This window comes from Vibrio sp. MED222 (genome assembly GCF_000153005.1).
Taxonomy (GTDB): domain Bacteria; phylum Pseudomonadota; class Gammaproteobacteria; order Enterobacterales; family Vibrionaceae; genus Vibrio; species Vibrio tasmaniensis_A.
On sequence record NZ_CH902606.1, the window covers coordinates 1,421,333 to 1,479,003 of the forward strand.

The window sequence follows — 57,671 nt, forward strand, 5'->3', positions numbered from 1 at the left end:
CCTTCTTCCATCACTTCACCTTTCTGCATCACCAATACACGATCCGATAAGGCTTTGACTACCGAAAGGTCGTGGCTGATGAATAGGAAGCCGATATTGTGCTTGGCTTGAATGTCTTTTAACAGGTCAATCACCGTCAGTTGTACAGAGCGATCGAGTGCTGAAGTCGGTTCATCCAATAGAATGAAAGATGGCTCAAGAATCAACGCGCGAGCAATCGCAATACGTTGTCTTTGTCCGCCCGAGAACTCATGTGGATAGCGGTTAATTGAATTGGGTTCTAAGCGAACCTCAATCAATGCTTTGCGAGCTCGTTCTAAACGTTCTTGCTTGGATAGATGAGGTTGATGCACCGTTAAGCCTTCGGTGATGATTTCCCCAACTGTCATGCGTGGTGATAAAGAACCATAAGGGTCTTGGAATACCATCTGTACATCTTTCTTAAGCTTGTGACGTTCTTTATCGGTTAACAAGCTAACGTCTTGGCCTTTGTAAACAATACGTCCGGTACTTGGCAGTAAGCCGATCAGTGCGCGTCCTAGTGTTGATTTACCTGATCCAGATTCACCAACAATGCCTAATGTTTCACCTTGTTTTAGGGTCAATGAGATGCCTTTTACAGCTTCGAAATATTGACTCTTACTCTTAATGAAGTGGGATTTCACTAAGAATTGAACACGGATATCATCGGCACACAGTAGCTCTGGCGCCGATGCTTCTACAGGAACCTTAGCGCCTTTCGGAATTGAGTTGATCAACATGCGTGTGTAATCGTGCTTAGGATTTTCGAATAGCTCTTGAGTGAGTCCTTCTTCGACCAACTCCCCTTTACACATCACCAGAACACGGTCGGCAAAGTGTTTCACTACACCGAGATCATGGGTAATGAACAAAATCGCCATGCCCATCTTGCTTTGAATTTCTTTGATAAGAGAAAGCACTTCAGCCTGAACCGTTACATCTAAAGCCGTAGTCGGTTCGTCTGCAATCAGAATATCTGGTTCATTGATCAGAGCCATTGCGATCATGATGCGTTGTAACTGGCCGCCTGAAAACTCATGCGGGTATTTGTTATATGCCTGCTCTGGCATTGGCAGATGCACAAGGTTGAAAAGCTCAAGTACACGCTGCTTCGCTTGAGATTTCGATACATTACGATGACACATAATGGCTTCAGCCACTTGTGTGCCCACGCGTAGATATGGGTTTAGAGATGTCATTGGTTCTTGAAAGATCATTCCAATCCTGTCACCACGAATTGACTGCATCTCTCGTTCAGTCTTTTTGAGTATCGACTGACCTTCAAATTCGATTTCCGATTGAGCATCAATGATGGCGTTATCAGGAAGCAAACGCATTAAAGCGTTGGAAGAGACAGATTTACCTGAACCCGATTCGCCAACAATGGCCAAGGTTTCACTAGAATTAAGAGTAAAGTTAATCTTTTTTACCGCATCAATGATTCCATCATTGGTTATGAATTTAACGGAGAGATTATTAACTTTAAGAATAGCCCGGTCCGACATGATATATCCTTATCAATTTAAGACATTAGGTGAAGATTGAACTTCTGAAGTGGTTTTAAGCTGCCCAAAATGGTGATGAGCGCGTTGAATTTGTTCTAGCTCGAGCATCCAATGTGAGCTGCGCTGAGCACTGCAAAATGCGATCAGGTGATTGAGTAAATCTTCGCTCTGCTTTTCCAATAACCTAAAGGTACGTTGAATCAACTCTGTACCCTCAAGAGAGATAAATTGCATCAATGCATAAGATTGGTTCAAGGTGTCGAAGGCTTGTTGCTGTTGGCCTAAACGATTGAGAATCTCTGATTGAGCGACACTGGCGTCTCTAAGGCCTGAAATTAAGCAAGCAAACTGGCAGGGTTTGATGTCACTTTGGTATGCCGCGTTTTGGATGTGATGAGGAAGAGAGGTGAGAACATCATTATAGAGGCGCTGTGCTTCGGGCCAATGACCTTGTTCCATTAACTGTTCAGCTTTTAGGTAGTGCATCCAGCAGCGTTCAATTTCCATGTCCACATCCTTAATTTTAAATATCCTAAAATGTTAATGATATTTATTATCAATTGCAAATTAAAATCATTCACATGCTAAGTTGGTGAATTAAATCTCTCGTTATTGCTAAAAACGGGGTAAATTGTGTGTTATTTGTTCAGTTGAACAGCTGTGCAGCGTAAGTCACTAAATTTATAGGTAATTACATCTACACTGATTTTATCTACACCCAAGTAATGAAGGACTAAGGAGGCGGCGATGGCGATGCAAAGACTCAATACAGAACAGCTGTATAAGGTAGCGGAACTCGATAAGCTACCATGTAAGTCGACCAAAGAACTGGCTCCAATTGACGAAATCGTCGGGCAAGAACGTGCACAAAAGGCCGTTGAGTTCGCGATGTCAATTAAGGAAAAGGGTTACAACATTTATGCGATAGGTCGAAATGGTCTGGGTAAACGTACCATGATCTTGCGCTACCTAAACCGACATCCTCAAGAAGTACAGGAGCTTTTTGATTGGTGCTATATCGCGAATTTTGAAGACATTCGTACACCTAAGGTGCTGAAATTGCCTCGTGGTGTTGGCAGCAGTTTGAAGCAAGATATTGAAAAGCTGATGCGTAAGCTTCTTAAAGCAATGCCACTCGCATTCGATAACGAGATGTACTTTAACCGCGCTGACCGATTAAAAAATCAGTTGGCCGCTAAGCAACAAGCGGCGTTAGAAGCGATCAGTCAAGAAGCAAAAGATAAGGGCATCAACCTGACGATCACGACTCAGGGTGACTACCAATTTGTCGCGATGAATGGCGATGATCTTCATACCGAAGAGAGCTTCGACTTACTCACGCCAGAAGAGCAAGATCAATTCGATAAAACCATTGATGGATTGGAAGTCGGGCTGCGGACCATTTCTCGTGAACTGACTGAGCTTGAAGAGACGTACACAGAGAAAGTTCAAAAGTTGAATGATGATACGGCGCGAGATGTTATTACCCACTTCATCAAGCAACTGAAGCAAGATTACAGCCAATATCCAGACATTAAAAAGTACCTGACAGCACTGCGTAAAGACATTGTCGACAACGCAGATATTTTCTTAGAAGAGAGTACAGAGCAAGCAGAAGTTGCGACCGCCTCTTTGGATAAGAAAATGCCACGTCGCTACAAGGTGAACGTGATTGTGAGCCAGAAGGAGGAGACTCTGCCGATCGTGGTGGAAGAGAATCCAAATTATCACTCTCTGTTTGGTTATGTCGAGACGGCAACGTTCAAAGGCACCGTATTTACGGACTTCTCTTTGATTCGTGCAGGTAGCTTACATAGAGCCAATGGCGGCGTCTTGTTGATGGATGCGGTTAAAGTCCTCGAACAGCCTTATGTTTGGGAAGGCCTGAAGCGCGCGCTACGTTCGCGTCAATTGAGCTTCACGTCATTAGAAAAAGAGGTCACGTTAACGGGGGCGGTATCACTTGATCCTGAGCCTATTCCATTGGACGTTAAGATCATCCTGTTTGGTGATTATCGAACTTATCAACTACTGCAACATTACGATGCGGAGTTTGGTGAATTGTTCCGTGTGACGGCCGATTTTGAAGATGAGATGAAGCGTACTGCGGATTCTGAAATGCATTACGCACGCTTCATCTCAAGCATCGTGCACGACAACAACATGCTGCATTGTGATCGCAAAGCGATTGCTCGCATCATTGAGCACAGTTCTCGTCAGGCGGGTGACCAAAGTAAGTTGTCGTTGCACTCGGCACACATTGCCAACCTGCTTCGTGAGTCAAACTACGTGGCGAAAGGGGCGAAGTCGAACCTGATTCGTGCTACGCATGTCGACCAAGCGCTATCTAACCAACAGATGCGTGTCGGGCGACTGCAAGACAGCGTCATGGAAACTTTCACCAACGGTACAACACTGATTCATGTGGATGGTCAGGCGGTTGGGCAGGTCAATGCGCTGTCTGTACTCAGTACGACTGATCATATGTTTGGCGCACCGAACCGGATCACGGCAACCACGGCTTATGGTGACGGTGAAGTGATTGATATAGAGAGAAACGTAGACCTAGGTGGCAGTATTCACTCGAAAGGGGTGATGATCTTATCGGCTTACCTTTCTTCGGTATTTGGTAAGACAGCGAAAGTACCGCTTACTACCAATATCACTTTCGAACAATCGTATGGTGGCGTCGATGGTGATAGCGCGAGTATGGCCGAGTTCTGTGCGGTAGTGTCTGCATTTTCTAAGCAGCCGAACCGTCAAGACATCGCGATTACCGGGTCGATGAACCAGTTCGGTGAGTCCCAGCCTATTGGTGGTGTGAATGAGAAAATTGAAGGCTTCTTTGATGTGTGCGAAATCAAAGGACGTTCAAATGAGCAAGGGGTGATCATCCCACGTTCAAATGTTCACAATTTGATGCTGCGTAATGACATCGTAAAAGCGGTTGAAAAGGGCGAGTTTAATATTTGGGCTATCGACCATGTGACCGAAGCGATTGAGCTGTTTACAGGCAAAGCCGCCGGTGAGGCGAGTGACGAGGGGAGCTATCCAATCGATACTATCTTTGGTATCGCTCAAGCTAAACTGAACGCACTGCGTAAATAGTCTAATATCTATAGACCCAGCTAGCTTTTTAATTAGATAAGTGTTTGAAAATCAGACAAATAGACAAATAGACAAATAGACAAATAGACAAAACTAAAAAGCCATCGACATAAAAATCGATGGCTTTTTTTGATTGCGACTTTGCTCGCTATTGAGTCGTCTGTATCTGGTCTGCTTACGGTATTCGGTGAATGTAATGTGCTAAATGACTTTACCTATTTCGCAAACAGAGCTTGGTGCCATCGAACTTCAGCTTCGCCAATAAGTGCTTGGCATTAGAGCGGCCAATATCATCAAATTCTACCCCGTATCGAGCGTAGTGCGTTGATTTTTGGAGATTACAGATGATGCCTTTCAATGGCGGTATAAGTGGGCCATTGTAGTTCTCAGGTGTAACTTCAATAGAGACTCGATCGGCAATTTGAATCGCACGAGAAGTCGGTGAGGTAACAAAACGACAACCACTTTTCGATAAGTCTCTAATCTCACAGTTTGCTCGTTGATCGTTGAAGATGATTCTGGAAGCTAAATTCACCTCGTAGCGTGTCTCTTTACGCAGTTGAGTTACTTGCATCGAGCTTGGTGTAGATAGCACAAGAATAGGGAAGGGATCCCCAATCCTATGGTGAATTTGGCTTTTAAAGTGGATAAGAGCGCCTTCTCCTCGCAGAGAGTACGCACGAGCTGTCATCCAAAAACCTTCTTGGAAGAAAAAGCTCAGATCGTCGTTGGATACGTCGGGAACCTCAACCACAATGCAGTTATCACTGTGCGTACCGATAAATTTGGTGGTGGCGAGAAACTTAGTACCAACTGGAGTCGATACATTTAATGTCAGTTCACTGCCGTGCTCTATCATAGCCAGTGCATCGGTGCTATTTAACGTAGAAACGGTGCGGTTACGAGGATCTTGAAGTGCCTGATTATGCTCCAAAGGCTTCTTCAGTGGTGCGTTCATTATATGTTCTCCATGCGCCAACATGCGTCTGTTTGTTATATTGGTAACTTACTAATAAGGGGCAAATACGTGCTAGATTTAGTAGGTGCAATTACATAAATTAAGTGCAGTTACATATGCTGGCTAAATGTACCTGCATGGCTTTATAGGGTGCCTTTATCTTTACAAATTCGTTATTAAGCCGGTGGCACAGAGTTATTTACTTTGTTTGCAAGTACTTAGTTCTATTTGTATGAGCTTGAGATAGTCTATTACAAGGAATGAATACTTCAAATTTTTATTGTTTGTCGTATCAATTATTTTCAGGAGTTGAGAATGCACGCAACAAAATGGGATCAAGAAGCGAACCAGATCACAGTTGAGCTAAAACCCAACCAGTTCGCGGTTGTTAAGTATCAAAAGGACGGAGATGTACTACATATCACATCGACACGTATTCCTGATGAGCTTCAAGGTAAGGGCTTCGGTAAGGTGATGATGGAGTCGGTACTGCCTGAAATTGAACAAGCAGGTTTTAAAATTGTACCGATTTGTAGTTATGTGATTCACTATATGAATAGGCAGCCACAGTGGGCTCATCTTCTATCCGATAAAGCATAGCAACGAGTATATGTCTCAATCAATATCGTCAAAAAATCTCGCTCAACCGATAGCGAATTCAAGTCAAAATCAGCCAGAGCTTTATCAACAAGAGTTTTATCAAAATGAGCTTTATCAAAAAATAGCGGCCTCACTGGGTTGTCATCAAGGGTTTGATGTCCAGGTAATTCAAAGCCTATGGGGCGGGTATGGTGAATTAGTTCGTTTGGTTTTTTCTAAAGAAAGGCGTTCTTCATTCAACAGCGTAATTGTTAAACATGTCGCATTGCCAGATAAAGCAGAACACCCGAAGGGGTGGAATACCAAGCTATCTCATCAGCGTAAAGTACACTCTTACCAAGTTGAGACCGCGTGGTATCAGTCGTTTACCCAACTGTGGGATGAGCGTTGTCCTGTACCTGTGGGGTTGCAATGTGAGCTACAAGAGAACGAGTGGCTTATCGTTATGCAAGACTTGGCCGAAATCGGTTTTCCGTTAACTTCTCAGTTTGATGTGCTTGCTGCTTTTGATGATTTAGTAATCAAAGATACTCAGTCTGATCTGGCGTCTGGTTACACACTAGAAGAGCAAAACCAACGCGATGCTTGCCTTAAATGGCTCGGTAACTTTCACGCAAAGCACATCAATGTCGATCAAGAACATTCAGCTTCATTGTGGCAAGTCGGCACATATTGGCATTTAGACACGCGGCCTGACGAGTTAAACGCATTGGCTGATTTACCGCTTAAGAGCCAAGCGCAGCACATTGATAATCTATTAAGGGCGTGCCCATATCAAACCTTGGTACATGGTGACGCTAAGCTTGCCAACTTCTGCTTTGATTTAAAAAGCGAGCGCGCTGCTGCCGTTGATTTCCAATACGTTGGGCGTGGTTGTGCGATGAAAGATGTGGCCTTGTTCATGAGCAGCGCGGTTAGGCCGCAAGATTGCGCGCAGCTTGAAGCAGAGATCTTGGAGGCTTACTTTCGATACTTGAAAGCGGCACTCATGCACTATCAGCCACACCTTTCATTCGATGATGTTGAAGCCGCATGGCGACCAATGTTTTACGTGGCATGGGCTGATTTTCAACGTTTTGTTAAAGGTTGGAGCCCTGAGCATTGGAAGATCAACCCGTATACCGAGCAACTAACCTTACGAGTGCTTAACCAATTAGACGAACAGGAGTCCGTCAATGTTCGATAAAACCGCGAGCTGGAAAACGCCGCAAAACTTCTTATTACTGATTTCAATTGTTGTCCCTATCGCGTTTTCGAGCTGGATGGCGCTGCTGAATAACTTTGTTATTGAGAAAGCGAACTTTGATGGTGCGGATATTGGTTTATTGCAAAGTGTTCGTGAGATCCCTGGCTTCTTGGCCTTTACCGTGGTGTTTGTGTTGGCGTTCATTCGCGAGCAACGCTTCATGTTGATATCGCTGGCGATGCTCACTGTCGGTACGGCGATTACCGGTTTGTTTCCTTCACTTACTGGCCTATTGCTGACCACCATTTTGATGTCGACGGGTTTTCACTATTTTGAAACGCTCAAGCAGTCTTTGTCACTCCAATGGCTGAGTAAAGAAGAAGCACCTGAGATGCTTGGTAAGATGATCTCCGTTGGCGCGTTGGCTTCGTTAATTACTTATGGCTCAATCTGGGTGATGTTAGAACAGCTGAAGCTCGATTTTGCTTGGGTGTACGGCATTACTGGCGGTATTGGTTTTATTCTGGTTTTGGTGATGACCTTTGGTTTTCCTGAGTTTCAAACCAAGACTCAACAAAATAAGAAATTGGTGCTGAGAAAGCGTTACTGGCTCTACTACGCGCTCACCTTTATGAGTGGCGCGAGAAGACAGATCTTCACGGTATTTGCTGGCTTTTTAATGGTAGAGAAGTTTGGTTACTCAGCTGCTGACGTAACGCTACTGTTCTTAATTAATTACCTGTTTAACTTCTTATTCGCAAAACGTATTGGTCGATTTATCGGTGTGGTTGGAGAGCGCAAGGCCCTGATCTTCGAGTATGTTGGTTTGATTGGTGTGTTTGTCGGTTATGGTTTGGTACAAAGCGCGGAATGGGCAGCGGCGCTGTATGTTGTCGACCATCTGTTCTTTGCACTCGCATTAGCGATCAAAACCTATTTCCAGAAAATCGCCGATCCTGCCGACATGGCATCAACAGCAGGTGTCTCTTTCACCATCAACCATATTGCAGCGGTTGTTATTCCGGTCGTATTTGGGGTGATTTGGTTATCGTCCCCTGCAACGGTTTTCTACATAGGTGCTGCGATGGCGGCGGTATCTTTGGCGTTGTCTTTAAACATCCCTAAGAAGCCCGAAGAGGGCAATGAAGTGCGAATGTTTAGCTGGCGTTAACGGTAGGTAGAGGCAACAAAAAAGCTCCAATATCGCTATTGGAGCTTTTTTGTATGTGCCGTTTGATGATCAAGGAGTGTTACGCTTTAAACGGATTACTTCCTAGGCCACCTGCTTTTCTAAAGAGCCTGTAAAGCGTTTCCTGTAGCTGCGTAACATGCTGAGGCTGACTATCGCGGTTAGGGTCTCGGCGAACAGAATACTTGCCCAAATCCCTTGCTCTGGGAATAGCTTAGGTAAGATGACGATGCCTAATGCGACGAAGACAAAACCACGACCAAGAGAGATTAGTGTCGCTTGCTTAGGCTTCGCCGTTGCCTGAAACAAGTTGGCGATCACCAAGTTGACTCCCATTAGTGGTACAGCAAAGAAAAAGAACGTTAAGGCGGTTGCAGATAGCCCTATCAAATCACTCGAATCACCTAAATAGAGGGCTGCGATTTGAGGCGCACACAGGTACACAATAATCATAAACACCAAGCCGCTACCCATTGCACTTTTTAAACCTAAGCGAAAAATTGCTTCGATGCGGTTTGGCTGATTAGCACCATGATTAAAGCTGATGATTGGCTGGCAGGCTTGAGCGATTCCGACCATTACAAACAACGCAAATACTCCGATGTTTGCGGTTAAGCCATAGGCGATAATGTGATTCTCACCAAACTGATGCAACAACACGTAGTTGAACAATAAAATTGTCATCGCTGCGGTCACTTCTATGAAGAAAGTCGGCGTGCCTATTTTTAGAATGCTTGGCAGTTTGTTAAAACCAATCCCTTTTAAGCTCAGTTCCAAGGTGCCTTGTTTACGTACAAAGTGGCTTAATAAAATGCAAGCGATGACACCTTGTGCAATGGCTGTACCGTAGGCTGCCCCTTTCATCCCCCAGCCCCATTTCAAGACAAAGAAGTAGTCCAACACTAGGTTGACCACGGCACCTATCGACATTGCGTAAGTCGCCAGTTTCGGGTTGGTATCGTTACGAACAAAGCACGACATGACCCAAGCTAACGAGTACAAAACAAAGAATGGCAGCATCACAGACAGGTAATCGTGAGTCAGTTCAGCCATGTATTCAGAAGCGCCCATTAACGCAATAATGTCGTCCAGAAAATACAGAGCGATGCTGACTGAAATGGTACTAAGTAGGGCAGTACTGAGCATTGATTGGCTAAAGAGTGTTTGACCCGACGCCGAATTGCCTTTGCCGACTTCAATAGACATAAGAGCCGCGCCGCCAATACCTACCATCATCGCGATAGCGGTAAATATTGAGAAAGCAGGGATGGTTAGCGCGATAGCACCAAGCCCATCTGGGCCAACACCGCGTCCGACGAACCAAGCATCTCCCATGATGAAAAGAGACTTGATCACCATGCCGGTTAGCGCTGGCCAAAGGTATTGATAAAAGGATTTAGATATTGGATCGGTTTTTAGGTTGATGGCCACTGGAGTTAGCTCCCAACAAATTGGATTTAACCAAATTGGATGAAATAAAGAGGGAGCATTATCCGAACTTAACTGGGTTCAAAAAAGGGATTATCTGCTTATTATGTTGCACTATCTGCACATCGAGTTCGAAACTCTGCAGGGGGCTCTTTCATCTGCCCTCGGTAAAAACGGCTGAAATAGGCTGGGTCTTCGAAGCCAAGTTCAAAGGCGATGGTTTTAATTGTCTTGGTCGAAAAAATCAATTCTCGGTTCGCTTCCAAGATGATTCGATCGTGGATCAGTTGGGTGACCGTTTTACCTCGTTCAGCCTTCACGATCTCATTGATGCGCTTGTTAGTTATCGACAGTGCTTGCGCATAAAACTCACAACTCTTGTGGGTGGTGTAGTGTTGCTCAATCAAATCGACTACTTGGTTTACTCGGCTGTCACGCACTTCGCCTTTCAATGATGATTGGGTTGCGAAACGTAATATGTAGCGCAAAAAGCTATTCATGAGGGATTCTACCAAATCCCAGTCGCTCTCTTCTCGTGCACATTCCTCTTTAATCATAGTGAAAATAGGCAGTAGGTAGCGGTTGCCTTCTTCACTGCAATCTAAGTAGGGAGGGCGACTTTGATGCATGGCAAAAACGGTGTCGACCAGTTGTGTGTTGCGATAGTTGGTCTTGACAAAGCCTGGGGTAAACACCAGCAAGCGAGCGCTTTCTCCCACGAGTTCAGATCGGTGAACCTGACCCGGAGCAATGGTAAAAATACGGCCGACCTTGTTGTCATAGTCTACAAAATCAATGCTCTGACTGCCTAAGCTATCCACGCACCAAACCAACTCCCAGTATTCATGTCTGTGCGGTTCTAAGAACGCGTCGTCGCTGTTAGTCAGCTCCTCAACCCTACAAGGCTGACCTTTGACGAGGCGCATGTGTTTGATGGGAGTTCTCATGACATTCCTTGGTTGAAGACAGACGGTGCAATTAAGATTAGAGCCGTTGTTCTCGGCGTTTCTAATGTAGTCGATAGTGACTTTTAAGTCATTCGATTGATGCGTTATTGGCTATTTGATATGAGCAGTGAACCTGCGGCGCGTTGGAACTGGTTGAAGTATATGAGGAGGACGTGAGAGAGAATTTTAAGTCGGAGTGGTAACTAAATAAAACCCTAGAGACTCATTGCGAGCCCTAGGGTTATATATACAGATTATTAGCCTAGTTGCTACTTGCTGTTTTAAGCGTTGAACGCAGCTTGAAGATTCCCCTAGGTGCCTTGGTCAGCAAGATGCCACAAAGTAGAGGGATCATCATAAGCAGAGACTGTTCAGATAGAACCTCACCATTGATGTAGCAAGAGATCAGCAGCGCAACCACTGGGAAGATTAGGAAGCAGATAGACGCTTGGAAAGGTGTCGAAACTTGTCCTAATTTAAAGTAAGCCACAATCCCGCCAACACTCGCCACAAAACCTAGGTACACGACAGCTGAGATTGAATCCCAAGTGAAGGACTCAACATTAACGCTTTCACCCATCGCTGAAACTGCGAACAAGAATAGAGAAGCAATTAAGCTCGGAACGGCGTTGTAGGTAAGTACTTCGATGCCTTTACAGTGCTTTTGAACTAAAACATACATCACTGCGTGAATGGCAACTGCAAGGCCTAAGCAAACCGTGCCAATAAGGTAATCATCACCACCCATTTGCATTTCATTGCCAAGGATTAAACATAGGCTCACAACAGCTGTGACCAAACCAAAGATTTGATGTTTCGCCAATCGTAGACCTAAGAATAAACCCGACATCAGCATGACAGCGACTGGCATGTTGGCGAAGATGATCGACGCTAGACCAGAAGAGATGTATTGCTCACCATAGATCATCAAAGTGAACGGAATAGCAAAATACATCAGTGCCACAATAAGCAGCCATTGACGTTTACCTTTAGGGAAAAGCAAAGGTTGGTTGAAGACTTTTGCTAATACCGCAAGCAAAGGTGCTGCAAGTAAAAAGCGTAACGCAGTGGCAAAAATAGGTGGGATAGAATGCAATGCCACTTCCATAGCGAACCAAGTGGTTCCCCAAATTAAGCAAACAGAGACAAAAAGCAAGATAGTTAGCGACTTCGAATTCATGGTGACTACTCATTAATAATTATTTTAAATCATAGGCTTGTGGCGCCTTAATGACGTGGCACAGTATAGAAAGGTAGTCGGAGAAAAGTTTTGCCTTTTTATCTCTAATTTGAGTTTTTTGTGGAAATTAAATCTATAATGTAATTGTTTTGAAGAAAATTATTTTATTTTAGATAACTTGAACAAAGCCATTATTCTTTGTGAGGTTTAATGTTGGTCGATAAATCGTCAGTTTAGCGACGTATGGAAATTTGGTTGAAAGATATTAAGAATAAGATTCAGCGTGTTGTTTTAGGTGTTCAATAAAGGCGCGAATTCTGGCTGGCACCTGTAACCCATAATTATGTACGACATAGAAAGAGGCTTTAAGAACTTGATCTTTGGGCAAGATGTTTACCAATGTTCCTTTTTTCAGGTCTTCTTCAATTGCTTGTTTAGGTAAACAGGCAATCCCCAACCCATTTAAGGCCATCATGCGGATCGTCGGAACGCTATCTCCGATTCTACTTGCCCTGAATTGATACGTGCTTACTTTGCCCTTATTAATTTCAAAGCTTCTTTGGCTGTTGATTCCTTCCCACTGATTGGCAATGTAGTCATATTGGGAGAGGTCACTTGGCGTGATTGGCTGCGGTATTTGCACCTTAGTAAGATAATCTGGGTGACAGCACAGTACTTGATGAAGCTCTCCGAGCTTAATTGCACGAGACGTTGAATCAGGAAGAGCCCCAACAGTGACCGACAGGTCTATGTATTTCTCGATAAGATCTACGCGCATATCGTTGGCCAATAGTTGAGGCTCGATACGAGGGTGGCTTTTCATAAACTCACACATTGCAGGTCCAATAAGATGTGTCATCAATGTGTGTGGGGATGTGATGGTGATAGTGCCTGCAAAATCAGAACAGGACTCGCGTACTTCTTCTTCCGCAAGCGACATTAATTTTCGCATTTCTAAGCATCGTTGATAAAAACGTTGTCCAGCGTCGGTTAAGGATTGGCGACGTGTTGTTCGAGTGAGTAATTTCACACCAAGGTGTTGCTCAAGCCCTTGTAAGTGATGGCTAACGACAGATTTTGAGAGATCTAGCTTATCAGCCGCTTTCGTTATGGAGCCCGATTCTACAATTTGGGCGAACACTTGCATGCGATGTAATTCGTTTTTCATGGTGGTTCATTGTCTTATTAAATCGAACTATGTTTCAAATATTACTGTATTTATCTATTTTAACAAACAAGTAAGATTCTCCTCGTACCTTAACAAAATAAGAAAACGGAGAGAATGATGACTATTTTAGTGCAATTTACCTTGAGCCATACTGAAGATAAAACGGCAGAGATCGTTGAGTTTTTTAATGAAATATTGCCAGATACTCGTACTTTTAACGGCAACCTTTCTGCGGAGCTTTATCAAAAAGATTTGGCAGAAAATTCCTTGGTTTTATGTGAAGAATGGGAAAGTACCGCTCACTTTAATGAATACATTGCTTGGCGCAAAGATATTGGTGATTTTGACCGTTTAGGCGCGATGCTTACGGATATGCCAATTATCACCGTCATGTCAAAAATCGTCACAGCCTCTGAGGCGTAATGATGAATAAGATATGGAGCCCTTCTTCAGTACCCGCTCCAGCCGCTAATTATCATCAATGTGCGTTGATCCCCGCAGGTTCAACGCGATTGCACATCGCTGGGCAACTAGGGATTGATAGCGAAGGAATGGTGGCTGAAGGTGCGGAACAACAGATTGTACTGGCTTGGAAAAATCTGAGAGGTGTGCTTCAGGCAAACCAAATGGATATCGAAGATTTAATCAGTGTAAGGCTGTACTTAGTGGACCGGAATGATATGTCTGACTATCAAGCCGCAAAGCAGCAATTGCCTTTCGATGTTGGTGGTCTCCCAACGACATTACTGTTTGTGCAAGGGCTCTTTGACGAGCGATGGAAAGTTGAAATTGAGGCCGAAGCAGCGAAACTGATTTAAGTCGATCTCTGTATACTCAATTGATACGAAAGACATGATATGAAGCAAAAAGCCCCTTTATTTAATCAGACTATAAAGGGGTGATTTCTTATCTAGAAATATTGCTATTCAGCGACGCATAGTGATTTGGTTGAAATCGATCCAACCATTCGCCAGCTGCTCAACAGGATTAACTGTTTTAGCATAATTGAGTTGCTGTTTTACGTGGAAAATCGGTCTATAAACACCGAACTCTATTAATTGTGCCTCAAGCTCTAGAAAGGCCGATTGTCGCTGGTGGTAGTCATTGAGAACCCATAGCTGTTCAAGGCTTTTGTTACGCCACTGTTTTTGCTCGTCAGTTAAACAAACCTCTAAGGCAATAGAACTTTGTAGCCATCCCATCCAGCTGCTGTCGAGATTGTCTGAAAACACTTCACCACTGATCAATATATCCGCATTTTGTAGGTTGCTTTGTTGGCAAAAATCTGGAAATTCGAGCACCTGATATTCGCAGCTAAAACCAAGTTCATTAAGTTGTTCACAATAGTGGCGAGCCATTTTTATGTGATCAAACAGCTGATAGGTTAGGATTTTTATCGGTTGTTTAGGCTTGTTTAGTTTATCTGCGAATTGTCGAGCCACTTTTAATGCGTCTTTGTCATTCGCCGTCACTAGCTTAGATTTCGATGGCTGACTAGACGTCGACAGCATTCCATATGCGTAGCCGACAGTATTCAGAGGAATGTCTTTCGCGACACCAAGTAAACGCAGTAAATCATTCAGTGACCTAAGGTGTTGTGGTTCTGCGAGCCAAGGGTGGCGATGTGAGTTGAGCAAGGCGTACTCGCAGCCTTTCTCCCACTGCTCTATCTCTGCTAGCTCGTTCTGTAATAACGATTGTTGATAGTGCGGATGTGAGTGAACAATGTCGCAGTGCATTTCATAGTCTTTGGCTTTATCGCCAACATTCCAAATCTCAATGCCGTCTACCCAAGGTCGGTGCCCATAGTAGGCCTTGAAAGCTTCGAGTCTGGTTAGCCACTCTGACTGTTCCACTAGTTTAAAGCTGCCACTTCCAATGATTTGTTCTCCTACTTTCTTGGCAATACCTGCGGCAGAGCTCGATAGTAGCGATGGAAGGTAGCCTGCGTTGGCATTGATAGCAAAACAGAGGTGAAGCGGATCGATAACCGTAATGGTAGAGATGCATTTAAATTGCTGACTATTGTGATGGCTGCTGCCGATCAGGCGTAGAAAGTGCGCTTTGATGTCTTGCGCTAGAATCGATGAGCCGTCATGAAACACTAAGCCTTTTCGCAAAGTGAAATACCAACGATTTTCATCTTGGGACCAGTCAATTGCAAGATCACCTTCAAACGAGTGAGTACGCGTGTTGAAACGCAGTAAGTTACTGAACAGGTAACGGGTGATGTGTGCTTCAGTGCGTCGTGTCACTTCAATCGGGTCTAGGCTATGTGTGCCTCTATAGAAAGGGATTTGCAGAATATCGAGCGTAGTCGGCAAGCTCTGATAGCGGCTGATATAACCAAGCAGGAACTGATCGCGTTGCGACTCTTCAATAAGCTCTAAAGCTTGGTCGACCTTGTTTTCCGATAGTAATTCATCAATCCTCAGTTCCAACTCATGGTTCACGTTTTTGAGTAGAGTGAGTGTGGGTAGGTTGCCCCGTCCAACGCCTGACTTCCAATCAATCCAGCCTTCGTTTACTAGCTTTTTGATAATCAGTTGAGCGTTGCGTTTGGTACAACCTAGAGCTTCAGTAATTTCTGTAAGCGAAAGTTGAGTTGGTTGGTTAATGAGTACCCGAGAACGTAAAAATGCCAGTGCCTTCCAGTAATGCATAAAGGTGAAATCCTTGCTGAATCTTTCTATTTTTCTTCATCTTTTAATCTCGATAATAGGGTTATTCGATTGTTTTTAAAAGGAATGAAAAATGGAAGGTGTAAATAAAGAAGAGGCTACGTCCTCTATTTGGAAAAGCTCGAGCTTTATTGTGTTGTTTTCGACGGCGTTCTTCGTTGCATTTGGAACCAAGATTTATGACCTTGCTCTGCCCTTGTTGGTGTACGAGTTAACACAGTCTTCAGAGATGATGGGGTGGATGAGAGCGGTCGAGTTTTTGCCCAATCTACTCTTAGCGCTGTTCATCGGTGTATGGGTTGATAAGTTTAATAAAAAGCATTGGTCACAATGCATGTTGCTCGGACAAGTGCTGGTGTTGGTTATCTCATATATTGCAGTGCGTTGGCTTTCCAACCCTCTATATGCTTTGTTTCCGTGTGCATTCCTGATGATGGCGTTTAACTATGGTTATCACAATGCACGTATCGGGATGATGAAAAACGTTTTACCTCAGTACATGCAAAATACCGCCATCGCAAGAATGAGCTCTTTGTACAGTTTGCTAGAAACGGTCGGCCCGGTTTTGTCTGGTGGTCTGCTTCTGTTATCCGCGTTACATAATGTGTTTTTACTTATTGCAGTGATGTATGTGCTAGCGTTTTGGCAGCTCAATAAATTGGAATTCAAGCCGGCTATGCCCGTTGCTCATCAGTCGGTGATTAGCGCACTGAAAGAGGGTTGGCTGATCTTGTATGCGAACAAGAACATGTGGCACATTACCTTAGCAGTGATGGTGATAAATACCACGGGAGCGGTATTTTGGATTCAAGCTATCTACTTTGCAAAAGCAGAGCTGGCTTTAAACCATATGGAGGTGGGCTACCTGATTGCAGCATCTGGAATCGGAGGGCTGTTAGGTTCGTTTACTGCTGACAAAGTTCGTCAACGCATCGGCTTAGGTGTTTTACTTATGGTCTCTATTGCACTTGAAGCGGTCGGTTTTATTATTCCTGTATTATTCATAGACGGCGACCAAGCTAGCGGACTTTTAATGTCATCTTTTGTTGGTGATGGGCTGTTTAGTCTTGATGGTAAATGGGTATTAATGGGCGCGTTTATGTGGGTGAGTGCGATTGGCGTGTACAGCAGTATTTGCATCTGGAGTTACCGGCAAGAAGCTTTCGATGAGCAACATTTAGGCCGAGTTGCAGGCATTACGGGATCTTTATTTAAATTATTGATGCCCTTTGGGTTAGCGGCTTCCGGTTATTTGGTAACAGTATTCGACGTGCCAAATATTTTTGTGCTCTGCTTCATTATTCAATTATTTACCGCTTTAGCTCTGCTGATGACCAAAGTCCGACATATTGAGTAGAGCGCGACTCTTTGGTTCTTTGAGAGTCTAGCCACCAACAAAAAACGCGCCCTCAATGAGGCGCGTTTTTGAGCAATACGTTTAAGAGGCTGCGTCTACTGCGTAACAGGCTTAACTTGTTTGGACTGTCTTACTGCCAGAATAAGTTGTGGTAGCAGCGACATCACTATCATGCCGGTCATTAGCGAATACTGGACTGCAGTGAATGATTCACCCATTAACACCATGCCTGTCACGATGCCAGCCACTGGGTTTGCGATGCCACCGAAGGTGAAATCAACTACGGACATACGTTGCAGTAACCACACATACATGCCGTAACCCAGCGCTGTGTTTAGGCCAATCACCCACATGAGTCCCATAGCATTACGAGTATCGAAATGAGTGACAGCGTTAACATAAGGCTGCGGGTCGATGAATGCGTGAACGCCAGACGCGACAGATAAAATCGTACCGCCTAGAATCAGTTGCCACGTTAATACCTTCCACCAGTGCATGCGATTACCCAGTGACTTGGTAATGCTACTGCCGATAACGATACACATGATTGCAGCGAACATGGCGCCTAAACCTATTGGGTTTAATGCGATTTGACTTGGATTAAACAATATCCACGCCAATGTGATTAATCCAACACCAGACAAGGCTTGAATCAATTGCGGACGCTGTTTCTTTACTACCCAATGGAAGATCATCGCAAACACTGGCACAGAGATCATACCTACACCGGAGATTGCCGAAGGCAACGTCAACGCCATCACGAAGATTAAGCTAAAGAAGGTCGCAATATTGATAAGACCCAATGTGAAAATGATCTGCCATTCGCCTTTTTGAGGCAGTGTCGGTTTTACTACTAGCAATAACAAACCAGCAGGCAACGCACGCAAAGCACCCAATAATAAGGGGGGCCATTCCTGTAGCGTAAATTGCGTCACTGCATAGGTTGTTCCCCAAAAGAACGCGGGAATCATTGCTAATAATATGTTCATATGAAATATCTTTACATTAAGATAATAGTTGTATGAACTGTATACCTAGATCATATGGTTGTAAAGTATCTTTATGTTAAACTAGTTTGAATTAATCAGACTAACAACGGAGCGAGATCGCAAATGGATGCTATCGACCGCGTAGTAGAGCAATGGGCAAAGGAAAAGCCTGAATTAGAAACTGAGCCAATGGCAATGATGGGTCGGATTATGCGTATTGCCAAGTATATGGAGACGCAAGTTGCCGAGCTTCATAAAAAATACGACATGAAGCTGGGTGAGTTTGATGTGCTGGCGACGTTGCGACGTTCTGGAAAGCCTTACCGACTGACGCCATCAGAACTGATTGGGTCGATGATGCTGACATCTGGTGCGATGACCAATCGCCTTGATAAGCTAGAAGCCAAAGGGCTGATCAGCCGTGAACACAGCAAAGAAGATAGACGTAGCGTGAGTGTTCAGCTAACCAAAGATGGTCTTATTCTGATTGACCAAATGATGACAAAGCATGTCGAAACGCAGAAAAAACTGGTTAAATCATTGTCTGCGAGTCAGAAGAAGAACACCAACCAACTTCTGAAAACATGGTTGAGTGCGTACGAATAATTTTTAGGTGGCTGAGTAGGGTACGACTATGGACAGTATTCAAAATAATACGGAAAAAACAGATATGCTTGAGAAAGTAGAGCGCGTTGTATTAATTAATGGATTGGAATATGAGGTTAGCGGAAATGTTCTTAATCTTAAGCTAGGCAGAGCGGGTGGAAAGGTAAAAATCAAATACGATTACGCGACGAATTCATACGTCTACAACTGTAATGAGTATGCTATTGGTTTTTCCAGTCTCATCTTCTTCGTTCTTTCGTTCAATACTCTGTATCAAGTTGATCACCAAGCATGGTCTGGTTATGTCGCGGGTTTGATGTTCGCTGGAGCAATATTCAATTTGATCCAATTAGTGCTATCGCACGTCCAAATGTTAGACATTAAAGCACAGCTAAGAGAAGTAGGTATCTACCTCAAGTCTGGCGCGTAAGAGCCTTTAGCATCTTGTGTATCGTGAACAACTGAACAACTGAACAACTTAGCCATTTCTGAGTAACGAGTGGTTAAGCCCTGCCATCGGTGGTTATAGGCCCAAATAAACAGCGTTAACACCAATTTTTAGTGCTGTTTTTACTTTCCTCTTACACACTTTTCTTATATCGAACCTAGTATCAAATTTCTCTTGGTTATACAGGCAAGCTTCTCATTATGAAGAACTTTTTCGATAGCGAGCTCATGCTCTCTAGCTCCTTGAACTTCGTTCTGCTGTCACTTGGACTAACGCTCCTCTTACATATTCCAATTTGGTGTGGATTCAACCTGAGTCGGCGAAAATGGAAGCGTATGGATTATTTATGGCCGTTTTTAGCGGGTATCGGAATGCTTGGTGCCGTGTCTGAGATTAGAGCGAAGGTGGCGGGTGATTGGGTTGAAACCGAACAAACCAGAGCGGTGGCGATTTTAGAATCTGTTCAGCGGTTCTCTTTGGATAAGCTGAGAAGTGATACCTGTACAGGTCAGCCATCTTTAGATAATCACGCTCAGTACCACGACGCGTGTTTGTGGTATTTGAATACGGCGATTACGTTTAAAGATGTCGATTTCACCTTGTTACCCAATGCATCGGATTTTACGGTTCCTGCGCCTAGCGTGTCGTTAGTTGAAAGTGATGCGGTGTGGGTGTACGGTATGCTGAGTCAGTATGAAAAGCAGAAAAACCAATATATAAAAACCAGAGAAGCGCAGGTGAAGCAGCCCCTAGAAAGTATCTTTTGGTATGTGAGTCCTTACTTAGTGTGTTTCGCGATTGCACTACGTCTTACTAAGGTGACAGCAGAGCTCAAGTTGGATAAATGCTCATAGTTCACTGAATGTTTGTAGTTCACGGTTCATCGCTATATCAATGGGTAACTCAATAGCTAGGCAAGCGTATAACTTTAGGTAAGCGTATAACTAATAGGATGTGTCTGAATTAGAGATAAAAAAATAGCGTCAGTATTGAATTACTGACGCTATTTTTATGTTGGATCCAACAGTAGCGGAAAGTTGTTTATAAAGGTGGCTACTTAAATTGATATCTAACCGAAAGTTGTAATTGAGGGCCGTAAAGACCGTTGTTTTTGGAAGCAACTGCAAACACTGCTTTATCTGTGGCATGGAACCTGGCTCCAAACGTAAAGATTGAGTGCTCTCCGTTAGAACCCGCAAGCACATGGGCTTCTACTCTCTGAGTGATCCACGCTCGAATACCCGCATTAAATTCGACATAAGCTTTCGTTTCTCCAGCTGCGTATGAGTTTTTGTTGAAATGGAGTAGCAGCTGCGTATTTAAGTCGATCCCTTGAGTTATTGGACCATAAACTTGAGGGCCGATGTACGCATCAAAGTTGCTTTCATCTTCGGCTGTGTTGGTACTAAGGCCGCCCAAAATCGCCAAGCTATCGTTGATGTCGCGTCCACCATCCACGCTTAACCCCATAGGCTTTGCTTGCATCCCAAGTTCTACAAAGTCCGTTGTGAAATTTGCCGCAGATATAGCTTGATGAGAGAAGAGGCATAGCAGTAGAGGTATTACATTTTTAATTTTCATATGACTTACAAAAGATAGTAATAGTGGAGTAAAGCGCTTGGTCATGCTTTATTTATTGTCACGCCAAAGCGATGAAGTTCTTCGAAAGTTAAGTCAAAGAAAATGTCTGTTCTTGTTGTCCATCTTGATTGTGCTGTATAGGGGGGCGATAACCCATTCCTTTGCTTGATGATTGTATATTAAACATAACTGCAATAACCAACAACGATTTTAATTTTTTTTGTATAGCTCTAAGTTCTGGTTCAATTATGGAAATAGTTAATCCTAACTGTATGAATGCAAAAATGGGCAGTTTATCTGCCCATTTTTATAACTGTAATGAATGACAAATCTTCCCTTAGATCGAGATTCAACTCGATATAGACAGTGCGAACGACAACAAGATTGGTAGGGTAACCACACTTAGGAAGTTACCAAACAACACCATAGATGCGACCTTAGGGGGCTCGACATTGAACCTCTCTGCAAACAGGTAGTTCATCACAGCGGGTGGCAGCATGGTGAACAGTACCATCATTTGTAAGTGCAGCGTCGGCAGCGGGATAAAGAAATAGATGATGGTAAAAGCGATCGCCCCTGTAAACAGGGATTGAGCCGTACACAACAAGCCGACCTTTAATCCGCTCAGTCTCAAGTTGACCATTTGCGAACCTAACGACAATAGCATGATAGGAACAGCAGCTTGCCCAAGCAGTGATGTGGCTTCGTAGATTGGATTCCACACGGTAATTCCAGACAGGTTGAGCGTCATCGCTAGCGCAGCCGCTAAGAAGATTGGCATCTTGAGGATCTGTTTGATCGGATTACCGTCGCTCAATAGCGCCAACCCCACACTGATATGGACACATGCCGATACCACAAATAGTAATACCGCAGGGGCTAATGCGCTCTCGCCAAAGGTATAAGTGAATAGGGGAATGGCTAGGTTGCCACTATTACGGAACATGTGTGGCGGAGCCCAAGCCTTGAAATTGAGCTTAAAGATCTTACAGATCGGAATCATCAACAATGCAGGCACTAACACTGCGACCAAAGAAGCGGTTATGAGTGGCAATTGCTCTGTGTCGAGAGGCATGGTGGTCAGCGATGCAAACACTAGCGCAGGGATACACACATCCATGTTGATGCGATTGATCGGTTTGAAATCGGGCTTGAGCCAACGACCGACCGCAAAGCCAGCACTGGCTAAAGCAAAAACGGGAAACAGAATGCTGATGACCTGTTCGAACATAGAATTCCTTTCTAGGTTTAGTACATCCATTTAGCGGAGAAACGAATGTTTTAGAGAGCGCTATAGATACGTATGAAATCGAGATGTATAAACATTAACCTATCAACATAATGACTTGGCGTCACCGAAGATCGTTGTCTGTCAGCGGTTAATTTACATTTCTTTGAATGAAGCACAAAAAAGACCAGTGGCATCAGCAACGGGTCTTTAAAGGCTAGATAAATCTGGACGGGTTCTTTAATTAACTACGGTGACCACTAAACGCGATTATCACCACAGCTGTAGGCAACGATCTGGCTGATTTCGCTCAGGCTACGACCTGATTGTTGCTGCCATTCGTTGAAGGCTTTACCCGCTGCCAGTTGTGCTCGCTTGGTGTTACGGCCGCTATCTAGCACATCGGTACTGCGCAGGTGCGCTTCAACATCTGATGACAAGATGAAGGTGTCTTTACCCATTTGACGCAGAGTGTAGGCACCAGTATTACCACCTAATCGCTTGCCGTGTTTTTTCAGGTAATCCCACAGCTCTGTGATACGTTCTGATGGCCAGTCGGCAACCATTTGCGAGAATGAATCGGCTTCACGCTTAGCATTGTGGATCATGGTGGCATTGGCAGGGATGGTCATCACTTTAGTGAGGTGGCGAATAATGCGCGGGTCTTGCGCTTTCTGTTCCCACATCTCATTCGGCAGCATCAGCATTTTCTCGATGTTGAACTCAAAGAACACCTCTTCAAATTGCGGCCATTTCTTTCTCACCACATTCCACGAAATGCCACACTGGAATACTTTTTCAGTAAAGGCGGCTAGCCAACGGTCGTCGGTGATTTGCGATAACTCGGCTTGAGAAAGGGGCGTACGAACAATCTTTTCGAGTTCGGCTGCTCCGCCTTTACGGTGAGCAGCACGTTGATAAATAGTGTCGAATTTTTCTTGGGTCATTGAAGGTTCCAAATTACATCTGTGTATCTTGAGTATGTAGCCAGTGCTTAATGATATGGGGCTGAATCTGGCAATTAAAACAAGTCGATTAACTAAATAAGTCTGTTAATTAAAACAATCCTGGTAACTAAAATTAACCTGACAATTAAAATGAACTAGCAGAGCTTTAATTCCATCTGATACAAGGGCCACGTTTTGCCATTGAACTCTTTCACGCTCGGCTCTTTGTCTACCACCTGAAATCCTGCTTTGTCGTAGCAGCGTTTTGCTCCGTGGTTTTGCTTAAATACGGCCAAGGTGATGGTGGTGATATTTGGGATTTCTTTCGCAGCTTCTAATGCACTTTCTATCATGGATTGCCCAAGCCCTTTACCTCGTTGGTTTGGGTTAATCGCGACTCGGCAAAAGCGAAGTTCATTGTCTGACATGCGTTGAAACTCCATAAAGCCAAGCAAGTCATCGGTATTTGAGTTGGCGTTTGAATCGGCGTTCGGTTCAGAGTATGACTTAGATGCAGAAAAGGTATATAGCTCGACATGTGGTTCTTGAGAACGTTCGATGATGGAGGCTGCTTTTAAGGGCCAACCAAATGTCCGTCCGCCCCATAGAACGTAGTCTTCTAGGGATGTAAACCAAGTGACGATCTCGTCGGCGTCGGATGCTTTAAAGCGGTTTATTTCCATATCCTTCTCTCTTCCTTATCGCGTGTCTCTTTTTCTAAGCCGTTAAACTTCTGCGGCCAACTGATCAAGAAATCCACGCATGTAGTCGGTGCGCTTATTGGCTTCTAATTTGGCTGATTCTGTATTCATGGTTTCAGCTAGCTTGAACAGCTTCACGTAGAAATGGTCGACGCTGTAGTGCTTGTCATCCAAGTCACGCTGCTTCGCGAATGGGTCTTCGTGGTTATAGAGTTCAGCGTTAAAGCTTTGACCCACGTATAGGCAGCGAGCAATGCCAATCGCACCGAGAGAATCTAGGCGATCTGCGTCTTGAACAATCTGTGCTTCCAAGGTTTCTGGTGTGATGTTGGCGCTGTAACTGTGAGTGACAATAGCGTGATGGATTTCGTCGAGATAGGACGCGGGATACTCGATAGATTTGAGGAAAGAGATCGCCTTGTCTGCCGCCATTTTTGAGCTTTGGGCTCTGTCTGGGTGGTTCTTAGGGAAGGTGAAGCAATCATGAAGGTAAGCGGCAGGAAGAACGACCTCAAGCTTAGCCTGTTCTTGAGTACACAAAACCTCAGCAGTTTTGACTACTCGCTTGATATGGCTGATGTCGTGCGCGGCATCCTGTGTCATCTCTTGCTGAGCAAAATCAAGCAGTTGGCTTTCAAATCTTTTAATCACGCGTCCCTTTCTCCATCTGTAGACGTTATCAATGTTGCTTATCGATTAGTATCGTTTCATCTCGACTGTAACAGTTTCTTGCGCGATTTTTTATCTTTTATAAAAGGAATATAAACAAAAAAACCGACTCAGTGAGTCGGTTTAATAGAGAGGCTTGTCTACGTATTTTAGGACGAGATAGATAAAAGCATTATCAACAGTAATTAGAGCTTAAGCGACGGCTTGCTGAAGCTGCGCTAACACATGATGTAGGGAAGGGCTGATCGTGTGACCAAGCGCTTTCACTTCGTCACATGGTTCTACCAAATCTGGGATCTGGAAGCTGATCATGTTGGCTGCCATAGATGCGCGAATACCGTTGTTTGAATCTTCAAACGCTAGGCAATTTTCAGGTGCAACACCTAAGCGCTCTGCCGCTAGCAAGTAGATCTCAGGGTGAGGCTTACCATTGGTGACTTCACAGCCTGTGCTTAACGAAGCGAAGTAAGAATCTAACCCAGCCAGTTCAAGCTTCTTTTTCGCGATATCAAGCTGAGTGGAGGTCGCAACCGCGATTGGAATGTCGTTTGCTTTAAGCCATTCAAGTAGTTCGATAACACCATCTTTAACTGGGATTGCTTGGTGCTTAACAACCGCATTGTAGCGAGTGCGCCATTCGGTGTTCAGCGCCGGGTAATCTAACCCTTCGCCGTAGCCCTTTCTAAAAATTTGTTCGATGGTTTTTGCGTTACAACCAATGATGCCTAAGTAAACATCTTGCAAGAACGGAACATCTTGCGCGTGACATGCTTCTTCAAAAATCTGCATACAAAGTCGCTCGGTGTCGAGTAACAGTCCATCCATATCAAAAATAGCAGCTTGAAAATTCATATCCGTGGTTCTTTATGTGTTGTCATCGTGAGGGCGAGTATTTTGACATAGTGTCTCGGGATAGGCGAGTCAGTGTTCAGTAAGAATATGCTTAGTTAGATTGGGAGTATGCTTCTGGATGACTTTATATATGATTGATTATGAATAAAATAATATCGTTAAGTTATGAATCTGGCACTTTATAGGCCATGCAGATCTAACAGTCACAATAATGGTTATCGTACATAACAAATTTAGATTTAGAGTCTGTCTTCCTATTACATTTCATAAACTTACGGTTCAGTTAGCGTGACCATAATCTTAGAAAAAACAATTTGCGAGAGTCTGCAATCATAGTGTGACCAAGCGATAAGTAAATAGCGGAACTTAGGGACAAAATATCATTAGTCCACATTTTTAGCAGGGTTGCTTATGTTGTATTTTGAGTTTCTATTTTTATTAGTCGTTCTTTATATCGGGTCTCGATATGGCGGTATTGGCTTAGGTGTTGTTTCTGGTATTGGCTTGGTTATCGAGGTGTTTGTCTTCAAGATGCCACCAACGTCTCCACCTGTCACCGTAATGCTGATCATCCTCGCTGTTGTTACCTGTGCTTCTATTCTTGAAGCGGCTGGTGGCTTGAAATACATGCTGCAAGTGGCCGAAAGGGTACTGAGAAAGAACCCGAAACGCGTCACCTTGATAGCACCGTTCGTGACTTACTCGATGACATTCCTATTAGGTACTGGCCACGCGGTTTACTCCATCATGCCTATCATCGGTGATGTTGCACTGAAGAATGGTATTCGTCCTGAGCGCCCAATGGCGGCTGCATCTGTTGCATCTCAACTGGCGATTACTGCATCTCCAATCTCGGCAGCAGTGGTTTATTACCTCGCGCAACTTTCTGATATCCAACACTCTATTACTCTGCTTTCTATTTTGATGGTGACGGTTCCTGCAACGCTGTTCGGCACACTTTTACTTTCTCTGTATAGCTTGAAACGTGGTAAAGAACTGAACGACGATCCTGAATACCAAGCGCGTCTAAAAGATCCTGAGTGGAAAAAGCGCATCGAAAGCACCACTGCGACGTCTTTGGATGAAGTACTTCCAACTTCGGCTCGTAATGCAGTATTGATTTTCTTATTGTCGATTGTGGTGATTGTTATCGTGGCGATGGTGCCTGAGATCAGAACCATCGTAGACGGCGACAAGCCAATCAAGATGTCGGTGATCATCCAAATGATGATGCTCTGTTTCGGCGGTATCATTTTGTTAGCGACCAAAACTGACCCGCGTGATGTGCCAAACGGCGTGGTATTCAAATCGGGTATGGTGGCAGCGATTGCTATCTTCGGTATCGCTTGGATGTCGGATACCTATTTCCAATACGCAATGCCTCAGTTCAAGTCGGGCATCGTGGAAATGGTGACTAACTACCCATGGACGTTTGCACTAGCGCTATTCATTGTATCGGTTGTGGTGAACTCGCAAGCCGCTACTGCACGTATGATGCTGCCTGTTGGTCTTGGCTTAGGACTAGACCCAGCCCTGCTTATCGGCTTAATGCCAGCGGTTTACGGCTACTTCTTCATCCCGAACTACCCATCAGATATCGCTACGGTTAACTTCGATGTCTCTGGTACCACCAAGATTGGTAAGTGGTATTTCAACCACTCATTCATGTCGGTCGGTTTAATCGGTGTAGTGGGTGCATGTTGTTTAGGCTACGCATTGGCACAGATTTTCATCGCTTAGTCTCACTTTTTATCGCTTAATCTGACTTCTTGTCGCTTAATTAAGCGATAACGAGATAACAAACAAAAACAGCGCCTATTTAGGCGCTGTGTTTGTTTTTACTGTTTGGAAGTTCTGATACGAACCTAGATTTCGAATTAATAACCAATATTAACGAGGCTCAAAGGCGAGTGACTGAATCGCTTCTTCTCTCGCCAGTTACTGTTACAACGACTGTTACCACTACAACTACAACTACAACTATAACTACCACCACAACTACAGCTGACCCTTTCGGGCAATATCCAATTTACTATTCGCAACAGAAGCGTAATTTTTGAAGGCTAAACTTGAGGTTCTAAGATCAGCAAGCTGCCCTTTTGTGCGTGTTTTTTTGTTTTCTTCCTGTCTTTAAAGCGTGCATTAGCGGCTATTTCAACTCCTAGCTGGGCATTGGTCAATGCGTCGTCACTGTTATCCGTTGAGCTTAAATAGGCGGCTTCAAGTTCTGGTGGTCTGAACAAATTCGGCAGAGTCCCCCTCATTCCATCAATGTCAGATTCAGTAAAGTCTGTGATAACAGAAATTCGCCATAATTCTTCAGCAAGCAACTTATAGCTTTGATCTAATAAAATCATATAAGTGTGGGCTTTATTCTGACATCGGCCAAGTGCAACTATGTTGACACTGCGGTCATATTTTTCATTTTTACGCTTTTGATAAGCTTTTGTTGTTAAATGGGAGGCTAATTTATCCCACAGCAAAATTTTAAGGAGAAGGGGATTAACCATGGTATCCGCCTCTACATCAGTACCTATACCTGCTGTTAAGCCTGCAGCCGCTCTCACTTTAATATCGCCGCTACCGCGTACAACAGCCTCAAGTGCCGCGTTTATTCCAGCGCCAGCACTTACCGAAGCTTCAATTTTAAAACGTGCAGCATCAATACTGCGCGCTTTAAAAACGGCTGTTGTCGATCCCTTCGCTTTAGCACCGATAAAAGCACTACCACCGATAGCGCCGACAATAAACTCATCAGCTCCGAGGATATTGCTGCTGTTGAATGCTCCGTTTACCTGAGCTTTAACTTCCGCGCCGACAAATAAGGACGCTTCGCTTTGTAGAGCAAATAACTGTCCAATACTCAGTTCATGGCTGACTTCAACCATTACGCCAAATTTTGCCGCCAGTTCAAGGTTAACCCCGATATCGATGCCAGGGATCAACTGCATTGGTGCAAAACCATTACGATTTTCAAGCTCAGCCTGTGAAAAGTTGGTTTCTTTTCCTAATCCTTGGCTAACACCGGCATTGCCTGTTATGCCTATTTTCCGGCTTGCCCGCCCGCCCCTTCATAATCCCCGCCCCGCCATTGCTGCCGAATTTTGCATGCAAGTCGGTTTCTACTTTAACTCGTGCTTCAACACCAGCCTTAACTGAGGCTTGGTTACGGACTATATTTCTAAAATCCCAAGTACGTTTTATTTCAATTTTGCCTTCAGCAAAAAGATCCAGAGTATTTTTAGTACTTAGCGCACCGTCTCTTGCTGATGCTTTATCTTCATAACTGGTCTTGATACCTTTATGACAAAGTGCGGTATATGAATTGCGTTTATGCTGATCATTAAGGATCTGCCAGATATTATTATCAATGTTCTCTTTCTGATCGTACAAACTTTTCAGGCTATCAAGTTGTGCATCAATCACTTCAAGCTGTATACGTCCTAGCTCACCGTTTCTTACAATATTTGTTCTAAGTGATTCGATGAGTTTTATCTGCTGTAGCAAAAAATTATAGGTAGTGCGGTTAATACATTTAAAGCGAATATTTTCCAGTGGCGTTTTACTTGGGCGAACTTCTCTTATTATTTTTTTGAAATGTACTCTAATCTGACTGCGCAGAACCATCCACACCGGATCATTTGTCACATCTGAGGCACCAAAACCATAACTGCTACTTAGCTTCTTATGGTGTCTATATTTCATCGCTTCAAGATGAGAATAAACGGCATCAATACCTCTCTGCAGGTAAGGTATCGCTTTTACCTTATTGCTTTTAAAAGCCATATAAAGATTACCTGTCCATCTTTTAAATTCGATGTCACAGGCGCTTGGCGGCTGAAAGCTGCCGTTGGGTTTTAAAATATAATCGATATTGAGTTCTAAAGGATTTGCCATTTTAAACTCCTAAACTAGGGTTGATCGGTGAGCGCGGCGAAATGGATATTCGAGGAAGATATAAAGTCTTGCTTTGATGACATCTCGCACTCATGGCTTCTTAAACATGCTCCAATGGATAGAGTAATCCTTAGGAAGTCATTAGAATTTCGGTACATACAGAAAAGCAGAGTTTCACTTAATTCAAGTAGGTATGTCAAAGAGGGGATTATCTCGCCTACAATACTCATTCACACCTTAATTGGCTTAGATAAAGCGGTTAAACCCCCGGACATTACCTAGGATGAGGTCAATGTTAATGGGTACATCGATAACTTTATCATCACGGACGCTTCAAAAGAAGTTATCTAAACGAAGATAACTCCAGCTTTGTGATAACGAGGCAAGAAATAGAAACGGCGTCTAATTTGGCGCTGTTTTTGTTTGTTCTGTTTGGACGTATTAAGCCGAACCTAAGTTTTGAATTAATACCCAATATTAACGAGGCTCAAAAGCCAAAGATTGAATCGCTTCTTCGATTGTCAGGAAATGGATCTTCATCAGGCACACTTCTGCCTTCTGGAACTCGTGATTTCGAATCAGGTTGGTCACGCTTTCAACTGAATAGTGCTCAGGTTGTTTCGTGAGAGACAGTTGATTTGAGCTTGATTCAAGCGAGTAGCTATCGCCCACTGAATCAATGAGGTAATCCTCTTCGCCCAAGATCATGTCTGAGCATTCTGCTTGAAATTCGTGTTCGGATGCGACGTAAATAAGCTCATCGTCCCCGTCGAGTTTTACCAAAGATGGCCAACTGATCATTACTGCCTCTCAATCATGGATGTTGAAATGTATGTCTGGACTATAAACACTTTTGAAGCTTAAGTCAGGTACTAGTGATTTATCCTATAGAAAGAACAATAAACTACTGCTTGCTGTTTGATTTGTAATTAACTTTCGATAAATACAATGTTAATTATTAGATTATAATTAACACTTATAACTATATAAATTAAATTGATTGGGATTTTGTGAGGTTTTTAAATAACATTTAACAGTGATTATTCTAACCTGAGTTTTATTCGTGACTTTTATTAATATCTCATTAAAGACGTTGATGTTATATCTCTTACTTGGTTTTTTCTACATTAATGCAAGTCAAGTAGAATATAGATACAATCTACGTGGAGAATTAATCAATGAAAAAGCCGATAATGAATTTAACTATTATGCTGTTGATGCTCTTGGTAATCGTCTTAGTATAAGCAAAGTTGAGGTTTCTTCAAACCTTAATTCTATCACATTGACTGCTCCGGATAATTATTCGATAAAAAACTTGTCACATTCCATTACTTTTACTTGGTTACCAATTAAAGGCGCTTCCTATTACGATTTTTGGTTTGGTGATGAACCAGGAAAATTACGTCAATTTAAAACTGGTATCACAGCTACTTCACTAAAGTTGGATTTTTCTCATATTTCAGATAGCCATTCTAGATATTGGAACGTTGTCGCGCATGATGGAAAAGGCGCTAACTCCAAAAGTCCAATTTATACTTTTTCTGCACTAGATAGTGATCGAGACCAATTGCCCGATCACATCGAAGACAAGCTATGCATGTCTTCGCAAACCCCCGATTCTGATAATGATGGCCTTTTAGATAGTCAAGAAATGCGTTTTGGTGAATCAATAATTATGACCTCACTTCCTTGCTTACAAGATAGTGATTTTGATGGAATCGAAGACGCGTATGAAGTTGAAGCTGGCAGTGATCCTATGGTGGTTGATAGCTATCGAGGAGATAACTGGTCGCATTATGTTGATTGGATTGCGAAGAAACATGAGCAACAGCAACTGGAAGTTATATCCGAACGCAGATTGTTAGATGTAAGAAATACCAATGGTTATGCAATTTCTGGGTTTGCTCCAGGTAGTGAAGCGATGAGTATGACTTACTGGGTTAAACACGCTGAAAGTCAGGAACAACAGACAATGGGTAGTGACGATGATAGTGGTCGTCGGTTCTATTCCGGTATTGATCAAGAAAATAGTGTCACGTTCGGTGTTGGAAATAAATCTGTCACGTTAAGTAAAGTGAAGATTGAGGATGAGGATTGGACGCATGTCGCCTTGGTCTATTCAAGCTCTGTGGCAGAAATATATATTGATGGTCAACTAAAGCACACGATGAGATCTTTGGCATTTAAAGAAGCTAGCCAATATGCCCTTTGGATTGGTGCTCGTCATCACAAGCGAGCTTGGCAACCAGAAAGTGTTGAGGGGGTGATCGATAATCTTAGTGTTTGGAATGTAGCGCTATCACAACAAGATGTCGCAAAAAGCATGTTTAGTCTCGAAAGAGTGACAAGTAATAACTTACTTGGCTTTTACGACTTTAATGAAAGCCGCGGCGAATGGGTTAAAAATAGAGTAACGAATAAGTTTGACCTGAAGCTAGTGGCTGGAGCGAAGTTGAAGCTTGAAGAAAACTATATCGACTCAGATAGTGACGGTATACCTGATATATTCGAGAGTGCTCTGTGTAGTGATAGTCATAACTCCGACAGTGATGCGGATGGTATTCCTGACGGTGAAGAGTTAGGTATTGGCTCATCGCTAGATGTAACTTCAAACCCATGCAATGCCGACACTGACAACGATGGTATCGCTGATGGTTTTGAATATCACCACTCAATGAACCCAGCGAAGAACGATGCGCTGAAAAGTCATTTAGGTTCAAAGAACAGTTATTGGCAGAAGTATGTTTCTTACGTTGAAAAGAGAGACAGTGAGGTTCAGGTTATTGAAGAAGATAGGCACTTCGATGTAACAGGCAGCAATACTTATGCTATTTCTGGATTGTCGAATAATAAAGAAGACTTTTCCTTAATGTACTGGTTTAAACCTAAGGATAAATCCGAACAATATTCTGGATTTAACGGTAAAGGGTGGCACCAAACAAAATTAGGAATCGGTTTCAATAACACCATAAAAGGAATTATTAATACTTCCTTTTATCCTAGGAGATTTCAGCAAAATATCACTATTGATAATTGGCATCATTTTGCTTTCGTTTGGGATTCTAACACTTATACCACCCAAGTTTATTTAGATGGGAATTTAGCTTACTCGAGTCGTGTGCCAACTTGGTTTAATAGAAAAGAGATACTCGCGATATGGATCGGAGCATTGAATGATTCGAGTCAGCCGAAATATTTCATGAATGGCATTCTTGATAACGTGCAGATTTGGACTCAAGCCCTGGAGCAACATCAGGTTCGTCGTTACATGACCGAAGCACCTCAAGTAAACACTCAAGGGCTTGTTGCATCCTATGATTTTTCTAAATCGCGTGGTGATTGGGTAATTAATCAAGTGAGTGGTCGCTTTGATCTCAAGTTGACCGATGTTACTCGCTTAAAACCAGAGGACAAAGAGCGAGACAGTGATGGCGATGGCCTTTCTGATGCTTTTGAATTAGGGAAATGCTTGGACGTATATAACAGTGATAGTGATGAGGATGGAATTTTAGATAAAAATGAACTGACACCCTTGGCACCTTTAAAATCCACAGACCCTTGTATTAGCGATACCGATAACGATGGTATTGATGACAAATTTGAGCAAGACAATGGTATGGATCCAACAAAACATGACCTTGATGTTGTATTAAATGATAAAGAGATTGCCAACTGGGAAACCTATGCCGAAGAGAGTGTGCATCGCCTATTAGAGCAAGGCAAAAAAGTGCAACACTTAGATGGTGAGTTGAACCTGTCGAACAGTTTAGGTTATGCAGTTTCTGATATTCAACGAGAGAAGAACGATGACGAAACTACATTGATGTATTGGTTTAAACCAAACAAGCAAGGCCTAGATCAATTTAGTGGCGTACAAACTGATACTTATAAAGGCAGTTACATAGGTATTAGTGGAAATGATAAGCCGCTAGTTCGTTCAAATTCTCAAAAACTTCAATCAGATATTACGATCAAATCAGATCAATGGCTCCACTTGGCGATTGTTATCTCTCAAAGTACCCAAAAGTTTTTTGTTAACGGGCAATTAGAGCAGATTATTGATAAACGAAATGAGAATTTTGGGTCCTCTTATACACTTTGGTTTGGTGCGGTTAACTATAAAGGCTTGGATGTGAAACATCAAAATGGTCAAGTTGATGATATTCAGTTCTGGAATAAGGCTCTTGACCAAAGGGAAATAATTAATTATATGCGTCAGCGCCCTGATAGTACTAACGAAAACCTTGTCGCTTGGTACGACTTCTCAAATCATCTTGGAGCTTGGGTTAAAAATAGGGCAACTGGGAAATATGATCTGAAATTGGTGAAGGGTGCACATATCATTGAATCAGAGCAAACTTACGACACTGACAAAGATGGGTTAAGCGACGAGTTTGAAGCGACTTATTGTACTGATTCTGAGGTGCTAGACAGTGATGGTGACGGACTTAGCGATGGTTACGAACTCAATCAAGGTTTTCTTATCAATGGCCAAAAGTTCACCACTAATCCTTGCTCCTCTGATACTGACAATGATGGTATTGATGACGCATTTGAAATCGATAACAACATGAATCCAACGTTAGCCGATGGCCATCTTATTGATGCTGAAGTTAATAAGCCAAACTGGGATAGGTATGTTGAATATATAAACCGCAGTGATGAATTTCTCTCCTCTATTGAACAGGTTGCGCCTAACGTTTTGGATATAGAAGAGACAAAAGGGTACGCCATCTCAGGTTATTACCCAAAAGAGCAACCTACCAGCATTATGTTTTGGTATAAGCCGAACGAAGATCTTTTCGTGTATGACAAATCAATGAGTGGTGTTAGTGATATAACGAATGATGTGATTTTGTCTTTAGGACACAGTATGTATGGCCCTCTTTATTGGGTTGGTAGTAGTGGTTCTGTCGCTCATCACCACGATTTAATCAATAATCAGTGGAACCATATTGCGTTAACTATAAGTGATTTAAAATCGAAGCTTTATGTTAATGGTCAAATGGTAGATGTGAATGAAAGTGCGCTTAAAATGATTGGTTATCCGTTTTTCTTGGGTGCAACTAATATTGAAGGTCTAGCGGATCGTCATATGAACGGCCAAATGGACAATGTCATGTTGTGGCAACGCGTATTAAGCCTAGAAGAGGTTAGACGCTATATGATTACGCCACCAACTCCCCAACAAGACAGCTCATTGCAATGGCTGTATGACTTTAACCACACTAGGAGTGGTTGGGTAAAAAATGGCGTCACAGGGCTGTATGATTTAAAGCTGGTTCAAGGAGCTAAAATCTCTCCAGAGCAAGCGATACTTGATCAAGACCTGGATGGTTTAGATGACAAGTTAGAACTTGCAAGCTGTTTAGATGAAACCCAAGCTGACACAGACGGTGATGGTCTATTGGATGGTCAGGAATATGGGGTCAATTCCCAATATTTAACAATTACAGACCCCTGTTTATGGGACAGTGATAGGGATAATATTCCGGATGATTTTGAGTTAGAACAAAACAGTGATCCGCTTCAGAGTAACGCAGGGAAAAGTTCTGTAAATCATCCCAATTTGAGCCTTTGGGAAGCGTATGCCCAGCATCAAGTTGAACAGTTGTCACAAGACGACATCATTGAATCCTCACGTTCTTTGCAGTTAACGGATAACAATGGGTACGCAATTACCAATCACTTCTCGTTGTCACATGACATGACGTTGATGTTTTGGGTTAAGTATCAGCCAAGTAAAGAGCAAAGATCAGGGAACATGGATACACATAAACTTGGTTTTTCATACGATAAAGTAAAATATGGTGACGAGCACAGCACATCATATACTGCCGCAAAACTTAATTCGGATGAATGGGCACATTTAGCTCTCGTCTTGTCAAATCAAGGAAAAGCAAAATTATACTTTAACGGGCAACTCGTAGATGAAAAATACCCATTGCGCGCAGACTTACCGAATGTGTGGGCCACCTACCTTGGAGCCGTTAATGATGTAGGCTTCTCTAAAGAACATATGAAGGGGTTACTTGATAATGTTGGTATTTGGGAGCGGTCATTAAACGCAACTGAAATTTACCAGTATATGTTTACTGCGCCCAAAGCTTCGGATAGCAATCTTGCTGCATGGTATGACTTTACTCACTCCCAAGGTGATTGGGTGAAAAATAAAGCAACAGGACGATACGATCTCAAATTAACGCAAGGCGCTTACTTAGTTGCTGAGCCAACAGACGAAGATACTGACGGCGATGGTCTTGTTAACCGATTAGAGTTAGCTTTTTGTACTGATGGGTTAACGGCTGATAGCGACGGTGATGGCGTTAATGATGGTGATGAACTCTCAGTTGGCAAACCATTCATTTTGATTACTAACCCTTGCGATCCTGACAGTGATAATGATGGCTTGACGGATGACTTTGAGCGTTCTCACGGTAGTGATGGCTTGATTACTGATGCTAATTTTGACAGCAATGGCAACGGTATTTCCAACTGGGATGAATATCGAAAGATACAAACAGAGCAATTGCCTGAAACAGTGGTCGAATTTGGCGCCTTGTCGGCGAGTAAAGGTTATGCAATTACGTCTTTCTTCCCAGAAAACGGTGATTCAACCTTAATGTATTGGTTTAAATCAACCAGTGAAGAATCACAGTTATCCGGTGTAAGTGAAACTGCCGACCAGCATTATTACGTTGGAATTCAGTATGCGCAGAAGAAGTTCGCATGGGGTGAAGACAAATCGAGTGGTTATTCTTTTAGAGAGCCGGAATACTCGACGGATGATTGGAACCACATCGCGTTAGTCGTAAATGATGATCATATTCAACTATACCTCAATGGACAATTAACAGAAGAAACAATACGTTCTTGGTCGACGATTTCTGCTCCCTTCGAACATGCACTTTGGTTGGGCGCTTTGAATAAGTCGGGAATGGCTTCTGATTTTTACACTGGCCTTATTGATAACGTGCAGATATGGGACAGAGCCTTGTCTGAACCAAAACTCCACCGCTTCATGGCGCTGCATCCTAAGGAGCATATCGAGGGTTTAATCGCGTCTTATGACTTTTCGTCGGTGAAAGGAGAATGGGTAAAAAATCACGCCAATGATCAATTCGACCTAAAGTTGGTCGATGATATTGAGCTTGAAAGTCATCAAGTCAATGACACTGACTTAGATACTATCCCGGATTACGTTGAAGCGAAAATGTGTGTTGATGCCACAACAAACGATACCGATCACGATGGATTATCCGATCGACAAGAATTAGAAATACTTGTCTCTGCATGCGATCCAGATATAGATGGGGATAGCATGTTCGATGGGTTTGAGCTTGAAGAAGGGAGCGCTTTGCGTGTTAGGGATGGCAACAAAGATAGCAATAGTGATGGTATCACCAATTGGTACTCATTTACTGATTGGTACAAAGCAGTAAAGTTGGCTCAAGGAGAGCAAGGTATATCTATATCGAGTGGTGTACTGCAATTGGATGGTAACAAAAATAGCCACGTTGTAACGGGGATTTATCCTAATTCTGAAGACAAAACATTAATGTTTGATATCAAGTTTAACCAACTTAAGGGGCTATTACAGTACGTTGGTTCTGATGACAATAATAAACATCGTTTTTACATTGGTTTAAATAAAAACGGTGATTTGAGTTACGGCGTTGGTGATGAAAGTCGAAATAATAGTGCTAGTTTAAATAGTGAACAATGGTATCACTTTACTCTTCGATACCAAGCCCCTAACGCTCAAGCATATATTGATGGTCAGTTAGTTGGGACCTTATCGAATATTCGTTTTAGTGGACAGAGTACGGAGCCTATTACATTTGGGGGGGCTTATCCTGTAAATGCTCAGATTGACAACGTGCAACTCTGGAACCGAGCGCTTACGGATGAAGAATTAATAAATCGTAGGTCGAAGGTGTCGAGTGGACCTGAGTCGTCACTTGCTATGCACTACGATTTCGAATTCAGATTGGGTCCTTTGATAATGAACAAAGCTACCAATAAGTTAGATGCGTTACTCTCGGCAGAAAGCCTTCTAATTGAAACTCCGTTAAACCCATAAATCCGATTAAGGAAACTTAGATGCTTTTGGCAATTTTTGTCGCGCTTGCAATCGTATTGTTAGCGTTACTGCAGTCGTGTGCGCCTGCTGTTGAACCACCTACAGGCCCTTTAGGGCCAAATAGTTCATACGAACAAGGTCAAGGTCAAGCTCAAAAAGGGGGGGAATCAGGAGATGATTGCCATTCTTCGAGAGGAGCACCAATATGGCACTTTGACTTCAATAATCTCAACCTCGTTGTTCAAGATACGCCAATCTGGTTTGATTCGGCGTATGGACCTAATATTGAATTCACATTAACTTACAATGCGCTTGGAAAAGAAAATACAAATAATTCGGTTGGCTCTCGATGGTCCCATAGTTACAGTGACTATATAACCCAACCGAATGAATCTAATTCGCTAGTTCTGTTTGCGGGAACAGGACGTGTCGATGAATACCAACAAATTGGTACTAACTATGTTTTAAATTCACAATCGCTTCTGTCAGGAGAAGCGACTTTGCTGCCTCGGTTGAGTGTTGAAGATGGCGTGATTAAGGCGACTTACGTTGACGGCAGTTACAAAACGTTCACTCACGTGGAAAGTGGCGACTACCGATTAAGTTCCACGGTCGATCAAAGCGGTAACGCACTTAAGTTTGCTTACCAAGACGACCAGTTAACGAGTGTGACTAACGCATTAGATCAATCTCTGACTTTTAGTTATAACCAGGCCAAGCAAATTGTCTCGGTGAAAGGCCCGACGGGGTATCAAGCTCACTTCAACTATAACCAGAAAGGTGAATTAATCTCGCTTGAGGACATGCAAGGGTACTCCGCAGATATCACTTATGATGAGATGGGGATAATCTCGTCAATCACTGATGCTAAGGGACAAACCCAATTTATTGTTGAGCTAGGCAACGCTAATTCAAATCGGGTAGATGAATATCCAGCACCTGGTGACCCAATGGGAATGAGTAGCCGAGTGACTGCGATAAATCCGCTGGGTTATAAAGAGGAGTTTTTCTACAACTCAGAAACAGGCAAAGCGTGGTACATCTCACCAGAGCACTACATCAATTACGTGGATGTTAATGTTAACAATGACCAACCCGACGTTCCTAAAACTGTCTATGACTATCAGCGGTTCTCCAAAGGTTATTCTCGTGTTCAACAGGTTACTAGACCGGATGGTACATGGACTCGTTTCGAATACGATCAAAATCGTAATCTATCCAAAACTGTTTATTCAGATGGTAATTCCGTAAAGTATCGCAATAACTCGTTTGGTAAAGTTGTGGAGTTTACTGATACGATCAATAACAGCACGATCTATGTTTACGATGATCGTCAAAACTTAATTAAAGCTGTCACGCCGACAGGCGAAAAGGGTTTTGAATACAGCCAAAATAACTTACTGATTGGTGCTACTAATTTAAACGGTGTTAAAACTCGCTATAAATACAACGACCAAGGGCAGTTATTACAAGTAACGACTGCTGATGGTAACGTTGTCGACTTTGGTTATTCATCTGGGCGACTCGACTCGATTGTTAGTCAGGGTAAGGCGCTGGCGTCATATCAATATGATGAGCTAGGGCGCGTAACACAAGTTATTGATATACATGGTAACGCCACGCAGTATCGTTATGACCGAATTAACCAACTCACTCATGTCAGCGGAGAGGGAAATCGTGATACTGAGATTGTTTATGGGAGTTGTCCTCGTCTTGTAGAGAGCGAAACCCTTCCGGGAGGTCGAACTTACCAATATCAATATAATTCAGCAAAGCAACTGGTAGCGGTTATTGACCCTATGTTGGGCGTTACACGGTTAAAACGAGATGCGGCAGGACGCACTACGGCTTTAATTGACGCCAATCAAAATAAAACAGAATTTGAATATAACGCCGTGGGTCAGCTTACAACGAAGCGTTACGCAGATGGCAGCGCGCTAAAAATTGATTACCAGCAAGGTTATATCAACAGCACCACTAATGCTCGAGGCGTTACAAAGTCTTTTCATTACAATGAAAATAACCAACTGACTCGTGTAAGTTATGGCGACGCTACACCAGAAGTTTCCTATCAATATAATTCGTTAGGAGAGCTGGTATCAGTCTCTGATGGCCAAGGTCTGACACAATATTCTTATTTCTCGGACGGTAAAGTTGAGAGCATTGATGGCCCTTGGGACAACGATACCATTGAACTTGGGTTTGATAAGCTGAATCGATTGTCTTCATTGATGTTGGATGGAGATAACTACGGTGAGTACAAGTACGACGCTCTGGGTCGACTAAAGCAAGTTTCGGCACTGGAACAGGTCTTTGAACTCACCTACGATGATTCGCCTGATAATGTTTCGGCTGACTTAACTTACCCCAATGGCATCAAGCAAGTGTTGAGCTTTGACAATATTGGCGATCTCTCCAAGCTCGAATACCGAAAAGGCGTGAATACAATCGGCAAGTTTGTTTTCGGTTTTGACGTTGCAGGTAAACTCACCCAATTAGAGTCTAACGAACCGCTCCTTCTAGAGCGCCCACAAACACAAGTCACGTACAATTCGCTTAACCAAATTTCCTCGTGGGATGGCGACAGTAGCGCTTTTGTTTATGATGCTGATGGAAACTTAGTACAAGGCTTATTGCCAGGTGAGACTCCTTTTGAAGCAGACTATGACGCTGAAAACAGACTGACCGCGATTCGTTTTGAGAAAAGTGGCACTCAGATTGAGGAACGATTTGAGTATGGTCACGATCATTTTCTAAGAGTGTATCAGCGTTTTGAAAGCAATATTAAAACCTTAGAGAAACGCTTTGTTCGCTTAGGCCTGATTGAGCTTCAAGAGCGTGACAGCGAGAACAACGTATTAGCAAACAATATATGGCGACCAGATAGAAAAGGCGGTGTCGCTGGGTTATTAATGCGTCAGCAGAGCCAGCAAAATATCTATTACATGACTAACCATCTCGGTCATGTCTATGGTGTGTTTGACCAAGCAGGCGAAAGACTCAGCCAACGAGGTTATTCGCCATACGGGCAAGTAAGTGGTGATGGTTTCACTCTACAGCCGTTTGGTATGTCGACCAAACGCAGCGATTTTACCAGTGGTATAGTTTACTTTGGTTATCGCTTCTATATACCAAGCTTGGGCCGCTGGCTAAACCGCGACCCACTGCAAGAGCAAGGCGGGATTAACCTCTATGCGTATGTAAATGGTGACCCGTTAGGGTATGTAGATCTGGATGGAAGGCTCGGGGTACCGATCTCTCCAGTTCCAGTGCTACCACCTCAAGCTTTTAATCCTCCCGAACTAAATAAAGCACTCCGAGACGCTGAGGTTAAGGCAGATGAGGAAGCGTGCAAAGTAGCGAAAGATATTGATAGAATATCGGATGTTGGTGGAGCAATTCCTAACCCGTACGTTAAAACAAGCTGTACGGCAATTAATATAACGTCCAAGTTAGTGCAGGCTGGGATTTGTAAATGATAAATTATTTTTGTTTGACGGAAAGGGTTGGAAAATAAACAGTATATACTCAATAGTTACAATTATTGCTCGATGCATAAAAATGCGAGCTTGTCCGTGGATAGGTGCTTTTGCTAGAGGTGTGATGGATAAATGCAAAGTTAAACCTCATCCCACACCATATATCACACGGTAGTACCACGTAATTTAGGTAACTAGCCACCGTTGGGAAAGCCTGAATCCTAGTATGTGCTCCTATCCAAGGGCAATACTTATTATACCTCAGTAGATCATTTAAGACGCTATAGGTAAGCTAAAAACAGCCAATCGCTGCCCATATGCGAAAAACGTTCGGTTGGCTAGGTAAAGCATACTGGAAAGAGAATATTGTTTGATTACGAGGTCATATTGTCAGTTGTATCAGTGCCAATGAAGACGTAATAGTGAATTACATTTGACATCAGGACTAAAAGAACCTTGGTTGACGGAGCGTAGGGTTGTAACAGTAACTATGGGGATCTGCTCGGTATTAAGCCATTTACTTTAGATAGTGGTAATTTAATTTTTTCACACATATTAAGGGGTGTAAATGAAAGTTAGTCTTTTATGTTTTTGGTTGCTATGTGTCTCATTACCTCTCCAAGCCACGGAGAGAAGCAAGATGGAAAATGAGATTTCTGAAATTCTGGGATTTGAACAAACAGTGGAGCACTACTTTGTAGAATATAAAAAACAGCTCTTCAAACTATATCCCGATTTTACAGAGGAGTATGTTGAATTAAATTATGCTCCAGTTTTTCAGTATGGTAAAAAGAGATATATGAATGCATATATGAAAGGTTTGTTAGTTTATAGTGATGAAGAACTTAGGCAACTTATTGATTACTATAAGTCTGATAAGGGAAAGTGGATTGTTAAGAAAAATTTGGAATCAAATGTTATTGTTCTTGATGATTTAGCACTTGCTTCTGATGATTTTAATAAGGTATTTATTGAGAAGATTGAATCTCAACAATAACAAATATCGATTATAATGAATAGGGGGCAGGTTTTTCCTTTTACTATAGGGTAAAGGCTTTGGCTAAAAATAAACATTCCTTACATTAATAACTTAAAATGCTAGCCGACAATATAGGTTTAACTGGTTTGTGTGTGGTCCGTGTATTGGTCTAATACGATTATTGTATTGTTCTACAACTACGCAAGTCGATGTATACATAGGGAAGTTATAATGATCAAATCAATTAAAATCACCAAAAAGAACTACTTGGATTTTTCAGGTTTTGCTTTAAAACGACTGAGTTCATCGCAAGAAAGTACAAAAAAGAACTTTATAAAGAGCATGATGATTGGCTTTTTTATTGCTGTTTTTTTTATGTCAGTCGCTATAAATATTGGAAGGGTTAACTTTTCTAGTTTTCATTTGCAAACATTTTTAATGACAATGATACTTATTTTTATATTATTTCGGGTTTTATTTATAACTTAATAAAGATAAGGAAATTATCAGTGCCAAATGAAGGTGGTATTATTATTGGTGATAAGACCATTGAGTTAACAGAGGAAGGGATTCATGAAGTGAATCCATTCGGGAGTTGTTTTTACAAATGGGAGGCTGTTGAGTCCGTAGAGGATAACAGTGGAGATGTTTATATTTTTGTGGATAAGCTTGCTGCTTTGATTATTCCTTCTGATTCATTCGAATCTCAGATTGAGGAAGAAAAGCTGGTTTTACTAATAAAGAAATATGCATTGAAGACAAATGATTAAGGCAAGTGAGATAGTGTGTGTTTTCACCCATTAATGCGTTTAGCATAAGGCAAAGCCCTATGTTTTCTGTTAGAAATCTATCAGCTCTGTTTTATCTTGTAGCGCTTCTTCTGCCGGCTTTTTCCTGCGTTGACGGGCGAGAAAGCAGTTTAACTTATGGTTATCAAGCACTAGTATTTGGCTTCATGCAAGTTTTTGCGGCAACGTTTATGTTGACCACTTGGTTCGACACAGCCATAGCGTTGATGTTCCCATGGTTGGCAAATATCTCTTGGGTGCTAAGCTTGTCTAATAACCAAGGGATAAAAGTGAATCCATGGTCAGTCGTAACCTTATGTGCGCTAATCATTTTCTTTTCTCAGCCGCTAGTAATAGTGGCCGGGGGTAACGGGGCTACCTCTATTTTATCTTTAAAGTTACATTCTGGAGCTTATTTATGGGGCGTTGCGTTGATGCTACCTATATTTATTAAGAATAAATAATTAAAGCATAGAAGAATAGGGTCAGGTCTTGTCTTTTTCCATAATACAAAAGGCTTTGTCTCTGGGTTATTAATGCGTCAGCAGAGCCAGCAAAATATCTACTACATGACTAACCATCTTGGTCACGTCTATGGTGTGTTTGACCAAGCAGGCGAAAGACTCAGCCAGCGAGGTTATTCGCCTTACGGGCAAGTAAGTGGTGATTATTTCACTCTACAGCCGTTTGGCATGTCGACCAAACGCAGCGATTTTACCAGTGGTATAGTTTACTTTGGTTATCGCTTCTATATACCAAGCTTGGGCCGCTGGCTAAACCGCGACCCACTGCAAGAGCAAGGCGGGATTAACCTTTATGCGTATGTAAATGGTGATCCGTTAGGGTATGTGGATCCGGATGGAAAAATAAAGGGCAGACCGGTAAATCCCAATCCATGGGACCACGCAGTTTACTCAGCCCAAACGAACAGCCAGTGTGTACATAATTGTGTTGAGAATATAAGAAACTTGTGGACAGAAAGTCTTCCAATAGAACCAGAAAGTAGTAATTCGCAAAGCAAAGCTTCATGTGACGCTACGAATAAAAAACTAGTTCAAATAGTTTTGCTGCAAAAAAATCCAAATCCGAGGCGCAGGAAACAGTGTTTGAATATTTTAGATATCAATCATGTGGAATATATTGTGAATGGAGTTATTAAATGAAAGTAATTGTTAATTACATAATTGTTTTTTTAGTGCCTATTTCGTCATTGTTGTCATTCGATATACTATCGAAAGAAAGGGAAGTGGAAATGATTGACATAGTAAAGGAGTGTGAGGTTTTAAAAGAAAATGCCGATAATGGTGATCATAAAGGGTATAAAAAACTAACGGATTGCTATTTTTATGGGATGTTGGGGAATATAGGTGAGATTAATTATAAGAAAATTGATTATTATCTGAAAATGGCAGTGGATACCGTAGATGACGATCAAAGTAAATTATTACTTGCTCGCTCATATATGCACTATCCTAGCCGAAGTTGGTTATATGATGAATCTGAGGAGTTACTAAATAAAATAAATCATAAGGGGGAAATACAGTATAAAGTGTTATATTGTGATGCTATTATTAGTGGTAAATTTTCAAATAGTGGTGATTATGATTTAACATGTCTAGAGGAAATAATTGATCATGGAAATAAGCCTGCTTTATATGCGTATATGGAGAATTATAAAAATAACTATCATAAAGGATTAGATTATAAGGAAGAATATTTAAATCTCTTTTATGAAGAAATATCAGATAGCGAATCAGAATCATTAAAGGGGTTTCTTGAAATGAGGTGTTTTTTTATTCCGTTAGAGCTATGTGATCCTGTTAGTGCTTGGGAGTAAAAGTAAATAATAAGGTAAGGTCTAATGAAATGGTTCGCCTCATCGGCACCGACTAAGATAAAGATGAGAATTCACCCGAAAGAGGCAAACGGCTTTGTCTCCAAATAAGTGCTGAAGACGAGGTCAGGTCTTTCCTTTTACTATAGGGTAAAGGCTTTGGCTAAAAATAAATATTCCTTACATTAATAACTTAAAATGCTAGCCAACAATGTAGGTTTACTAGTTTTGTGTGTTCCGTGTATTGATCTAATACGATTATTGTATTGTTCTACAACTACGCAAGTCGATGTATACATAGGAAAGTTATAATGATCAAATCAATTAAAATCACCAAAAAGAACTACTTGGATTTTTCAGGTTTTGCTTTAAAACGACTGAGTTCATCGCAATAAAGTACAAAAAAGAACTTTATAAAGAGCATGATGATTGGCTTTTTTATTGCTGTTTTTTTTATGTCAGTCGCTATAAATATTGGAAGGGTTAACTTTTCTAGTTTTCATTTGCAAACATTTTTAATGACAATGACACTTATTTTTATATTATTTTCGGGTTTTATTTATAACTTAATAAAGATAAGGGAATTATCAGTGCCAAATGAAGGTGGTATTATTATTGGTGATAAGACCATTGAGTTAACAGAGGAAGGGATTCATGAAGTGAATCCATTCGGGAGTTGTTTTTACAAATGGGAGGCTGTTGAGTCCGTAGAGGATAACAGTGGAGATGTTTATATTTTTGTGGATAAGCTTGCTGCTTTGATTATTCCTTCTGATTCATTCGAATCTCAGATTGAGGAAGAAAAGCTGGTTTTACTAATAAAGAAATATGCATTGAAGACAAATGATTAAGGCAAGTGAGATAGTGTGTGTTTTCACCCATTAATGCGTTTAGCATAAGGCAAAGCCCTATGTTTTCTGTTAGAAATCTATCAGCTCTGTTTTATCTTGTAGCGCTTCTTCTGCCGGCTTTTTCCTGCGTTGACGGGCGAGAAAGCAGTTTAACTTATGGTTATCAAGCACTAGTATTTGGCTTCATGCAAGTTTTTGCGGCAACGTTTATGTTGACCACTTGGTTCGACACAGCCATAGCGTTGATGTTCCCATGGTTGGCAAATATCTCTTGGGTGCTAAGCTTGTCTAATAACCAAGGGATAAAAGTGAATCCATGGTCAGTCGTAACCTTATGTGCGCTAATCATTTTCTTTTCTCAGCCGCTAGTAATAGTGGCCGGGGGTAACGGGGCTACCTCTATTTTATCTTTAAAGTTACATTCTGGAGCTTATTTATGGGGCGTTGCGTTGATGCTACCTATATTTATTAAGAATAAATAATTAAAGCATAGAAGAATAGGGTCAGGTCTTGTCTTTTTCCATAATACAAAAGGCTTTGTCTCTGGGTTATTAATGCGTCAGCAGAGCCAGCAAAATATCTACTACATGACTAACCATCTTGGTCACGTCTATGGTGTGTTTGACCAAGCAGGCGAAAGACTCAGCCAGCGAGGTTATTCGCCTTACGGGCAAGTAAGTGGTGATTATTTCACTCTACAGCCGTTTGGCATGTCGACCAAACGCAGCGATTTTACCAGTGGTATAGTTTACTTTGGTTATCGCTTCTATATACCAAGCTTGGGCCGCTGGCTAAACCGCGACCCACTGCAAGAGCAAGGCGGGATTAACCTCTATGCGTATGTGGATGGTGACCCGTTAGGGTATGTGGATCCGGATGGGCGTTATAAGTCCAGGCCATACAATCCGAGTCCTACCGACCACTTGATATATCCACCTCAAAAAAATAGCCAATGTTATTATGATTGTTATGAAAAGGCAAAGGCAGCGATGTCACCAAGGTCTGCAGTAATGGATCAAGCACCACACAATAAATCTCTTTCATGTAAACAGCCAACGCAAAAGTGGAATGTATTTGATAAAGAAAAGAGGTCAGCAGTTCAGGATCTTATCGAAGAACTATATGCAGAAGTTTCTTGTGATATTGAATGTTCATTAAATACATTATATTGAAGGACTAAAATGAAATTAGAGTATATGAATTTGAGCAGGAACTTCAAACCAAGAGTGAAATCATGCAGAGTCTTTCTGTGCAGTTATTTAATTAGGGATTATGTAAATGAAATTTAAACAATTCATTCAAGTTGCAATGATGTTGTCATTTGTAGAAGCAACTTACAACTTTATTTATGACTTTTTGTATATTGAATTTACAAATGATAATTTGGTTTTGCTCGGCATACCATTTGTTAACTTTATATCTATTCCACTACAGTATTTAGTGATTTCATGCATTGCTTGGCCTATTTATTCATGGCTTATATTGAAAGACATTGAATAGAGTGATGCCTTGTTTTTGCTTTAAGACAAAAGGCTTTGTCTCTGAATTATTATGTGATGTTACTTTCGTACAACCACAACTAGAAATTGTAGTAAATAAGGCGGTGTCGCTGGGTTATCAATGCGTCAGCAGAGCCAGCAAAATATCTACTACATGACTAACCATCTCGGTCATGTCTATGGTGTGTTTGACCAAGCAGGCGAAAGACTCAGCCAACGAGGTTATTCGCCATACGGGCAAGTAAGTGGTGATGGTTTCACTCTACAGCCGTTTGGTATGTCGACCAAACGCTCAGATTTTGAAAGTGGATTAGTTTATTTTGGTTATCGCTTCTATATGCCAAACTTGGGCCGCTGGCTAAACCTTTGATTGTAAGGACGGCGCCATGTTTTGTCTTAACGCGATTTACTTAGAGATCGACCCAACGGCGCGAAGTAACCTTGCAGCGCTTTATTAATTTCTTTGCGATGCTTGAGGTCTGGATAGAGAGGGAACATATCTGGTTTGGTCGTGCCATCGACTAAGTAAGCATTCTCGATATCTGAGCAGGATTCAATCGTAGCTTCAAAGGCTCGCGCCATCATCTCTGTTGGTAGTGAGAAGTAACGGGCCGACATCGCTTTGTCGGCAATAACACTTCGAGCCACGTAATCGTGCTTATCTAGGTTGTTGTCACTGAGTAGTGTGGCATCGAATACAGACATCAAACTCTCGTTTAATGGATGAGGTCGCACCTTTCTATCGTGTAGCCAACAGTCACTGGCGAACAAGATTTTCTTGCGAGGACCGGAGGTGTCACCAATCTCAAACGCTTTTTCGGCAATGTAGTGGTCAAACGCATGCCAAAACTCATGCGCTAACGCACCAGCACCTGCATTTTTAGCGAGGGCTAATTCTCTTTGGTTTGGCGCGTAGTGTGCTTGTACACCCTTTCTGCCACCACTGCCGAACGCTAAGCCTAATGTGCCGCGAAGGCCAATCGCTTCTGGTGGCAAAGCCAAGATATAAGCCAAGTCTGCTAACGAGTCGAATATCAGATTTGCAGCGAGCTCTTTCTCTTCTTTCGTTACCCAAGCGCCCACACGAATGCTGCCCATACCGAAGGTCTGTTTGATGTCCATGAATGACACCTGATCGCCATGTCGGTAGTCTGGGCCTTTGCGCGTTTTGTATTTAAAGTGGGTTAACTTCAAAAGGGTCCTTGGAAATAGATGTAGTTTAGCGCTGTTGTATGGTGCACAGGGTTAAGTTGGGAAAGTTAGCACCTTTGTCAGTAAATTACCGAACAAAATGAGCGAGATTGTGTTCGAAAGCCTCCCATGAGGTTGGGTTGCCTTCGTGGGTCAGTGGAAATAGTGCCCTATTTGGTTTTGCATAGCTTAAACGATGTAACCTCTGCGTGACATGATAACTGTCTAGCCCTGAAATTGTGACTAAATCTAACGCTTCTAAATCTAGGTAGCCGTCCGGCATCACAGCACGTTTTGGCGCGTGAATTGTAACAACTTCACCAATCAACATTTGAGTTTGGTTACTTTCAATTGTTATCTGCTCTTTGAAGGCCAGGCCTATTTTCAGAGGGCTTTCCAAAACAAAGGGAGCAGGGAACACATCATCGTAATAGGGCGTGAGACCGACCGCGTTAAATTCTGAGACTGATTTAGGATAACGAGCGGAAGTTTGATGAGCTTTTTGAACAAAGCCCGCCCCGATACTATTGATAGTGAAGTGTTGAGTTTCTAGGATATTTTCTAGTGTATGACGGCGACTTTCCGCAGTCCGGATGATGAAGCCAAGTAAAGGTGGATTCGACCCCAAATGAACCACGGAGCTCACTACTGCAAGATTTTCTAGCCCTTGCTTGTCACAGGTGCCAATAAGGTTTGCGCTTTTAAACCCCGATAAGGAGTTAATTAAACGAGCGCGCTCACGCTGGTCCATTGCTTTGATATCTTGTCTTGAAAGGGTCATTGCCTTCATATCTTCTCTTCTTCTCACTTTTGTTTTCGACGACTTGTTTACTAACCAAACTAAAACATATCTACGCAGCATCGCTTTATTCCGATCATCCAGTTTGAATAAGTGGTTGTGAAAGGAGGATTCTTTTAGAAAATTGCAATTTTCTTGAAATTAAATGTGACACTGTAGCTTAATTTGTTGTTGCAGCGGTTTGCTATTGAGCGATACCATGTACGGCTATTTCTTTGGTAAAGATGTAATTATGTCAGATGAAAAGCTCGCGCTAGAGTGGATGCGCCAACAAGCGCATAGAATTGATCCATATGTTATAAATCCATCATTTGATGAATGCGTTGAGTTGCTTGAGCCTGCCTTTAAGAAGGGCAAGAGTGTCGCGCAGCTAAAATATCTATTATCAGAAGCGGATCGCCGAGCGGGAGCTGCCGAACGTAAACATGCTGCTTTAAAGTTTGCTAAAGAAAAAAGCCCAAAGGCAGGTCAAAACCTTCGTCTGCAAAGCAAACTTCAACAAGTTCAATTGGCATTAAAGTTAGCAACTGGCGATAACAACATGACCATATCGCAGTTCTGCTCTGAGTATGATGTCAGTAAGCGAGACGGCAACGAAGCGTGGAATGAAAAGTTGGTTGAGCAGAATAACAAGAAGTGATTTCGTGATGCCGTATATGGTTTAACTGAAGATCCGACAAGATTCACTTGCTTATGTATTCATTTAAAATCCTACCAATAAATGTTGCTCAACGGTATTTCGAAAGCCTGAAGATCTTCTTTTCAGGCTTTGCTAACAGCTAGCCACTCATCAGTTCCGTCTTAGTCGTTAACCACTTCCAGAAATACCGATGAGTGAATATCAGGTATTAAGGTCGAATGTTGTTGAAACTGACCTTTTGCGTTCCATCGCTCTGATTCTCTAATTTAAGTACATCTCCTTGATAGTAATAAGGTTCCATTGGCATCTTGCTGTTGGTTGGCCTTGCGTAGTGAAGTACAGCGGGTTTACCTTCCTCTTGTCGAGCATATAAATAGCCAATCAGCGCATGTTCAAATTGGTGATAGCCATTGCCCCAATGGAACGCTTTAGTACGCTTAGGCTCAAGCCCAACGCCACCGTATTTATGATCTACCCATACATCATGAAAGGTGGGCAGGGTGTATTGCAGTACGTCTTTCATTGAACCATCGATAAGCGATACCGTCATCGCAGCTTGATCAAGCTCAGCCCATTCCCATGATGACGCCCATTGGCTGTACGGTCTGCTTTGCCAGCCCGTGATATCTTGCCCTTGCCACATCTTCTGAAGTCGCTCGCCAAAGTAGTTAGATACATTGGCAAAATCTTTTTGATATTGCGCCTGAGCCAAAGTGTGTTTCATACCGTCTAAACCAAACTCAGACCAATCGGAATTTTTTAATGCATGACCAGTTAGATAGGTCATCCAATATGCTTTAATGGTGTGCCCAAAATCATTGTGATTGGCATTCTGCATCATTGCCGCTTTGTCGTGAATTGCGCCGTAGAAGCGTTGTTCATCTTCAGAGTGGTAGTGATCAATCATGGCTTGCGTGAGCCAGTTTAAGTCATCAAGCCATTTGGCTTTGACGGGCTCTTTGAGCAGAGGAGCGACTAACAACAGGTAGCCGTTTATTTGATCAAGTTGCGCGACCAGTTCACGTCGTTTTGCACTGCCATCTTCACCGTCGGCGAGTACCCAAGCAAGACCGCTGTTGTCGCTCAGTCTATATTTATCAAAGATAAAAGCTTGTTGGGCGATGAGTGCTTCTTCTACCTTTTTGTCTTGGGTCAGGTAGTAGTACATCGCGAGTCCAACCAGCGCATACGCTTGATCTTGAGAGGTACGTTGCTGCCAATCTTGACCCGCTTTTCCCTCTTTTGTATAGCCAATAAAGCCACCATTTTTCTTATCTTCTAGTTGATCAATGAGGTAGTAAGCACCTTGCTTGGCAAGCGCTAAAGCTTGTTTGTCTCCAGTAAGGTGATAGAGCACGCCATAGGCATAGGTTTGGCGTGATTTCATACGCGTAAACTCCTTGCCAAAGTGCGGAGTGATCCAGCCTTTGTTCAATTCAGGACACACATCAGATACATCGAGCAAGGTGCCATCATCACAACGAAATGTCGGGAAGTTGCCTATCGGTTCTCCCTGTGCGCTCGGCATAAGCCAGTAAGGTGCGAGCCCTTCAGATGCATGATTGATCCAGTCTTCTCCAGAGGGAAGGGAGACATTGGCAGATACGGCCAAGCTAGTGACACTGAGTAATGCGATGGTTGCTCGTAACATAACGTTTATCTTAACTATTTGAATTTAGTTGAATATAAACAATCACATCTGCACATTGTGATTAGGCGATCACAATCGACCAAATTATTGTGGTGTAGATGAAGGATTATGTGGGCTTTACTCATTTTAATATTGCAAATAAATAATAAATTATCGTTTATCGATAAGTTATTGTTGATCATCGTTTGTTTTGATCTTAATATTCTTCCATCAACTCAACAGGAATATAAGTATGTCTAAGATTCAAAAACAAAGTCGCCGTGTGCGAATGCTACTGCAGTCCTTTCTTGCACTCACTCCGATCATGGTGTGTTACTTCTGGCTAACTGTTCAAACACCCTATGACTTTCTTAGTGAGATGGGCATTATTCAGTTTTCCATCGAGATGGACTACTTTATAACCTCTCCACTCACAGTCTCTCCACTTACTACGACAACAAGAATCATCGCAATGTTCACCAGTTTGGCGATGTCGAGCATTCTTATGTATGCATTAACGGTTCTGATACGCCTATTCCGTAACTATGAGCGAGGTGAAATCTTCTCTTTAGAAAACGCAATGTCCTATCAGAAACTCGGATATAGCTTGTTTTATTGGGTATTAGGTTCAGTTATCTATGGTTCATTGATGTCAGTGATTCTGTCGTTCAATAATCCACCAGGTGACCGTATCTTTGAGATTAGTTTCGTTGGTATGGACTTTTTAACACTGATATTGGGTATAATTATTTTGATCATCTCGTGGGTGATGAAAGAAGGTTATATTCTGGCTGACGAACATAGCCAAACCATTTAAAGGACTTGTCATGACTATCCGCATTAATTTAGACATTATGATGGCCAAACGGAAAATGCGATTAAAGACATTGGCAAAAGAAGTTGGGATAACAGAAGCCAACTTGTCCGTATTAAAAAATGATAAAGCCAAAGCCGTAAGGCTATCGACGCTCGACAAGCTATGTGAAGTTTTAGAGTGCCAACCTGGTGATATTTTAGAATTTGAACCGAATGATCATAAAGACGGCGTTGCGGCAGAGTAGCCAGTAAGGAAATCGCTTTCAAATCATCTAATAATGAACGAGTCTCGATATCGCATCGAGACTCTTTTTTAATCTATTTATACCGACTCTCCCGCCTCGTCCTCTTCAACCACATCGGTTTCTAAGCTCGCTTCTGCCAACCATTTTTGTACTGATGGGCTGTTGAGTACACGTTGCTGATACTGTGATGCCTTCTCTGAAAGTTTGATGCCATAGGTTTCTACGCGTAATGCCACAGGTGCAAACATCGCATCGGCAATCGACCATTCACCAAATAACCAACCTTCTGGATATTGTTCCATTTGCGTCGACCATATGTCATCAATACGAGCGATTTCTTTCAATGCTTCTTCACTCAAAGCAAGCTTTCGTTGAGCGCGGCAGTTCATCGGCATTTCATTTCTGACGGCAAAAAAACCAGAGTGCATCTCTGCCGAAATCGCTCGGGCATGGGCGCGTTCTTTCACGGATTTAGGCCATGCTGCGCCGTCCAAGTAAGATTCGTTAACGTATTCGAGAATCGCCAGTGAATCCCACACAGCAACGTCACCATCAACTAGGGTTGGAACTTTGGCTGTTGGTGTCACTGAAGCTAGTGTGTCGTAAAAGTCAGACGTGAATAGCTTGAGCTTGATGACTTCCGGATTCAGGTTGTAGTTGTCGAATATTAGCCATGCGCGTAATGACCAAGTTGAGTAGTTCTGGTTTCCAATATAAAGCTGCATCGTTGCTTCCTTGCGTTTAGTGGGTATGCTTTGAGACTTAGGGTAAGGTATAAGCCTTAGGGGTATGCATTTGAGCTTAGGGGATTGTATTGCGGCGCACTAACGGATAATTTTGATGCAATACATTAATAAAAACGATGGGTGGTAATTTCAATATGGATATTGATGCTTTGCGAGGCTTTCTCGCGTTTGTAGAAACCAGTAGCTTTACTCGTGCTGCGAAACAGATCAATCGCACCCAATCGGCATTCAGTGCGCAGATGCGCAAACTGGAAGAAGAACTCAACGTGACTCTTTTCCAGAAAGAAGGCCGTAATCTCGTGCTGACAGAGGCTGGCTTAGCGCTGCGTTCTCATGCTGAACAGTTGGTCGCCCTCCACAATACCGCCCTCAAGCAAGTAAAGCGTTACGAAGACAAACAACCTCTAAGACTCGGTTGCCCTGAAGACTACAATGACACTATTGTGCCAAAAGTGATTCGCCTGTTGCAGAAAGCAGAACCCACCTGTTCTATTCAAGTATTCAGCCTACCAAGTATTACGCTCAGAGAGTGGTTGGATGATGGTAGGCTTGATGCTGCAATTGTCACCCGAGCGCCTGACAGTGAAGAGGGCTATTGGCTTACCAGTGATGTGGGAGTATGGATAAGCAGCCCAGACTATGTGTTCGATGCTTCTAAACCCGTCCCACTAGCCTTGTTTCAGACCGATTGTAAGTATCACGCAGCAGCAGTGAATGGTTTAACTAAACAGGGTACGCCTTATCAGTTGTTGGCGTGCAGTAATACCGCTTCGGCGCAACGTGCCATTGTTAAGGCAGGTTTAGCGATTGGCGCGATGGGTAAGCTGAGTGTGACTTCTGATTTGAACATTCTGGAAGATATGCCACCACTGCCTTCGGTGGATATTGTGCTGATCCTAGCGAGCAAACATCACCCAGTGTTAGACAAAGAAGTGCTGAATCAACTTGTGGAGTTGGATTCTGAGTAGCTTTGTTAGGTGAGCTTGGTTCGGTAAAATCTAATAGATGAACTGCAATCGATGAGTTTGAAGCTGAGCGGGAATTAAGAAATGAAGAGGCCGAGAACATTGCGTTTCTCGGCCTTATTTTTATGGAAGACTGAACGTGAGTTAAGAGAGCTTAAACTTACTCAATTCTCCGTGTAAATCTCCAGCTTTTACGGTCAGCTCATTACTGATTGCTACTGATGAAGTCATGGTGTCCATCACTTCTACTGCTGTGTCATTGATGATCACGACATTGCGGTTAATCTCTTCTGACACAGAGCTTTGTTCTTCAGCCGCGGAAGCGATCTGATTGTTCATGTCATTAATCACTTCAATCGCTTGGTTGATTTCAGACAAGGCTTGATGTGCAGCTTCGGTTTCACTTTTTGTGTTGTTCGCTTGATTCTGGCTTTGCTCCATCAGTACCACAATAGATTGAGTCTCTTGTTCTAAGCGAGCCAACATAGAGCGAATCTCTTCTGTTGAACCTTGAGTTCGATTCGCTAGGTTACGAACCTCATCAGCAACCACTGCAAAGCCTCGACCAGCCTCACCTGCACGAGCTGCCTCAATCGCGGCATTCAGTGCAAGTAAGTTAGTTTGCTCTGCAATGCCACCAATCTCGCTCAAGATACCCTGAATAGCGGTGCTCGAATCGACTAAGTTCTGTGTTTGTTGCTGCGCATCGTTAACCTGCACAGCCAAGCTGTCTACAGCACTGGCGGCATTGTCCATGCGCGTCATACCATTGAGACTGTTGCTTTGCACTTGGCTTGCAGCTGCCGCTGCTTGAACCGCTGAGTTCGCCACTTCTTGCGCTGTTGCACTCATTTCATTGATAGCGGTGGCAAGTGAGTTCACTTCGTTAACTTGAGAATTCAGCTGGTCACGTGAAACTTCAGCACGAGCTTGGCCTTCTGTCGCGTTTTTATCCACTTGGTCAGCTGTTACCATCACGGTAAGTAGCATCTCTTGTATGCGAGATAGGAAGGTATTGAACCAGTGTGCAAGCTGAGCGGTTTCATCCTTACCTTTCACTTCAATGCGATAAGTCAAGTCACCTTCACCCTGTGCTGCATCTTTAAAGCGTTCCACTAAGTTGTTCAAAACCTTGCCCAAAGAGTTAGCAATGAATGCCATCGAGGCAATGCCTAGAAGAGCGGCGATGATTCCCGCCCACACACCTTTTTCAAGTGCTTTTGAATTCTGAGCATCACTCCACTCGGTGTAGTCATTGACGCTTTTGGCTAGGTGACTACTAGGAACAGACACCATGACTACCCATGGCGCATCACTGGTATCAATGGCAGTAATCGCGTACTCATCGCCGCCGAAAGTCACAAGACCGGCGCCTTCTCTGTTAGCGATAGACTGAATCTTTGACCATTCAGATTCCAATTCAGAAGAGACTTTTTTACCCACCATATTTCCAGCTTGGCTGTTGGCCAGTGTAATGCCTTTCCATGAAGTGATTAGGATTTTTCCTTGGCCATCAAACAGGTTACGCGCAAGTAACTCACTTTGGCTTTGGAGTTCATGTAGGGACAAATCAAAGCCTAGCGAGCCGATGATTTTTCCGTCATGTTTGATTGGTTGGCTGATGGTGGTAATGAGCTCTTGTTTGCCGCGCACTGAATAAAAATACGGTTCCATCACAAACGTTTTACCTGTTTGATATGGCATTAAGTGCCAGTCATCTTTGCGCTCACCGTTGCTGTTGAGATCGGTATTGCTAAAGCTTTCCATTGCGACAGCATCAAAGCTGTTCTGGTCATTGGGAGAGAAGAAAGGCGCAAGGTAGCTCTGACTGTTAAAACCTAACTCAGTGTTTGAGCTTAACTCGATGTTTGAGCCAGATTCGATATTCGAGTCTGATTCTGTATTAATGCTCAGTTCCGTGTTCGAGTCTTGTTGGTTATCTGAAATCAGCGACGTCTCTGAGCCATTTTCGCTGTTCACGTTGAGCTCGCTATTCAAGACAGACTGTTGTGACCATGTCTTATCTTCCCAAACCATGTAACCCGCAAATACAGCTTTGTTTTGTGCTTCCAGTGCCGCAGTAAACTGTTTCACGATAAGCTCTGCACTTGCGTCGGTTTCTGAACTTAATTCGATGATTGAGCGCACTTGTTTAAGGTTCGCTAATACGGGGTTGAGCTGGTTAGCGATGTTCAAACCTTGTTGAAGTGCCGTGTTTTGTAAATCCGTAGCGGTGGCCTCTGTCAGCTGCGTTTTTACTTTTTCAGTGACTTGTTTATTCACATCGGTAAATGCGTTGGTCGTCATTCCCATGGCGATTAACAGAGTGAAAGCCATCGCTCCGCCCGCACTCACCGCAATTCGCGTTCGTATACTGTTAAACATATTATCTCTCTAACCAAATAGTGGTAGTTTTTCAGAGATTTTAAACAAGATACGTGAATGGAAAATTCTAAATAATGAACATAATAAGAATAGGGTGATTAAAAATATAAATAGGATGGTATAACGCTCCCGATTATGTCTTTTAGAGAGGAGCTATAAGATAGGTGTATGGCTGTTTTTATTCTATTATCTAATTGTATTTGTTGATATTTTATACTTGATGCCGTTTTTAATTTCCGGGTAAATCAGGAGGTTGTAGTTTGAGGGTGTTCTGGATATATATTACTCATTATATGACATCAGTCACATTTTAATTTCATCCGAAGTGTGGAATACCCACTTAAAAAGTATGCATTTATACTTTGCAGACTAAATTCAAGTAACTGGGCCATTGATCATCTTGATTATTAAAGAATCCCCAAGCTCTTTAGCTTTCGATAAATGGTATTGCGGCTGATCCCCAGTATTCTCGAAGTCTTGCTGATGTTGCCTTGGTTCGCTTGATAGGTTTGTAGCAAAGTTTCCTCAACTGTACTTCTTAAATCGTTATTCATTGTGCCTTTGGTGGTATTAGGAGTCGTCAGTTGATGCTGATTATCTTGCGTTAATAACGTGAGATGTTGAGCAAGGTGGCTAGGCACATGCTCGAGTGTGAGTTGTGCTTCATCGCTCGCGAGTAGGGCGGCGACCTTAAGTAAGTTATCTAATTCACGGATATTACCGGGCCATGAATAGGCGCACAGCAAGCTCATTAAGTGCGGGCAGATTGTCTGTTCGTCTTCGGCGTATTTACGATGAATGTGCTCGATTAAGGCGTGCTTGTCTTGTCGGTGTTGTAGGCTTGGTAAGGTGAAGGCCAAGCCGTTTAAGCGGTAATACAAATCTTGTCGAAATTCTCCGATTACGACTAACTGTTCTAAGTTTTTATGAGTCGCGGCGATGATCTGACAATCGACTTGGTAGCTCTGATTTGAGCCAACAGGCACTACTGACTTATCTTGTAGAACATGCAGCAATCGACACTGAGCCTCCAATGGCATGTCGGCGATCTCATCGAGAAACAGAATTCCCTTGTCTGCTTGGCGGATCTTACCCTGAAAACCTTTGTGGCTTGCGCCAGTAAAAGCGCCCGGCGCGTAGCCAAACAGCTCAGATTCGATAAGATCTTTCGGTAGCGCACCGCAATTTACTGCTACTAGGGGCGAAGATTTACGTTGGCTCTGTTTGTGCAACGCTTTTACAAATTCGCCTTTGCCAACGCCCGTTTCTCCTAAGATTAATAGGCTGATCCCTTTGTCGATAACCTTGTTGGCTTGCTGCCAAGCATGTTCTATTTGTTGTTCACCATGGTGCAAGTCACATGATGCTGAGAGTGAACGCGTACGTTTGGTAGTAGTTCGCTTGAAGAGGGTATCTATGCATTCGCCGACGATCGAGGTTTGATCCAGCAGCTGAGAGGCGACCTGATTGTGCGCCACTACCTCACCCGCCTCAT

Annotated in this window: 51 protein-coding genes and 2 pseudogenes (2 of these 53 running past the window's edge); 28 read left to right on the plus strand and 25 right to left on the minus strand. The window is 42.7% G+C overall.

Annotated features, from left to right (window positions below):
• Positions 1 to 1,526: the 5' portion of an ABC transporter ATP-binding protein gene (locus MED222_RS15465; RefSeq protein WP_009846165.1), read on the minus strand. 103 nt of this gene lie to the left of the window's left edge; only the first 1,526 of its 1,629 coding nucleotides appear in the window; the start codon lies at positions 1,524 to 1,526; its stop codon lies beyond the left edge, outside the window.
• Between the two features lie 12 nt (positions 1,527 to 1,538).
• Positions 1,539 to 2,033 carry a hypothetical protein gene (locus tag MED222_RS15460; protein ID WP_009846166.1) on the minus strand — a complete coding sequence of 165 codons (495 nt, stop codon included), beginning with the start codon at positions 2,031 to 2,033 and terminating at the stop codon, positions 1,539 to 1,541.
• 240 nt (positions 2,034 to 2,273) lie between these two features.
• Here MED222_RS15460 and MED222_RS15455 point away from each other — a divergent pair, with 240 nt between their 5' ends.
• On the plus strand, positions 2,274 to 4,634 hold the full coding sequence (locus MED222_RS15455) for a Lon protease family protein (RefSeq protein ID WP_009846167.1): 2,361 nt from the start codon (positions 2,274 to 2,276) through the stop codon (positions 4,632 to 4,634).
• Positions 4,635 to 4,845: 211 nt separating this feature from the next.
• Here the strand turns inward: MED222_RS15455 and MED222_RS15450 are convergent, their stop codons facing one another.
• Positions 4,846 to 5,592 carry a flagellar brake protein gene (locus MED222_RS15450; RefSeq protein WP_009846168.1) on the minus strand — a complete coding sequence of 249 codons (747 nt, stop codon included), beginning with the start codon at positions 5,590 to 5,592 and terminating at the stop codon, positions 4,846 to 4,848.
• Positions 5,593 to 5,907: 315 nt separating this feature from the next.
• Here MED222_RS15450 and MED222_RS15445 point away from each other — a divergent pair, with 315 nt between their 5' ends.
• From MED222_RS15445 to MED222_RS15435, 3 genes are read left to right on the plus strand one after another with little or no spacing between them, the layout of a single operon-like run.
• Entirely contained in the window at positions 5,908 to 6,192 is a 285-nt protein-coding gene (locus MED222_RS15445) for a GNAT family N-acetyltransferase (RefSeq protein WP_009846169.1), read from the plus strand.
• Between the two features lie 10 nt (positions 6,193 to 6,202).
• Entirely contained in the window at positions 6,203 to 7,378 is a 1,176-nt protein-coding gene (locus tag MED222_RS15440; RefSeq protein WP_009846170.1) for a phosphotransferase, read from the plus strand.
• A complete protein-coding gene (locus tag MED222_RS15435) occupies positions 7,368 to 8,549 on the plus strand; it encodes an MFS transporter (RefSeq protein ID WP_009846171.1) in 1,182 nt (393 codons plus the stop codon). Before MED222_RS15440 ends, MED222_RS15435 begins: the two co-directional genes overlap by 11 nt.
• A 102-nt stretch (positions 8,550 to 8,651) precedes the next feature.
• Here MED222_RS15435 and MED222_RS15430 read toward each other — a convergent pair whose 3' ends face one another.
• The 4 genes from MED222_RS15430 to MED222_RS15415 form a co-directional block, all read right to left on the minus strand.
• Positions 8,652 to 9,998, minus strand: coding sequence for an MATE family efflux transporter (locus MED222_RS15430; RefSeq protein ID WP_009846172.1), 1,347 nt, complete (start codon positions 9,996 to 9,998; stop codon positions 8,652 to 8,654).
• Positions 9,999 to 10,099: 101 nt separating this feature from the next.
• Positions 10,100 to 10,942, minus strand: a complete 843-nt coding sequence (locus MED222_RS15425) for a helix-turn-helix domain-containing protein (RefSeq protein WP_032555111.1) — start codon at positions 10,940 to 10,942, stop codon at positions 10,100 to 10,102.
• A 262-nt stretch (positions 10,943 to 11,204) separates the two neighbouring features.
• Positions 11,205 to 12,122: a DMT family transporter gene (locus MED222_RS15420; protein WP_009846174.1), complete on the minus strand. Its 918-nt coding sequence runs from the start codon at positions 12,120 to 12,122 to the stop codon at positions 11,205 to 11,207.
• A 265-nt stretch (positions 12,123 to 12,387) separates the two neighbouring features.
• Complete coding sequence (locus tag MED222_RS15415; protein ID WP_009846175.1) at positions 12,388 to 13,290, minus strand: LysR family transcriptional regulator; 903 nt, start codon at positions 13,288 to 13,290, stop codon at positions 12,388 to 12,390.
• 114 nt (positions 13,291 to 13,404) lie between these two features.
• Here MED222_RS15415 and MED222_RS15410 point away from each other — a divergent pair, with 114 nt between their 5' ends.
• Complete coding sequence (locus MED222_RS15410) at positions 13,405 to 13,713, plus strand: putative quinol monooxygenase (RefSeq protein WP_012601159.1); 309 nt, start codon at positions 13,405 to 13,407, stop codon at positions 13,711 to 13,713.
• On the plus strand, positions 13,713 to 14,108 hold the full coding sequence (locus tag MED222_RS15405; protein ID WP_009846177.1) for a RidA family protein: 396 nt from the start codon (positions 13,713 to 13,715) through the stop codon (positions 14,106 to 14,108). The genes MED222_RS15410 and MED222_RS15405 overlap by 1 nt, the downstream gene beginning before the upstream one ends.
• A gap of 108 nt (positions 14,109 to 14,216) precedes the next feature.
• Here the strand turns inward: MED222_RS15405 and MED222_RS15400 are convergent, their stop codons facing one another.
• On the minus strand, positions 14,217 to 15,953 hold the full coding sequence (locus MED222_RS15400; RefSeq protein ID WP_009846178.1) for an ABC transporter substrate-binding protein: 1,737 nt from the start codon (positions 15,951 to 15,953) through the stop codon (positions 14,217 to 14,219).
• Positions 15,954 to 16,044: 91 nt separating this feature from the next.
• On the opposite strand from MED222_RS15400, the gene MED222_RS15395 reads away from it, so the two are divergent.
• Entirely contained in the window at positions 16,045 to 17,328 is a 1,284-nt protein-coding gene (locus MED222_RS15395; RefSeq protein ID WP_009846179.1) for an MFS transporter, read from the plus strand.
• A gap of 95 nt (positions 17,329 to 17,423) precedes the next feature.
• Here MED222_RS15395 and MED222_RS15390 read toward each other — a convergent pair whose 3' ends face one another.
• Entirely contained in the window at positions 17,424 to 18,317 is an 894-nt protein-coding gene (locus tag MED222_RS15390) for a DMT family transporter (RefSeq protein WP_009846180.1), read from the minus strand.
• 123 nt (positions 18,318 to 18,440) lie between these two features.
• Here MED222_RS15390 and MED222_RS15385 point away from each other — a divergent pair, with 123 nt between their 5' ends.
• The 3 genes from MED222_RS15385 to MED222_RS15375 all read left to right on the plus strand — a co-directional run bounded on the left by MED222_RS15385 (position 18,441) and on the right by MED222_RS15375 (position 20,225).
• On the plus strand, positions 18,441 to 18,923 hold the full coding sequence (locus MED222_RS15385) for a MarR family winged helix-turn-helix transcriptional regulator (protein WP_009846181.1): 483 nt from the start codon (positions 18,441 to 18,443) through the stop codon (positions 18,921 to 18,923).
• Positions 18,924 to 18,951: 28 nt separating this feature from the next.
• Entirely contained in the window at positions 18,952 to 19,353 is a 402-nt protein-coding gene (locus tag MED222_RS15380) for a hypothetical protein (protein WP_009846182.1), read from the plus strand.
• 353 nt (positions 19,354 to 19,706) lie between these two features.
• The gene (locus MED222_RS15375) at positions 19,707 to 20,225 is read left to right on the plus strand and encodes a hypothetical protein (protein WP_009846183.1); all 519 of its coding nucleotides are present in this window, start codon (positions 19,707 to 19,709) and stop codon (positions 20,223 to 20,225) included.
• Between the two features lie 199 nt (positions 20,226 to 20,424).
• Here MED222_RS15375 and MED222_RS15370 read toward each other — a convergent pair whose 3' ends face one another.
• The 6 genes from MED222_RS15370 to MED222_RS15345 form a co-directional block, all read right to left on the minus strand.
• Complete coding sequence (locus tag MED222_RS15370; RefSeq protein WP_232281801.1) at positions 20,425 to 20,952, minus strand: hypothetical protein; 528 nt, start codon at positions 20,950 to 20,952, stop codon at positions 20,425 to 20,427.
• A 349-nt stretch (positions 20,953 to 21,301) separates the two neighbouring features.
• Positions 21,302 to 22,183 (minus strand): AEC family transporter, encoded by an 882-nt coding sequence (locus tag MED222_RS15365; protein ID WP_009846185.1) that lies wholly within the window; start codon positions 22,181 to 22,183, stop codon positions 21,302 to 21,304.
• Positions 22,184 to 22,440: 257 nt separating this feature from the next.
• Positions 22,441 to 23,127, minus strand: coding sequence for a DNA-3-methyladenine glycosylase I (locus MED222_RS15360; RefSeq protein ID WP_009846186.1), 687 nt, complete (start codon positions 23,125 to 23,127; stop codon positions 22,441 to 22,443).
• Positions 23,128 to 23,282: 155 nt separating this feature from the next.
• On the minus strand, positions 23,283 to 23,810 hold the full coding sequence (locus MED222_RS15355) for a GNAT family N-acetyltransferase (RefSeq protein ID WP_009846187.1): 528 nt from the start codon (positions 23,808 to 23,810) through the stop codon (positions 23,283 to 23,285).
• A 42-nt stretch (positions 23,811 to 23,852) separates the two neighbouring features.
• Positions 23,853 to 24,479 (minus strand): HD domain-containing protein, encoded by a 627-nt coding sequence (locus MED222_RS15350; protein ID WP_009846188.1) that lies wholly within the window; start codon positions 24,477 to 24,479, stop codon positions 23,853 to 23,855.
• A gap of 210 nt (positions 24,480 to 24,689) precedes the next feature.
• Complete coding sequence (locus tag MED222_RS15345; protein WP_009846189.1) at positions 24,690 to 25,349, minus strand: HAD family hydrolase; 660 nt, start codon at positions 25,347 to 25,349, stop codon at positions 24,690 to 24,692.
• Positions 25,350 to 25,760: 411 nt separating this feature from the next.
• Here MED222_RS15345 and MED222_RS15340 point away from each other — a divergent pair, with 411 nt between their 5' ends.
• Complete coding sequence (locus MED222_RS15340; RefSeq protein ID WP_004732879.1) at positions 25,761 to 27,089, plus strand: anaerobic C4-dicarboxylate transporter; 1,329 nt, start codon at positions 25,761 to 25,763, stop codon at positions 27,087 to 27,089.
• A gap of 323 nt (positions 27,090 to 27,412) precedes the next feature.
• Here the strand turns inward: MED222_RS15340 and MED222_RS22440 are convergent, their stop codons facing one another.
• The 3 genes from MED222_RS22440 to MED222_RS15330 form a co-directional block, all read right to left on the minus strand.
• Positions 27,413 to 28,300 carry a hypothetical protein gene (locus MED222_RS22440; protein ID WP_009846190.1) on the minus strand — a complete coding sequence of 296 codons (888 nt, stop codon included), beginning with the start codon at positions 28,298 to 28,300 and terminating at the stop codon, positions 27,413 to 27,415.
• Positions 28,301 to 28,367: 67 nt separating this feature from the next.
• Positions 28,368 to 29,246, minus strand: coding sequence for a hypothetical protein (locus MED222_RS22445; protein ID WP_009846191.1), 879 nt, complete (start codon positions 29,244 to 29,246; stop codon positions 28,368 to 28,370).
• 477 nt (positions 29,247 to 29,723) lie between these two features.
• Entirely contained in the window at positions 29,724 to 30,047 is a 324-nt protein-coding gene (locus MED222_RS15330) for a DUF4144 domain-containing protein (RefSeq protein ID WP_009846192.1), read from the minus strand.
• Positions 30,048 to 30,342: 295 nt separating this feature from the next.
• Between MED222_RS15330 and MED222_RS15325 the strand changes: the two genes are divergently transcribed.
• The 13 genes from MED222_RS15325 (at position 30,343) to MED222_RS15280 (ending at position 47,129) form a co-directional block, all read left to right on the plus strand.
• A complete protein-coding gene (locus MED222_RS15325; protein ID WP_009846193.1) occupies positions 30,343 to 37,329 on the plus strand; it encodes a LamG-like jellyroll fold domain-containing protein in 6,987 nt (2,328 codons plus the stop codon).
• Between the two features lie 20 nt (positions 37,330 to 37,349).
• Positions 37,350 to 40,808 carry an RHS repeat domain-containing protein gene (locus tag MED222_RS15320; protein ID WP_009846194.1) on the plus strand — a complete coding sequence of 1,153 codons (3,459 nt, stop codon included), beginning with the start codon at positions 37,350 to 37,352 and terminating at the stop codon, positions 40,806 to 40,808.
• Positions 40,809 to 41,376: 568 nt separating this feature from the next.
• On the plus strand, positions 41,377 to 41,805 hold the full coding sequence (locus MED222_RS15315; protein WP_032555112.1) for a hypothetical protein: 429 nt from the start codon (positions 41,377 to 41,379) through the stop codon (positions 41,803 to 41,805).
• Positions 41,806 to 42,018: 213 nt separating this feature from the next.
• Positions 42,019 to 42,276 carry a hypothetical protein gene (locus MED222_RS21660; protein ID WP_009846196.1) on the plus strand — a complete coding sequence of 86 codons (258 nt, stop codon included), beginning with the start codon at positions 42,019 to 42,021 and terminating at the stop codon, positions 42,274 to 42,276.
• A 20-nt stretch (positions 42,277 to 42,296) separates the two neighbouring features.
• Positions 42,297 to 42,557 (plus strand): YcxB family protein, encoded by a 261-nt coding sequence (locus tag MED222_RS21665; protein WP_009846197.1) that lies wholly within the window; start codon positions 42,297 to 42,299, stop codon positions 42,555 to 42,557.
• Positions 42,558 to 42,616: 59 nt separating this feature from the next.
• Entirely contained in the window at positions 42,617 to 43,039 is a 423-nt protein-coding gene (locus MED222_RS15310) for a hypothetical protein (RefSeq protein ID WP_009844731.1), read from the plus strand.
• A gap of 72 nt (positions 43,040 to 43,111) precedes the next feature.
• Positions 43,112 to 43,738 carry an RHS repeat domain-containing protein gene (locus tag MED222_RS15305; RefSeq protein ID WP_009846198.1) on the plus strand — a complete coding sequence of 209 codons (627 nt, stop codon included), beginning with the start codon at positions 43,112 to 43,114 and terminating at the stop codon, positions 43,736 to 43,738.
• The gene (locus MED222_RS15300) at positions 43,735 to 44,412 is read left to right on the plus strand and encodes a hypothetical protein (RefSeq protein WP_009846199.1); all 678 of its coding nucleotides are present in this window, start codon (positions 43,735 to 43,737) and stop codon (positions 44,410 to 44,412) included. The genes MED222_RS15305 and MED222_RS15300 overlap by 4 nt, the downstream gene beginning before the upstream one ends.
• Positions 44,413 to 44,831: 419 nt before the next feature.
• Positions 44,832 to 45,260, plus strand: coding sequence for a YcxB family protein (locus MED222_RS21450; RefSeq protein WP_157044834.1), 429 nt, complete (start codon positions 44,832 to 44,834; stop codon positions 45,258 to 45,260).
• 59 nt (positions 45,261 to 45,319) lie between these two features.
• A complete protein-coding gene (locus tag MED222_RS15295) occupies positions 45,320 to 45,742 on the plus strand; it encodes a hypothetical protein (RefSeq protein ID WP_009844731.1) in 423 nt (140 codons plus the stop codon).
• Between the two features lie 72 nt (positions 45,743 to 45,814).
• Positions 45,815 to 46,432 carry an RHS repeat domain-containing protein gene (locus MED222_RS15290; RefSeq protein ID WP_009846201.1) on the plus strand — a complete coding sequence of 206 codons (618 nt, stop codon included), beginning with the start codon at positions 45,815 to 45,817 and terminating at the stop codon, positions 46,430 to 46,432.
• Positions 46,433 to 46,538: 106 nt separating this feature from the next.
• Complete coding sequence (locus MED222_RS15285; RefSeq protein WP_009846202.1) at positions 46,539 to 46,760, plus strand: hypothetical protein; 222 nt, start codon at positions 46,539 to 46,541, stop codon at positions 46,758 to 46,760.
• 120 nt (positions 46,761 to 46,880) lie between these two features.
• Complete coding sequence (locus tag MED222_RS15280) at positions 46,881 to 47,129, plus strand: RHS repeat-associated core domain-containing protein (protein ID WP_009846203.1); 249 nt, start codon at positions 46,881 to 46,883, stop codon at positions 47,127 to 47,129.
• 26 nt (positions 47,130 to 47,155) lie between these two features.
• Here MED222_RS15280 and MED222_RS15275 read toward each other — a convergent pair whose 3' ends face one another.
• The gene (locus tag MED222_RS15275; RefSeq protein ID WP_032555113.1) at positions 47,156 to 47,953 is read right to left on the minus strand and encodes a CLCA_X family protein; all 798 of its coding nucleotides are present in this window, start codon (positions 47,951 to 47,953) and stop codon (positions 47,156 to 47,158) included.
• Positions 47,954 to 48,038: 85 nt separating this feature from the next.
• Positions 48,039 to 48,740, minus strand: coding sequence for a flavin reductase family protein (locus tag MED222_RS15270; protein WP_009846205.1), 702 nt, complete (start codon positions 48,738 to 48,740; stop codon positions 48,039 to 48,041).
• Positions 48,741 to 48,981: 241 nt separating this feature from the next.
• On the opposite strand from MED222_RS15270, the gene MED222_RS15265 reads away from it, so the two are divergent.
• Positions 48,982 to 49,389, plus strand: a complete 408-nt coding sequence (locus MED222_RS15265) for a hypothetical protein (protein WP_026012354.1) — start codon at positions 48,982 to 48,984, stop codon at positions 49,387 to 49,389.
• 208 nt (positions 49,390 to 49,597) lie between these two features.
• Here MED222_RS15265 and MED222_RS15260 read toward each other — a convergent pair whose 3' ends face one another.
• A complete protein-coding gene (locus MED222_RS15260; protein ID WP_009846207.1) occupies positions 49,598 to 51,040 on the minus strand; it encodes an N-acylglucosamine 2-epimerase in 1,443 nt (480 codons plus the stop codon).
• A gap of 232 nt (positions 51,041 to 51,272) precedes the next feature.
• Here MED222_RS15260 and MED222_RS15255 point away from each other — a divergent pair, with 232 nt between their 5' ends.
• Together MED222_RS15255 and MED222_RS15250 are read left to right on the plus strand one after the other, a co-directional pair.
• Positions 51,273 to 51,836 (plus strand): DUF2975 domain-containing protein, encoded by a 564-nt coding sequence (locus tag MED222_RS15255; RefSeq protein ID WP_009846208.1) that lies wholly within the window; start codon positions 51,273 to 51,275, stop codon positions 51,834 to 51,836.
• A 10-nt stretch (positions 51,837 to 51,846) separates the two neighbouring features.
• Positions 51,847 to 52,080, plus strand: a complete 234-nt coding sequence (locus MED222_RS15250; protein ID WP_009846209.1) for a helix-turn-helix domain-containing protein — start codon at positions 51,847 to 51,849, stop codon at positions 52,078 to 52,080.
• A gap of 77 nt (positions 52,081 to 52,157) precedes the next feature.
• Here the strand turns inward: MED222_RS15250 and MED222_RS15245 are convergent, their stop codons facing one another.
• Entirely contained in the window at positions 52,158 to 52,805 is a 648-nt protein-coding gene (locus MED222_RS15245) for a glutathione S-transferase family protein (protein WP_009846210.1), read from the minus strand.
• 137 nt (positions 52,806 to 52,942) lie between these two features.
• Here MED222_RS15245 and MED222_RS15240 point away from each other — a divergent pair, with 137 nt between their 5' ends.
• On the plus strand, positions 52,943 to 53,794 hold the full coding sequence (locus tag MED222_RS15240) for a LysR family transcriptional regulator (RefSeq protein ID WP_009846211.1): 852 nt from the start codon (positions 52,943 to 52,945) through the stop codon (positions 53,792 to 53,794).
• 141 nt (positions 53,795 to 53,935) lie between these two features.
• Here the strand turns inward: MED222_RS15240 and MED222_RS15235 are convergent.
• The 3 genes and pseudogenes from MED222_RS15235 to MED222_RS15230 all read right to left on the minus strand — a co-directional run.
• Positions 53,936 to 55,648 (minus strand): annotated as a pseudogene (locus MED222_RS15235) (methyl-accepting chemotaxis protein); the annotation flags it as partial.
• Between the two features lie 132 nt (positions 55,649 to 55,780).
• Positions 55,781 to 56,176: pseudogene (locus tag MED222_RS22825) on the minus strand (methyl-accepting chemotaxis protein); the annotation flags it as partial.
• Between the two features lie 407 nt (positions 56,177 to 56,583).
• On the minus strand, positions 56,584 to 57,671 hold the 3' portion of the coding sequence (locus MED222_RS15230; RefSeq protein WP_009846213.1) for a sigma-54-dependent Fis family transcriptional regulator. 652 nt of this gene lie beyond the right edge of the window; the window shows 1,088 of its 1,740 coding nt (coding positions 653-1,740); its start codon lies beyond the right edge, outside the window; its stop codon occupies positions 56,584 to 56,586.

Bases quoted from the DNA above. Each gene is read 5' to 3' on its own strand.
- MED222_RS15345 (WP_009846189.1), bottom strand. From the start codon at position 25,349: ATGAATTTTCAAGCTGCTATTTTTGATATGGATGGACTGTTACTCGAC.
- MED222_RS15425 (WP_032555111.1), bottom strand. From the start codon at position 10,942: ATGAGAACTCCCATCAAACACATGCGCCTCGTCAAAGGTCAGCCTTGT.
- MED222_RS15435 (WP_009846171.1), top strand. From the start codon at position 7,368: ATGTTCGATAAAACCGCGAGCTGGAAAACGCCGCAAAACTTCTTATTA.
- MED222_RS15240 (WP_009846211.1), top strand. From the start codon at position 52,943: ATGGGTGGTAATTTCAATATGGATATTGATGCTTTGCGAGGCTTTCTC.
- MED222_RS15390 (WP_009846180.1), bottom strand. From the start codon at position 18,317: ATGAACATATTATTAGCAATGATTCCCGCGTTCTTTTGGGGAACAACC.
- MED222_RS21660 (WP_009846196.1), top strand. From the start codon at position 42,019: ATGATCAAATCAATTAAAATCACCAAAAAGAACTACTTGGATTTTTCA.
- MED222_RS15310 (WP_009844731.1), top strand. From the start codon at position 42,617: ATGTTTTCTGTTAGAAATCTATCAGCTCTGTTTTATCTTGTAGCGCTT.
- MED222_RS15410 (WP_012601159.1), top strand. From the start codon at position 13,405: ATGATGACTATTTTAGTGCAATTTACCTTGAGCCATACTGAAGATAAA.
- MED222_RS15255 (WP_009846208.1), top strand. From the start codon at position 51,273: ATGTCTAAGATTCAAAAACAAAGTCGCCGTGTGCGAATGCTACTGCAG.
- MED222_RS15295 (WP_009844731.1), top strand. From the start codon at position 45,320: ATGTTTTCTGTTAGAAATCTATCAGCTCTGTTTTATCTTGTAGCGCTT.
- MED222_RS15290 (WP_009846201.1), top strand. From the start codon at position 45,815: ATGCGTCAGCAGAGCCAGCAAAATATCTACTACATGACTAACCATCTT.
- MED222_RS15360 (WP_009846186.1), bottom strand. From the start codon at position 23,127: ATGACCCAAGAAAAATTCGACACTATTTATCAACGTGCTGCTCACCGT.
- MED222_RS15385 (WP_009846181.1), top strand. From the start codon at position 18,441: ATGGATGCTATCGACCGCGTAGTAGAGCAATGGGCAAAGGAAAAGCCT.
- MED222_RS15455 (WP_009846167.1), top strand. From the start codon at position 2,274: ATGGCGATGCAAAGACTCAATACAGAACAGCTGTATAAGGTAGCGGAA.
- MED222_RS15270 (WP_009846205.1), bottom strand. From the start codon at position 48,740: ATGAAGGCAATGACCCTTTCAAGACAAGATATCAAAGCAATGGACCAG.
- MED222_RS15375 (WP_009846183.1), top strand. From the start codon at position 19,707: ATGGATTATTTATGGCCGTTTTTAGCGGGTATCGGAATGCTTGGTGCC.
- MED222_RS22445 (WP_009846191.1), bottom strand. From the start codon at position 29,246: ATGGCAAATCCTTTAGAACTCAATATCGATTATATTTTAAAACCCAAC.
- MED222_RS15420 (WP_009846174.1), bottom strand. From the start codon at position 12,122: ATGAATTCGAAGTCGCTAACTATCTTGCTTTTTGTCTCTGTTTGCTTA.
- MED222_RS15450 (WP_009846168.1), bottom strand. From the start codon at position 5,592: ATGAACGCACCACTGAAGAAGCCTTTGGAGCATAATCAGGCACTTCAA.
- MED222_RS15280 (WP_009846203.1), top strand. From the start codon at position 46,881: ATGCGTCAGCAGAGCCAGCAAAATATCTACTACATGACTAACCATCTC.
- MED222_RS15440 (WP_009846170.1), top strand. From the start codon at position 6,203: ATGTCTCAATCAATATCGTCAAAAAATCTCGCTCAACCGATAGCGAAT.
- MED222_RS15250 (WP_009846209.1), top strand. From the start codon at position 51,847: ATGACTATCCGCATTAATTTAGACATTATGATGGCCAAACGGAAAATG.
- MED222_RS15415 (WP_009846175.1), bottom strand. From the start codon at position 13,290: ATGAAAAACGAATTACATCGCATGCAAGTGTTCGCCCAAATTGTAGAA.
- MED222_RS15330 (WP_009846192.1), bottom strand. From the start codon at position 30,047: ATGATCAGTTGGCCATCTTTGGTAAAACTCGACGGGGACGATGAGCTT.
- MED222_RS15370 (WP_232281801.1), bottom strand. From the start codon at position 20,952: ATGAAAATTAAAAATGTAATACCTCTACTGCTATGCCTCTTCTCTCAT.
- MED222_RS15340 (WP_004732879.1), top strand. From the start codon at position 25,761: ATGTTGTATTTTGAGTTTCTATTTTTATTAGTCGTTCTTTATATCGGG.
- MED222_RS15445 (WP_009846169.1), top strand. From the start codon at position 5,908: ATGCACGCAACAAAATGGGATCAAGAAGCGAACCAGATCACAGTTGAG.
- MED222_RS15460 (WP_009846166.1), bottom strand. From the start codon at position 2,033: ATGGAAATTGAACGCTGCTGGATGCACTACCTAAAAGCTGAACAGTTA.
- MED222_RS15320 (WP_009846194.1), top strand. From the start codon at position 37,350: ATGCTTTTGGCAATTTTTGTCGCGCTTGCAATCGTATTGTTAGCGTTA.
- MED222_RS15380 (WP_009846182.1), top strand. From the start codon at position 18,952: ATGGACAGTATTCAAAATAATACGGAAAAAACAGATATGCTTGAGAAA.
- MED222_RS15245 (WP_009846210.1), bottom strand. From the start codon at position 52,805: ATGCAGCTTTATATTGGAAACCAGAACTACTCAACTTGGTCATTACGC.
- MED222_RS15365 (WP_009846185.1), bottom strand. From the start codon at position 22,183: ATGTTCGAACAGGTCATCAGCATTCTGTTTCCCGTTTTTGCTTTAGCC.
- MED222_RS15315 (WP_032555112.1), top strand. From the start codon at position 41,377: ATGAAAGTTAGTCTTTTATGTTTTTGGTTGCTATGTGTCTCATTACCT.
- MED222_RS15400 (WP_009846178.1), bottom strand. From the start codon at position 15,953: ATGCATTACTGGAAGGCACTGGCATTTTTACGTTCTCGGGTACTCATT.
- MED222_RS21450 (WP_157044834.1), top strand. From the start codon at position 44,832: ATGATGATTGGCTTTTTTATTGCTGTTTTTTTTATGTCAGTCGCTATA.
- MED222_RS15395 (WP_009846179.1), top strand. From the start codon at position 16,045: ATGGAAGGTGTAAATAAAGAAGAGGCTACGTCCTCTATTTGGAAAAGC.
- MED222_RS15355 (WP_009846187.1), bottom strand. From the start codon at position 23,810: ATGGAAATAAACCGCTTTAAAGCATCCGACGCCGACGAGATCGTCACT.
- MED222_RS15300 (WP_009846199.1), top strand. From the start codon at position 43,735: ATGAAAGTAATTGTTAATTACATAATTGTTTTTTTAGTGCCTATTTCG.
- MED222_RS15305 (WP_009846198.1), top strand. From the start codon at position 43,112: ATGCGTCAGCAGAGCCAGCAAAATATCTACTACATGACTAACCATCTT.
- MED222_RS15325 (WP_009846193.1), top strand. From the start codon at position 30,343: ATGTTATATCTCTTACTTGGTTTTTTCTACATTAATGCAAGTCAAGTA.
- MED222_RS15405 (WP_009846177.1), top strand. From the start codon at position 13,713: ATGATGAATAAGATATGGAGCCCTTCTTCAGTACCCGCTCCAGCCGCT.
- MED222_RS15265 (WP_026012354.1), top strand. From the start codon at position 48,982: ATGTCAGATGAAAAGCTCGCGCTAGAGTGGATGCGCCAACAAGCGCAT.
- MED222_RS15260 (WP_009846207.1), bottom strand. From the start codon at position 51,040: ATGTTACGAGCAACCATCGCATTACTCAGTGTCACTAGCTTGGCCGTA.
- MED222_RS22440 (WP_009846190.1), bottom strand. From the start codon at position 28,300: ATGCAGTTGATCCCTGGCATCGATATCGGGGTTAACCTTGAACTGGCG.
- MED222_RS15285 (WP_009846202.1), top strand. From the start codon at position 46,539: ATGAAATTTAAACAATTCATTCAAGTTGCAATGATGTTGTCATTTGTA.